47 protein-coding genes (2 of these 47 running past the window's edge) are annotated in these 57,671 nt (G+C 71.4%); 25 read left to right on the top strand and 22 right to left on the bottom strand.

What is annotated here, in order from left to right; translation table 11 throughout:
- The 8 genes from SYYSPA8_RS09280 to SYYSPA8_RS09245 form a co-directional block, all read right to left on the bottom strand.
- Positions 1–339: the start of a GNAT family N-acetyltransferase gene (locus SYYSPA8_RS09280; RefSeq protein ID WP_323446544.1), read on the bottom strand. It extends 612 nt beyond the left edge of the window; the window shows 339 of its 951 coding nt (coding positions 1–339); it begins with the start codon at positions 337–339; the stop codon falls past the left edge of the window.
- Positions 340–482: 143 nt separating this feature from the next.
- On the bottom strand, positions 483–1,610 hold the full coding sequence (locus SYYSPA8_RS09275) for an ABC transporter ATP-binding protein (protein WP_323446543.1): 1,128 nt from the start codon (positions 1,608–1,610) through the stop codon (positions 483–485).
- A 13-nt stretch (positions 1,611–1,623) separates the two neighbouring features.
- The gene (locus tag SYYSPA8_RS09270) at positions 1,624–2,685 is read right to left on the bottom strand and encodes an ABC transporter ATP-binding protein (protein WP_323446542.1); all 1,062 of its coding nucleotides are present in this window, start codon (positions 2,683–2,685) and stop codon (positions 1,624–1,626) included.
- An 11-nt stretch (positions 2,686–2,696) separates the two neighbouring features.
- Positions 2,697–3,674 (bottom strand): ABC transporter permease, encoded by a 978-nt coding sequence (locus tag SYYSPA8_RS09265; RefSeq protein ID WP_323446541.1) that lies wholly within the window; start codon positions 3,672–3,674, stop codon positions 2,697–2,699.
- Between the two features lie 119 nt (positions 3,675–3,793).
- Positions 3,794–5,587, bottom strand: a complete 1,794-nt coding sequence (locus tag SYYSPA8_RS09260) for an ABC transporter substrate-binding protein (RefSeq protein ID WP_323446540.1) — start codon at positions 5,585–5,587, stop codon at positions 3,794–3,796.
- A 98-nt stretch (positions 5,588–5,685) separates the two neighbouring features.
- Positions 5,686–6,726: an ABC transporter permease gene (locus SYYSPA8_RS09255; RefSeq protein ID WP_323446539.1), complete on the bottom strand. Its 1,041-nt coding sequence runs from the start codon at positions 6,724–6,726 to the stop codon at positions 5,686–5,688.
- A gap of 835 nt (positions 6,727–7,561) precedes the next feature.
- Positions 7,562–9,463 carry a translational GTPase TypA gene (gene typA, locus SYYSPA8_RS09250; RefSeq protein ID WP_323446538.1) on the bottom strand — a complete coding sequence of 634 codons (1,902 nt, stop codon included), beginning with the start codon at positions 9,461–9,463 and terminating at the stop codon, positions 7,562–7,564.
- A 371-nt stretch (positions 9,464–9,834) separates the two neighbouring features.
- Entirely contained in the window at positions 9,835–12,363 is a 2,529-nt protein-coding gene (locus SYYSPA8_RS09245; protein WP_407705949.1) for an ABC transporter family substrate-binding protein, read from the bottom strand.
- A gap of 337 nt (positions 12,364–12,700) precedes the next feature.
- Between SYYSPA8_RS09245 and SYYSPA8_RS09240 the strand changes: the two genes are divergently transcribed.
- From SYYSPA8_RS09240 to SYYSPA8_RS09215, 6 genes are all read left to right on the top strand, one after another.
- Positions 12,701–12,952, top strand: a complete 252-nt coding sequence (locus SYYSPA8_RS09240; protein WP_323446536.1) for a hypothetical protein — start codon at positions 12,701–12,703, stop codon at positions 12,950–12,952.
- A gap of 41 nt (positions 12,953–12,993) precedes the next feature.
- Positions 12,994–13,815: a hypothetical protein gene (locus tag SYYSPA8_RS09235; protein ID WP_323446535.1), complete on the top strand. Its 822-nt coding sequence runs from the start codon at positions 12,994–12,996 to the stop codon at positions 13,813–13,815.
- Complete coding sequence (locus SYYSPA8_RS09230) at positions 13,815–15,767, top strand: fumarate reductase/succinate dehydrogenase flavoprotein subunit (RefSeq protein ID WP_323446534.1); 1,953 nt, start codon at positions 13,815–13,817, stop codon at positions 15,765–15,767. The genes SYYSPA8_RS09235 and SYYSPA8_RS09230 overlap by 1 nt, the downstream gene beginning before the upstream one ends.
- On the top strand, positions 15,764–16,531 hold the full coding sequence (locus SYYSPA8_RS09225; protein WP_323446533.1) for a succinate dehydrogenase/fumarate reductase iron-sulfur subunit: 768 nt from the start codon (positions 15,764–15,766) through the stop codon (positions 16,529–16,531). The genes SYYSPA8_RS09230 and SYYSPA8_RS09225 overlap by 4 nt, the downstream gene beginning before the upstream one ends.
- A gap of 137 nt (positions 16,532–16,668) precedes the next feature.
- A complete protein-coding gene (locus SYYSPA8_RS09220; protein ID WP_323446905.1) occupies positions 16,669–18,840 on the top strand; it encodes a TPM domain-containing protein in 2,172 nt (723 codons plus the stop codon).
- A gap of 138 nt (positions 18,841–18,978) precedes the next feature.
- Positions 18,979–19,692: a PspA/IM30 family protein gene (locus tag SYYSPA8_RS09215; RefSeq protein WP_323446532.1), complete on the top strand. Its 714-nt coding sequence runs from the start codon at positions 18,979–18,981 to the stop codon at positions 19,690–19,692.
- A 60-nt stretch (positions 19,693–19,752) separates the two neighbouring features.
- Here SYYSPA8_RS09215 and SYYSPA8_RS09210 read toward each other — a convergent pair whose 3' ends face one another.
- The 4 genes from SYYSPA8_RS09210 to SYYSPA8_RS09195 form a co-directional block, all read right to left on the bottom strand.
- Positions 19,753–22,461 carry a SpoIIE family protein phosphatase gene (locus SYYSPA8_RS09210; RefSeq protein ID WP_323446531.1) on the bottom strand — a complete coding sequence of 903 codons (2,709 nt, stop codon included), beginning with the start codon at positions 22,459–22,461 and terminating at the stop codon, positions 19,753–19,755.
- A 147-nt stretch (positions 22,462–22,608) separates the two neighbouring features.
- Positions 22,609–23,025, bottom strand: a complete 417-nt coding sequence (locus tag SYYSPA8_RS09205) for an ATP-binding protein (RefSeq protein WP_323446904.1) — start codon at positions 23,023–23,025, stop codon at positions 22,609–22,611.
- Between the two features lie 234 nt (positions 23,026–23,259).
- Positions 23,260–23,763 (bottom strand): (deoxy)nucleoside triphosphate pyrophosphohydrolase, encoded by a 504-nt coding sequence (locus SYYSPA8_RS09200; protein WP_323446530.1) that lies wholly within the window; start codon positions 23,761–23,763, stop codon positions 23,260–23,262.
- A 119-nt stretch (positions 23,764–23,882) separates the two neighbouring features.
- Positions 23,883–24,065: an SPOR domain-containing protein gene (locus SYYSPA8_RS09195; RefSeq protein ID WP_323446529.1), complete on the bottom strand. Its 183-nt coding sequence runs from the start codon at positions 24,063–24,065 to the stop codon at positions 23,883–23,885.
- A gap of 420 nt (positions 24,066–24,485) precedes the next feature.
- Between SYYSPA8_RS09195 and SYYSPA8_RS09190 the strand changes: the two genes are divergently transcribed.
- Entirely contained in the window at positions 24,486–25,907 is a 1,422-nt protein-coding gene (locus tag SYYSPA8_RS09190; RefSeq protein WP_323446528.1) for a glycoside hydrolase family 18 protein, read from the top strand.
- Between the two features lie 112 nt (positions 25,908–26,019).
- Here SYYSPA8_RS09190 and SYYSPA8_RS09185 read toward each other — a convergent pair whose 3' ends face one another.
- Positions 26,020–27,054: a DUF4190 domain-containing protein gene (locus tag SYYSPA8_RS09185; RefSeq protein WP_323446527.1), complete on the bottom strand. Its 1,035-nt coding sequence runs from the start codon at positions 27,052–27,054 to the stop codon at positions 26,020–26,022.
- Positions 27,055–27,297: 243 nt separating this feature from the next.
- Here SYYSPA8_RS09185 and SYYSPA8_RS09180 point away from each other — a divergent pair, with 243 nt between their 5' ends.
- Positions 27,298–27,624 (top strand): DUF4326 domain-containing protein, encoded by a 327-nt coding sequence (locus SYYSPA8_RS09180; protein WP_323446526.1) that lies wholly within the window; start codon positions 27,298–27,300, stop codon positions 27,622–27,624.
- 51 nt (positions 27,625–27,675) lie between these two features.
- Complete coding sequence (locus SYYSPA8_RS09175; protein WP_323446525.1) at positions 27,676–28,257, top strand: Uma2 family endonuclease; 582 nt, start codon at positions 27,676–27,678, stop codon at positions 28,255–28,257.
- 151 nt (positions 28,258–28,408) lie between these two features.
- Here the strand turns inward: SYYSPA8_RS09175 and ychF are convergent, their stop codons facing one another.
- Complete coding sequence (gene ychF / locus SYYSPA8_RS09170) at positions 28,409–29,497, bottom strand: redox-regulated ATPase YchF (protein WP_323446524.1); 1,089 nt, start codon at positions 29,495–29,497, stop codon at positions 28,409–28,411.
- Between the two features lie 263 nt (positions 29,498–29,760).
- On the opposite strand from ychF, the gene SYYSPA8_RS09165 reads away from it, so the two are divergent.
- Positions 29,761–30,354 (top strand): DUF6542 domain-containing protein, encoded by a 594-nt coding sequence (locus tag SYYSPA8_RS09165; RefSeq protein WP_323446523.1) that lies wholly within the window; start codon positions 29,761–29,763, stop codon positions 30,352–30,354.
- A 46-nt stretch (positions 30,355–30,400) separates the two neighbouring features.
- On the opposite strand, the gene ppgK is transcribed toward SYYSPA8_RS09165, so the two are convergent.
- Together ppgK and SYYSPA8_RS09155 are read right to left on the bottom strand one after the other, a co-directional pair.
- Positions 30,401–31,144 (bottom strand): polyphosphate--glucose phosphotransferase, encoded by a 744-nt coding sequence (gene ppgK / locus SYYSPA8_RS09160; protein ID WP_323446522.1) that lies wholly within the window; start codon positions 31,142–31,144, stop codon positions 30,401–30,403.
- Positions 31,145–31,174: 30 nt separating this feature from the next.
- On the bottom strand, positions 31,175–32,212 hold the full coding sequence (locus SYYSPA8_RS09155; protein ID WP_323446521.1) for a 4-hydroxy-3-methylbut-2-enyl diphosphate reductase: 1,038 nt from the start codon (positions 32,210–32,212) through the stop codon (positions 31,175–31,177).
- Between the two features lie 77 nt (positions 32,213–32,289).
- Between SYYSPA8_RS09155 and SYYSPA8_RS09150 the strand changes: the two genes are divergently transcribed.
- From SYYSPA8_RS09150 to SYYSPA8_RS09135, 4 genes are all read left to right on the top strand, one after another.
- Positions 32,290–33,684: an APC family permease gene (locus SYYSPA8_RS09150; RefSeq protein WP_323446520.1), complete on the top strand. Its 1,395-nt coding sequence runs from the start codon at positions 32,290–32,292 to the stop codon at positions 33,682–33,684.
- Between the two features lie 135 nt (positions 33,685–33,819).
- A complete protein-coding gene (gene xseA / locus SYYSPA8_RS09145) occupies positions 33,820–35,028 on the top strand; it encodes an exodeoxyribonuclease VII large subunit (protein WP_323446519.1) in 1,209 nt (402 codons plus the stop codon).
- 136 nt (positions 35,029–35,164) lie between these two features.
- Complete coding sequence (locus SYYSPA8_RS09140; protein WP_323446903.1) at positions 35,165–35,410, top strand: exodeoxyribonuclease VII small subunit; 246 nt, start codon at positions 35,165–35,167, stop codon at positions 35,408–35,410.
- 147 nt (positions 35,411–35,557) lie between these two features.
- The gene (locus SYYSPA8_RS09135) at positions 35,558–36,148 is read left to right on the top strand and encodes a malonic semialdehyde reductase (protein ID WP_323446518.1); all 591 of its coding nucleotides are present in this window, start codon (positions 35,558–35,560) and stop codon (positions 36,146–36,148) included.
- 107 nt (positions 36,149–36,255) lie between these two features.
- On the opposite strand, the gene SYYSPA8_RS09130 is transcribed toward SYYSPA8_RS09135, so the two are convergent.
- Positions 36,256–36,837 (bottom strand): DUF4245 domain-containing protein, encoded by a 582-nt coding sequence (locus SYYSPA8_RS09130; protein WP_323446517.1) that lies wholly within the window; start codon positions 36,835–36,837, stop codon positions 36,256–36,258.
- Between the two features lie 132 nt (positions 36,838–36,969).
- On the opposite strand from SYYSPA8_RS09130, the gene glpX reads away from it, so the two are divergent.
- Positions 36,970–38,001, top strand: a complete 1,032-nt coding sequence (gene glpX, locus SYYSPA8_RS09125; RefSeq protein WP_323446516.1) for a class II fructose-bisphosphatase — start codon at positions 36,970–36,972, stop codon at positions 37,999–38,001.
- Positions 38,002–38,080: 79 nt separating this feature from the next.
- Here glpX and SYYSPA8_RS09120 read toward each other — a convergent pair whose 3' ends face one another.
- Together SYYSPA8_RS09120 and SYYSPA8_RS09115 are read right to left on the bottom strand one after the other, a co-directional pair.
- Positions 38,081–38,434: a WhiB family transcriptional regulator gene (locus tag SYYSPA8_RS09120; protein ID WP_323446515.1), complete on the bottom strand. Its 354-nt coding sequence runs from the start codon at positions 38,432–38,434 to the stop codon at positions 38,081–38,083.
- A 234-nt stretch (positions 38,435–38,668) separates the two neighbouring features.
- The gene (locus tag SYYSPA8_RS09115) at positions 38,669–39,367 is read right to left on the bottom strand and encodes a DUF1707 SHOCT-like domain-containing protein (protein WP_323446514.1); all 699 of its coding nucleotides are present in this window, start codon (positions 39,365–39,367) and stop codon (positions 38,669–38,671) included.
- Between the two features lie 185 nt (positions 39,368–39,552).
- On the opposite strand from SYYSPA8_RS09115, the gene SYYSPA8_RS09110 reads away from it, so the two are divergent.
- Positions 39,553–41,232, top strand: a complete 1,680-nt coding sequence (locus SYYSPA8_RS09110) for a fumarate hydratase (protein WP_323446513.1) — start codon at positions 39,553–39,555, stop codon at positions 41,230–41,232.
- Between the two features lie 68 nt (positions 41,233–41,300).
- Here the strand turns inward: SYYSPA8_RS09110 and SYYSPA8_RS09105 are convergent, their stop codons facing one another.
- Positions 41,301–42,821, bottom strand: coding sequence for a ricin-type beta-trefoil lectin domain protein (locus SYYSPA8_RS09105; RefSeq protein WP_323446512.1), 1,521 nt, complete (start codon positions 42,819–42,821; stop codon positions 41,301–41,303).
- 133 nt (positions 42,822–42,954) lie between these two features.
- Between SYYSPA8_RS09105 and SYYSPA8_RS09100 the strand changes: the two genes are divergently transcribed.
- The 4 genes from SYYSPA8_RS09100 (at position 42,955) to SYYSPA8_RS09085 (ending at position 49,115) form a co-directional block, all read left to right on the top strand.
- Positions 42,955–44,352, top strand: a complete 1,398-nt coding sequence (locus SYYSPA8_RS09100; protein ID WP_323446511.1) for a class II fumarate hydratase — start codon at positions 42,955–42,957, stop codon at positions 44,350–44,352.
- Between the two features lie 44 nt (positions 44,353–44,396).
- Positions 44,397–45,077 (top strand): cytidylyl-2-hydroxypropylphosphonate hydrolase, encoded by a 681-nt coding sequence (gene fomD / locus SYYSPA8_RS09095; protein ID WP_323446510.1) that lies wholly within the window; start codon positions 44,397–44,399, stop codon positions 45,075–45,077.
- A gap of 398 nt (positions 45,078–45,475) precedes the next feature.
- Positions 45,476–47,356, top strand: a complete 1,881-nt coding sequence (locus SYYSPA8_RS09090; protein WP_323446509.1) for a SpoIIE family protein phosphatase — start codon at positions 45,476–45,478, stop codon at positions 47,354–47,356.
- 295 nt (positions 47,357–47,651) lie between these two features.
- Complete coding sequence (locus SYYSPA8_RS09085; RefSeq protein ID WP_323446508.1) at positions 47,652–49,115, top strand: catalase; 1,464 nt, start codon at positions 47,652–47,654, stop codon at positions 49,113–49,115.
- Positions 49,116–49,165: 50 nt separating this feature from the next.
- Here SYYSPA8_RS09085 and SYYSPA8_RS09080 read toward each other — a convergent pair whose 3' ends face one another.
- A complete protein-coding gene (locus tag SYYSPA8_RS09080) occupies positions 49,166–51,469 on the bottom strand; it encodes a transglycosylase domain-containing protein (protein WP_323446507.1) in 2,304 nt (767 codons plus the stop codon).
- Between the two features lie 350 nt (positions 51,470–51,819).
- Between SYYSPA8_RS09080 and SYYSPA8_RS09075 the strand changes: the two genes are divergently transcribed.
- From SYYSPA8_RS09075 to SYYSPA8_RS09055, 5 genes are all read left to right on the top strand, one after another.
- A complete protein-coding gene (locus SYYSPA8_RS09075; protein WP_323446506.1) occupies positions 51,820–52,776 on the top strand; it encodes an SPFH domain-containing protein in 957 nt (318 codons plus the stop codon).
- Positions 52,722–52,976 carry a hypothetical protein gene (locus SYYSPA8_RS09070; protein WP_407705969.1) on the top strand — a complete coding sequence of 85 codons (255 nt, stop codon included), beginning with the start codon at positions 52,722–52,724 and terminating at the stop codon, positions 52,974–52,976. Before SYYSPA8_RS09075 ends, SYYSPA8_RS09070 begins: the two co-directional genes overlap by 55 nt.
- 71 nt (positions 52,977–53,047) lie before the next feature.
- Positions 53,048–53,617: a PadR family transcriptional regulator gene (locus SYYSPA8_RS09065; protein ID WP_323446504.1), complete on the top strand. Its 570-nt coding sequence runs from the start codon at positions 53,048–53,050 to the stop codon at positions 53,615–53,617.
- A complete protein-coding gene (locus tag SYYSPA8_RS09060) occupies positions 53,614–54,300 on the top strand; it encodes an ABC transporter ATP-binding protein (RefSeq protein ID WP_323446902.1) in 687 nt (228 codons plus the stop codon). The genes SYYSPA8_RS09065 and SYYSPA8_RS09060 overlap by 4 nt, the downstream gene beginning before the upstream one ends.
- The gene (locus SYYSPA8_RS09055) at positions 54,297–56,714 is read left to right on the top strand and encodes an FtsX-like permease family protein (protein WP_323446503.1); all 2,418 of its coding nucleotides are present in this window, start codon (positions 54,297–54,299) and stop codon (positions 56,712–56,714) included. Before SYYSPA8_RS09060 ends, SYYSPA8_RS09055 begins: the two co-directional genes overlap by 4 nt.
- A 30-nt stretch (positions 56,715–56,744) precedes the next feature.
- Here SYYSPA8_RS09055 and SYYSPA8_RS09050 read toward each other — a convergent pair whose 3' ends face one another.
- Positions 56,745–57,671 carry the 3' portion of a LysR substrate-binding domain-containing protein gene (locus tag SYYSPA8_RS09050; protein WP_323446502.1) on the bottom strand. The gene runs 15 nt beyond the window's last position, so only the last 927 of its 942 coding nucleotides appear in the window; its start codon lies off the right edge, out of view — the gene reads right to left on this strand; its stop codon occupies positions 56,745–56,747.

Here is a 57,671-nt window from a genome sequence, read left to right as displayed (position 1 = left end):
CCGCCCGGCCCCGTTGCCGGCGGCGCGGCGGACGGCCTGCGCCTCCATCAGGTCGAGCAGCCGCCCGGCCGCGTCCTGGTGGCCGGGGAGGACATACTGGTCCATGTCGATGCGGTCGGCGCCGGAGTCGTCCCACATCAGTCCGTAGCCCACCAGCTCCTCGCCCCGGAAGGCGAGCCACGAGTTCTCCGCGAGGGCGGCCTCGGGGTGGACCAGGTCGGCCTCCACCGAGCCGAGGTCGGTCTCCTCACGGCCGATCTCGATCATGTCCACGGCGTTGAGCAGCCGGCACACGACGGGGGCGTCGGCGGGTACGGCGGGGCGAATGGTGAGGTCCATCCGCTCACTGTCGGGCCCGTACGCGAGCCGCCGCAACGCATTTTCGCCGCCGCGGGGCCCGGAACGCATGGCCCCGGAAAAGGGGGATCCCCGGCCACCGCGAGGGTGACCGGGGATCGCCGGAGATCGGGGAACGAAAGGCCTCAGCCCTTCTTGCCCTCGCCCTTGCCGTCCTCCTCCAGCGCGGCGAGCGCCGGGTCCAGGACCACGTCCTCGGTCCGCTGGAGCGTGGGCTCCTCGGGGAAGTGGCAGGCGGTGAGGTGCCCCTCGGGGCTGCCCGAGAGCTGCACCAGCGGCGGCGCCTCCGACGCGCACTTGTCCTGCGCCTTCCAGCAGCGGGTGCGGAAGGGGCAGCCCGACGGCGGCATGATCGGCGAGGGGACGTCGCCGGAGAGCCGGATCCGCTCCTTCTTCGCCGCGTCGACGTCCGCCTCCGGCACCGCCGAGAGCAGGGCGTGCGTGTACGGGTGGCGCGGGTGGGTGTAGAGGGAGTTGCGGTCGGCCACCTCCATCACCTTGCCGAGGTACATCACGGCCACGCGCTGCGAGAAGTGGCGGACCACGGCGAGGTCGTGCGCGATGAAGAGGAAGGCGATGCCCAGCTCGCGCTGGACGTCCTGGAGCAGGTTGACGACCTGCGCCTGGATGGAGACGTCGAGCGCGGAGACCGGCTCGTCCGCGACGATCAGCTTGGGCTCCACGGCGAGGGCCCGCGCGACACCGATGCGCTGGCGCTGGCCGCCGGAGAACTCGTGCGGGAAGCGGTTGTAGTGCTCCGGGTTGAGACCGACGGTCTCCAGCAGCTCCCGGACCCGCTTCTCCCGGCCGCCGGCCGGGTTGATCCCGTTGACCTCCATCGGGCTCTTGATGATGGTGCCGACGGTCTGCCGCGGGTTCAGCGACGAGAAGGGGTCCTGGAAGATCATCTGGATCTCGGACCGGATCGGCGCCAGCTCCTTGCGGCTGGCGTGGGTGATGTCCTGGCCGGCGTACTTGATCGTGCCGCCGGTCGGCTCCAGCAGCCTGGTGACCAGGCGTCCGGTGGTCGACTTGCCGCAGCCGGACTCACCGACGAGACCCAGGGCCTCGCCCGGGTACACCGTCAGGTCCACCCCGTCGACGGCCTTCACGGCGCCGACCTGGCGCCGGATGGGGAAGCCGCCGTAGATCGGGAAGTGCTTCTGGAGGCCCTCGACGGCGAGCAGTGGCTCGCCCTTGTTCTCGGGGCCCTTGGATTCCTGCTGCTTGGGCAGAGTGACGTTCTCGCTCATGTCTCTGCGTCTCCTAGCCCAGCCGGGGCTTGATCTGATCGATGAAGATGGACTGCTTCTGGTCCGGCGTGAGGTGGCAGGCAGCCGCCCGGCCGGCAGGCAGGTTCGGTCGCTCGCTCGTGCACAGACCGCCGTCCACCTCGGCCGTGAAGCCGCAGCGAGGGTTGAAGGCGCAGCCCGGGGGCGGGTTGAGCAGGCTCGGCGGGGAGCCGGGGATCGGCACCAGCGGCTCGTCGAGGTCGCCCCCGAGTCGCGGCATGGAGCTGAGCAGGCCCCAGGTGTAGGGGTGCTTGGGCGTCTGGAGCACCTCGCGCACGGAGCCGCGCTCCACGGCCCGTCCCCCGTACATCACCAGCAGGTCGTCGGCCATGTTGGCGATGACGCCCAGGTCGTGGGTGATGAAGATGATCGCGGAGCCGAACTCCTGCTGGAGGTCCTTGAGCAGGTCCAGGATCTGGGCCTGCACGGTCACATCGAGCGCGGTGGTCGGCTCGTCGGCGATCAGGAGGTCGGGGTCGCAGATCAGCGCCATGGCGATCATGGCGCGCTGGCGCATACCGCCGGAGAACTGGTGCGGGTAGTCGTTGAAGCGGGTCGCGGGCTGCGGGATGCCGACCTTGGCCAGCATCTCGATGGCGCGCGCCTTCGCCTCCTTCTTGGAGGCGCCGGTGTGCTTCATGTACGGCTCGGCGATCTGCCGGCCCACCGTGTAGTACGGCGAGAGCGCCGTCAGCGGGTCCTGGAAGATCATCGCGACCTTGTTGCCGCGGAGCTTCTCCATCTCCCGCTCGGGGGCGTCGACCAGTTCCTGGCCGTCGAGGTAGATCTCGCCCGAGACGGCGGCGGACTTCGGGTTGTGCAGCCCGAGGATGGTCAGGTTGGTCACGGACTTGCCGGAGCCCGACTCGCCCACGATGCCCAGCGTCTTACCGCGCTCGACGTCAAAGGAGAGCCCGTCGACCGCGCTGACGATGCCGTCCTCGGTGGAGAACCGCACCCTCAGGTCGCGGACCGAGAGGAAGGCTTCGGGCCCGGTCGGGGCCGGTGTGCCCTCGGTCTTGGTCTTGGTGGTCACGGTCGGTTCTCCTAGCTGAGGCGCACGCGCGGGTCGATGTAGGCGTAGGCGAGGTCCACGAGGATGTTCAGCAGCAGGATGAAGAACGCGCCGAACAGCATCACGCCCATGGTGAGGGGCAGGTCCTTGCCGAGCGAGGAGTTCACCGCGAGACGGCCGATACCGGCCAGGTCGAAGGTGAACTCGGTGACGACCGCGCCCGCGAGCAGGCCGCTGAGGTCCATGCCCAGGATGGTGACGATCGGGGTGAGGGAGCCGCGCCAGGCGTAGCGGAAGAACACGTACTTCTGCGACATGCCCTTCGCCCGTGCGGTGCGGACGTGCTCCTCCTGGAGCTGTTCGATCATCGTCGAGCGGGACATACGCGTGTACTGGGCCGTGAAGATGGTCGACATCACGAGCCAGGGGATGAGCATGCCGACGGCCCAGCCTGCCGGGTCCTCGGTGAACGGCACGTACTTCGGGTTCTCCATCCAGCCGGTGCTGTAGACGAGGATGCCGAGGACGATCGGGCCGAGGAAGTAGATCTGGAACGAGCTGAGGACCATGGAGGCGCCGCTGACGATGCGGTCCAGCGGGGTACCGCGCTTCCAGGCGGCGAGCAGACCGGAGCCGAGGCCCAGGGTCAGGAAGATGACCAGACCACCGACGGTGAGCGAGAGCGTCAGCGGGAAGCGGTCGACGATGGAGTCCCAGACAAATTCCCTCGTCTCGAAGGAAATGCCCAGGCAAGGGGCGGAGCAGTGGCCCTGCGCGAAGTCCCGGCCGGTCAGGATGCCGCCCATGAACTCCCAGAACTGGGTCGTGATCGGCTTGTCGAGGCCGAGGTTCTCGCGGATGACCGCGATGTTCTGGGGCGTGCAGTTCTTGCCGCAGGCGAGTTGGGCGAAGTCCTGGGGGATTGTGTAGAACAGGAAGAACGTGAACGCGCCGATCAAGAACATGATCACTACTGCGCCGGTCAACCTGCGGATGAGGAACTGAAGCATCGCGGAAGGCTGCTCTCTACGAAGGCGGCGGGGCTTTGAGACGTGGGCCCGTGGGGGTGCGCTCCGCCTGGCACGCACCCCCACGGATCATCCGTGGACCTCAGTCTTGTGGACCGGTCTTACGGCTGCTTCAGGTACAGGTCGTTGATGTCGATGTAGCTCGACTCGGTGCTGTACTTGACGCCACCGACGTTGGAGCCGGAGAGCTGGATCTGCTTGGAGTAGTAGACCGGGGCGGCCGGGTTGATCTCCTCGACGATCCGCTTGTGGACTTCCTTCCACTTCGCGAGAGCGGCGGTCGGCTCCATGGTCAGGGCCTCTTCGATGCCCTTGTTGACCTGCTCGTCATTGATGTGCGAGTAGTTCGACGCGCCGTCGTAGATCAGCTTGCCGTCGTAGACCGGGGTGATGACGGTCGACGGGGACGGCCAGTCCTGGCCCCAGCCGGTCATGTAGAGGTCGAACTGGTTCTTGACGACACCGATCTGGGTGTAGAAGGTGGCGCGGTCGATCTCCTTCGACTGGACGTCGAAGCCGATCTCCTCAAGCCGCTTCTTGATGATGACGGCCTGCTTCTGGCCACGCGGCGTGTTGGAGTGCGCGTAGGTGAGCTTGGTGCCCTCCGCGACGCCGGCCTCCTTCAGCAGCTCCTTGGCCTTGGCCACGTTGCCGTTCGGGTTCTTCAGCTTCTCGAACGGGTCGTACGAGGGGTCGAAGCCGGGCAGCGTCGGGCCCATCAGACCGCCGGCCGCCTCGCCACCGTACTTGCCACCGTCGGCCGCGATCATCTGCTGGGCCGGGAGCGCGTGGGTGATCGCGTCACGGACGCGCTTGTCCTTGATGCGGTCCAGGTTGAAGGTCATCTGCCAGACGTAGGGCTGGTAGCCCTTGACGCTGCGCTTGTTGACCTCGGGCTTGGTGACGACATCCTTGATCATCGTGGGCTCGACCGAGTCCGTGAACTGGATGGCGTTCTTGGCCTCGCCCTGGTCCGCGATCAGACGCTTGGTCTGGCTGCCCTGGTCGATGGTGAGGGTGAAGTCGTAGCCGTCCACGTACTGGTGGCGGACCGCGTCGGTCTTCGGGTCCCACTGGTCGTTCTTGACCAGCTTGATGGACTTGCCCGGCTTGTACTCGGCGATCTTGTAGGGGCCGAGCGCGACGGGGGCCTTGTCGTACTTCTCCTTCGTGTCCGCCTTCTTGGGCACGATGGAGTAGCCGGCCATGGCCAGCGCCTGCGGCAGGTCGGGCTGCGGCTGCGTGAACTTGAAGACGACGGTCTTCGCGTCCGGGGTCGCCAGCACGCTGTCCGGGAGGCTCTTGCCCTTGTAGGGGCCGTCCGGCAGCGCCTTGCGGTAGTCCTTGCCCGAGAGCCAGCTCTGGACGAACGACGGTCCGTCCGAGATCAGCTTCGAGTACATCCGCTCGATGGAGTGGCGGACGTCCGCGGAGGTGATCAGGTTGCCGTTCTGGTCCTTGATCCCCTCCTTGAGGGTGTAGGTCCAGGTCTTCTTGTCCGCCGAGGGCTTGCCGGCGTCGGTGGCGATGTCACCGACGACGGTCAGGTTGCCCTTGTCGTCCTCCTGGAAGTTGGTCAGACCACGGTGGATCAGGTTCGCGAACTGGCCCGCGTCACTGACGTAGATCTGACCCGGGTCCATGTGGGAGAGGTCGGACTGCGTGTAGACATTGATCGTGCCACCGCTCTTGGCCCCGGGGACCTCGGCGGCAGGGCCGGTGGAAGCGGCGGCGTCGCCGTACTTGACCGGCTTCGACTGCGCTGCGGCGTCCGTCTGCTTCTTGGACTCGTCCGTGGCATTGCCGTCATTGCTGGAGCAACCGGTGAGTGCCATGGAGCCGGCCGCGGCAGCGACGACTATGGCACGCACCGAGCGTGAGCTAAGGGGCTTCATGTGCTCGTTGCACCTACCTGTCCGTTGTGATTCATCAATCGCTGCCTGACCGTCCGGTTGCCCGGCGCGGGGGCGGCAGCCACCCCCGCCCTAGGACGTCACCGTCCGGTCTTGGGGTCGAACGCGTCTCGAACCGAGTCGCCGAGAAGGTTGAACGACAGAACGAAGACCACCATGGCGACGCCGGGGAAGAACATGAACCCGGGGTTCTGTTCGTAGACATCTGCACCGATGGCGAACATCCGGCCCCAGTCGGGGGTCGGCTCCACGAAGCCGACGCCGACGTAGGAGAGGAAGGCGATCGAGAGGATGGAGCTGGGCAGGGTGTAGGTGCCCTGGACCAGGATCGGCGTGACGATGTTCGGCAGGATCTCCTTGCGGACGATCCGCCAGCGCGAGGCACCCGACACCTTGGCCGCCTCCACGAACTCGCGCTCCCGCAGCGAGAGCACGGAGCTGCGCACCAGACGGGCCATGGACATCCAGCCCAGGAACCACATCACCAGGATGATGGCGACGGCCCGCATGTAGGTGGGGGTCTCGTCGGTCGGGGAGACGAAGAGCGCGGTCACGACCGGCATGAAGGCGATGAAGAAGAGCTGGTTCGGGAAGGCGAGGAAGAAGTCCGTCGTCCGGCCGAGCCAGTAGTCCACCTTGCCGCCGAAGTAGCCGCCGACCATACCGATGATCACGCCGGTGAGGACGCACAGGAAGGTGATGACCAGCGCCATGTAGAGCGAGGTGCGCATGCCGTAGAGCAGCATGGTGAACACATCACGGCCCAGGTTGGGCTCCACGCCGAACCAGAAGTCCCCGGAGACGCCGCCGAAGGTGCCCACCGGCATCGAGAAGTCGTCGAGGATGTTCTCGTAGCCCGGCTCGGCCGGGTACAGCGTGTACGGGTCCTTGCCGTAGATCTTGGAGATGACCGGCGCCAGGGCGGCGATCACGAAGAAGAAGATCACGACGCCGGCGGAGGTCATGCCGACCTTGTCACGCTTGAAGCGCGTCCACATGAGCTGGCCGGGCGAACGACCGGTGTGGGACGCGGGGTCCGCAGCGGCGTCGTTCTCGGTCGCGTTCTTCTTGTCCAAGGTGACAGAGGCGTCCGTGGCCTCGGTCTCGATTGGACTGGTCATGATGTGTCCATTCACGGGTGTCGGGTGACCCGCGGTCCTGCGTACGACGGGAACGACGGCGAGTGGGTGCACTCGTGCCGTCGGAGCTGTCGTGTGACGTTTCCCCCCTGCCGGCCACCCCCGTGGAACGGGTGCGGCCGTACTGCCTCATGCCCGTGGTTCAACCACGGACAAAAGGACTGGAAAGTGCGTCAATAGGGATTGATTCCACCCTCAGGAGCGCGAGCCGAGCGGTTGACCGGGGCTCAGGATCGGCGGCCGACGTCGGCGGCCGGCCTGGATGGAATGCGCTGGAAACCGGCCGTACAAGCCATCTGCGACGACCCGACCCCACTGGCGCTCGTGGCACCGCGCATGGGTTCCTCCTCATGAGTCCACGTGTTCACTGCAAGGCTGGGCACATGACACCCGCCGACACCCCTGACGGCGAAGAGCTTGTACCCCGTGTGCTCGTGAGTCGGCGCTCCCCACAGCGCATGACCCGTTGACCCGAGCTCAGTGAAGCCAACTATTGGGTAAGTTCGGGCTGTAAACCACACTTAAAGCATCTCGTTTTGGCAACATCAGCGAGGGGCTGGGTACCAAAATTCGGACAAAGGGATCGCAGACAGACACCCCCGAAACGGACTGTTAATACAAGTTTCCGGTGAGCTACGCCCGATAGTCGGACAGACGGGGTACGAAAACCTCTTGACGCGGATCGGGCGATCGTCGTTCTGTCCCGGGGAGTCTGCCTCGGGGCGGGCGCACGCAAACGGCCCGGCCGTCCCCCGTGCGAGGGGGACGGCCGGGCCGTTTTCGGTCAGTCGGCGCCGCCCGGCCGGGCGGCGGCGGCTCAGCCGTGCTTGGCGCGGGAGGCGGCGCGGGCGCGCTCGCGGGCGTCCAGGTTCACCTTGCGGATGCGGACCGCCTCAGGGGTCACCTCGACGCACTCGTCGTCGCGGCAGAACTCCAGCGACTGCTCCAGCGACAGCTTGCGCGGCGGGACGATCGCCTCGAAGGAGTCGGCGGAGGAGGAGCGCATGTTGGTGAGCTTCTTCTCCTTGGTGATGTTGACGTCCATGTCGTCGGCGCGGGAGTTCTCACCGACGATCATGCCCTCGTAGACCTCGGTGCCCGGGTCCACGAAGAGGACACCGCGCTCCTGGAGGTTGGTCATCGCGAAGGCGGTGACCGAGCCGGAGCGGTCGGCGACCAGGGAACCGTTGTTCCGCGTGGTCAGGGTGCCGAACCAGGGCTCGTGGCCCTCGTGGATGGAGTGGGCGATACCGGTGCCGCGGGTGTTGGTCAGGAACTCCGTACGGAAGCCGATCAGACCCCGGGAGGGCACGACGAACTCCATGCGGACCCAGCCCGAGCCGTGGTTGGACATGTTGTCCATGCGGCCCTTGCGGACGCCCATGAGCTGTGTGACCGCGCCCATGTGCTCCTCGGGGACGTCGATGGTCATCCGCTCGACCGGCTCGTGGACCTTGCCCTCGACCTCGCGGGTGACCACCTGGGGCTTGCCGATGGTCAGCTCGAAGCCCTCGCGGCGCATCTGCTCGACCAGGATGGCCAGCGCCAGCTCACCGCGGCCCTGCACCTCCCAGGCGTCCGGGCGCGCGGTGTCCAGGACGCGGAGCGAGACGTTGCCGATCAGCTCGCGGTCGAGACGGTCCTTGACCTGGCGGGCGGTGACCTTGCGGTCCTTGACCGCGGCCTTGGCGTCGGCGCCCTTGCCGGTGCCGCCCCGGCCGACCAGCGGCGAGGTGTTGGTGCCGATGGTCATGGAGATCGCGGGCTCGTCCACCGTGATCAGCGGCAGCGCGATCGGGTTCTCCGGGTCGGCCAGCGTCTCACCGATCATGATGTCGGGGATGCCCGCGACGGCGCAGATGTCGCCGGGGCCCGCCACCTCGGCCGGCTTGCGGGTCAGGGCCTCGGTCATCATCAGCTCGGTGATGCGGACATTGGCGACGGTGCCGTCCCGCTTGATCCACGCGACGGTCTGGCCCTTGCGCAGCTCGCCCTGCTCGACCCGGAGCAGCGCGATACGGCCGAGGAAGTTGTCCGCGTCGAGGTTGGTGACGTGGGCCTGGAGCGGCGCGTCGTCCTCGTAGGTCGGGGCCGGGACGCTCTCCAGGATGGTGGAGAAGAACGGCTCCAGGCTGTCGCTGTCGGCCGGCACGGTGCCGTCGGCCGGCTTGGTCAGCGAGGCGACGCCGTCGCGCGCGCAGGCGTAGACGATGGGGAACTCGATCTGGTCCTCGTCGGCGTCCAGGTCGAGGAAGAGGTCGTAGGTCTCGTTGACCACCTCGTCGATGCGGGAGTCCGGGCGGTCCGTCTTGTTGATGCAGAGGATGACGGGCATCCGGGCCTGGAGGGCCTTGCGCAGGACGAAACGGGTCTGCGGCAGCGGGCCCTCGGAGGCATCGACCAGCAGGACGACGGCGTCCACCATCGACAGGCCGCGCTCGACCTCACCACCGAAGTCGGCGTGGCCGGGGGTGTCGATGATGTTGATCGTGATGGGCGCCCCGCCGTCCTTGGGGTGGTACTTCACCGCCGTGTTCTTGGCGAGGATCGTGATGCCCTTCTCACGCTCCAGGTCGTTCGAGTCCATCACCCGGTCATCGACCTGCTGGTGGGCGGCGAAGGCTCCGGCCTGCTTCAGCATGGCGTCGACCAGGGTGGTCTTGCCGTGGTCGACGTGGGCGACGATGGCGACGTTACGGATGTCGTGGCGCGTGGGCATGCTGGCTGGCGCTTCTCTCGATCGTGGGATGCGGCGTGTGCTGCGGCGTTGTGCTCGTACGCCCTGCCGGGGCGGACGCGCCACGGCTCACTCCCATGGTACGGGGCCTTCGCGCGGGGGGCCTCCCGGTCCGTGGGGAGGGCCTGGACCGGGGCAGGAGAGGGGGGACGAAACGGGAGAAGCCAGTCCGGGACGGGACGGGGGCGGGGTGGGGTGCCGACGTTCTTGAACTCTGGTCAACGGCCGCACACGATCTTGCCCGCCGGGGCGCCGGCGGGCAAGAGAGTTTGAGGCTGTTCTGAGGTTATGGAAGAACCCTGGCTAAATCGGCCCGGTCTCCTCGGAGCGGCACGGTCCGGAGGGGCACGGGATCAGCCCTCGGCCTCCTCCTCCTTCGCCTCCTTCTCCGCTTCCTTCTCTGCCTCTGCGTCCTTCTCCTTCTCCGCGTTCCCGGTGCTCCCGGCGTTCCCGGCCTTGGCCTGCTTCTTCGGGTCCGGCTTGGCGAAGCCGATGTCCTGGTAACGGGGGGTGGCGAGGCCGAAGGCCCCGGCGTTGCGCACGTCCGGCCGGACCGCCACCAGCTCGGGGCGCTGGTAGAGCGGGATCGACCCGGCGGCCGCCCAGATCCGGGCGTCCGCGCGGCGGACCAGGTCACGGGCCTCGTCCTCGTCCAGCTCGGCCGCCGCCTGCTCGAAGAGCTGGTCGATGTAGTCCGTACCGACCCGGGTGTAGTTCTGCTCCACCAGCAGGGACCCGTCGTCCGCGGGCTGCGGCTTGGCGAAGACGGGACGGGCGTCGGTCGCCGGGAAGGCGGTGGCGGGCCACGAGTAGAGGGCCAGGTCGTAGCGGCCGGCGGCGATGTGGTCCTTGAAGTAGTCCGCGTCCGGGACAGTCCTCACATCGGTCCGGATCCCGATCCTGTCCAGCATCCGGACGATGCGCCGGCCGACGGCCCGCAGGGACTCCGCGCCGGGGCCCTCGGGCAGGACGAGACGGAGCGCGAGGGGCTTGCCGTCCTTGCCGAGGCGGCCCCCGGCGGCGACGGGGGCGGCGGTACCGGCGGGCGCTGCGGTGCCGGCCGGCGCGTACGCCCCGGCGATCCTGTCCCGGGCGCCGTCGCCGGTGTCGGTGCGGGTGTGCCCGGGGGCGGCGGCCCGGGGCTGGACGGCCAGCTCCTGGAAGGCGACGGGCGCGGGCGCGAGCACCTGGGCGTGGGCGCTGCCGGGCCGGTGGTCACCGACGATGTACAGACCGTCGTCGGACGCCGTGTCCGGCTCGCCGGGCGCCCGGACGGCGCTCCGCGGGCCACCGGTGTTCTTGGAGTCCTCCGTGTCCTCCGACTCGGAGCCGTCCTCCTCCTCGGCCTCCTCGCCCTCGGCGCCGGCCGCGGGCGACGCGCTGCCCTCGGCGCCCGCCTCGGCGGGCCGGGACTTCCGCAGCGCCCCGCCGGGCACCCACCCGGCGTCCGCCAGCAGGGCCTGTGCCTCCTGGGGGCTCTGCTCGCCGAGGGCCCCGCTGTTGTCGGTGTACGCGCGCTGTCCGGCGAGGGCGAGGTGGCTGCCGGGCGGTTTCACGGGCAGCCCCAGCGGGCGCAGCACGACCGACGCGAGTTCCTCGCGGTCGAGGGCGCGGGCGATGGCCCGGCGTACCCGGTCGTCGGAGAGCGGGCCGGTCTCCCCGTTCAGCGCGAGCTGGGTCCAGGCGGGCTCCAGGGATCTGCGGACGACGACGCCGTGGAGACGGCCCTGCTCGACGGTGTAGCTGCGGATCGAGGCGGCGGTCCGCTCCCGCGCGGCCTGGGCGGATTCGGCCAGTTCCTCGTCGGAGCCGTAGGCGAGTGCCCAGGAGCGCAGTGCGGCGGACGGGGTCAGGGCGACCTGCGGGCCGTGGGCGGCGGCGTGCCGGAGCCGTACGCCGTCGGGGGCGTGGGCGGGCGGGGCGACGGCGCGCCCCCGGTGGCGGGTGGAGAGGCCGATCCGCTCGGCGGTGGTGCGGTCGATCTCGGCGAGCTGGACCCGGCCGGCCGCGAGGGCGCCGGCCCGCTGGTGGCGCGGTACGGCGTCGAGGACGATCCGGTCGAGTTTGGCGGGCTCCCCCCACCAGCGGGGGTTGCGGACGAGGGTGACGGTGCCGGCCCTGCGGTCGAGGCGGTCCAGGCGGAAGGCGCCGGCGGTGGCCTTGACCGTGGTGCGGGCGCCGTCGTTGAAGGCGGCCGGGGTGCCGGTCACGCTCTTGGGGTAGAGCGGGGTGAAGAGGGACTGCCAGTCGGCGTACGGCCTCTTGAAGGTGACCTTGACCTCCAGGTCGTTGGCACCCTTCTGGATCTCCTGGATCCGGTCGTAGCCGGCGTTGCGCGCGGTCCAGAAGGCGCTGTCCCGGCCGCTGAGGGCCCGCCACTGGGCGGCGAAGTCGGGCGCCCCGACCTCCCGGCCGTCGCTCCACACCGCCTTCTGGTTGATCTTGTAGAGCACCACCTGCTTGGGTTCGCGCTCGACGATCTCGGCCGACTCCAGATAGTCGGGGTTGCGCACGGGGCGCCCGTTGGTGTCCAGGGTGAAGAGGGCGGGCAGCACGGCCTGGGCGACCCGGCCGGTCGTGGCGTCGGCGTCGGCCTGGAAGGTGTTGAGGGTGGTGGGCACGGCGTCGACCGCCCAGCGCAGGGTTCCCCCGTCGGCGACCTTGTCCCGCTCGGCCGCGGCGATGTCCTGGGCGACGGCCCGCCCGGAGGGGTCGTCGGCGGCGCAGCCGGAGAGGGCGGGCAGCGCGAGTGCCCCGCCCGCGAGCAGCGCCACGGAGCGCGCGGTCCGTGCGGTCCGGCGGGCCCGGGGGGTGCCAAGATCCCGGGCGGGCCGGGGGTCTCGCGGTCCGGTCCTCCCGCGTGTCTCGTCGGCCTGGGGCATGGTCTCTACCTCTTCATCCTGTTTCACGGATTTTGGGATGATCACACCTATGTCCGGCCACTGAAGTGGACGGAATGCCCCCGCTCACGCCGACACGGCGCTCTCCTCACCCAAAGTCACCCGTCCAGCGCAGTGACGAGCCGTACACCCTCTGACAAAAATGGAGAAAATGCAGCCACGAAGGCAGAACCCATCGGGGGTTCGCCATGCCCGTGCGGTGTGCGTCCTGAGGCGCGGCGAGATTCCTGCCCACCCTCTTCCCAAGGGGGATGTGACGCGCGACACTCGCAGGCGCATGAGCGACGCCACCCGCACCCTGCGGAAGTGAGGGCACATCATGTCCCAGCAGGAAGAAGACCTGGCCACGATTCGCCACCGCCTCGACGAGCTGATCCAGCGCGTCGGCGAGCTGGAGAGAACCGTCGACCGGCTTCGTGGCGCAGGCGGCCGGTCCGGCGGCGCGGCCGCCGGACGGAAGCCACCGGAGCGGACCGAGCTGGTCACCATCCCCGACGTTCCGTACAACCACTCCCTGTGGACGGACTCGGACGACGAGGGTCTGGGCGTCCGCGACCGGCACGCTCCCTGAACCGGACCCGCCCCCTCAAGGGCGGCCTCTAGGAGACCTCGTTGGCCACTGGCACCGATCGACCACAAATCCATAGCGGCGTGCACGGCGCGACCCGCGCCGCCATCGGCCCCCGCCATCTGCGGACGGACCGATGGTGGCTCGCCCCGGCACTCACCGCGGGCGGCCTGCTCGCCTTTGTCCTCTACTCGACCTGGCGGGCGTTCGCCAACGCGGACTACTACGCGGCGCCGTACGTCTCGCCCTTCTACTCGCCCTGTCTCGCGGAGAACTGCGTCCCGATGAAGGGCGGCCCCAACTGGGAGATCCTCGGCAGCTGGTGGGGGCTCTCCCCCGCACTGCTGATCCTGATCTTCCCGCTGGGCTTCCGGCTCACCTGCTACTACTACCGCAAGGCCTACTACCGGGGCTTCTGGGCCTCGCCACCGGCCTGCGCGGTCGCCGAGCCGCACAAGAAGTACACCGGCGAGACGCGGTTCCCGCTGATCGTCCAGAACATCCACCGCTACTTCTTCTACGCGGCGCTCCCGGTCGCCGGCATCCTCACCTACGACACCGTGCTGGCCTTCCGCGACGAGCACTACGCCTTTGGGCACATGGGCCTCGGCAGCCTCGTCTTCCTGGTGAACATCGTGCTGATCTGGGCGTACACCCTCTCCTGCCACTCCTGCCGGCACATCGTCGGCGGCCGGCTGAAGCACTTCTCCCGGCACCCCGTCCGCTACCGGCTCTGGGGCTGGGTCGGCCGGCTCAACGCCCGTCATATGCAGCTCGCCTGGGCCTCGCTGATCAGCGTCGCGGCGGCGGACTTCTACGTCTATCTCGTCGCGTCCGGCGCCTTCGAGGATCCGAGGTTCTTCTGATGACTCAACTCGAACGGCAGGAATGGGATGTCGTCGTGGTGGGCGCGGGGGGCGCCGGGCTGCGGGCGGCCATCGAGGCCCGGGAGCGGGGCCTGCGGACGGCGGTGATCTGCAAATCGCTCTTCGGCAAGGCCCACACGGTGATGGCGGAGGGCGGTATCGCTGCCTCGATGGGCAATGTGAACTCCGGCGACAACTGGCAGGTCCACTTCCGGGACACCATGCGGGGCGGGAAGTTCCTCAACCAGTGGCGGATGGCCGAGCTGCACGCCCAGGAGGCCCCGGACCGGGTCTGGGAGCTGGAGACCTGGGGCGCGCTCTTCGACCGCACCGCCGACGGCAGGATCTCCCAGCGGAACTTCGGCGGCCACGAGTACCCCCGGCTCGCGCACGTCGGCGACCGGACCGGGCTGGAGCTGATCCGCACCCTCCAGCAGAAGATCGTCGCGCTCCAGCAGGAGGACAAGGCCGAGCACGGCGACTACGAGGCCCGGCTGAAGGTCTTCCAGGAGTGCACGGTCACCCGGATCCTCAAGGACGGCGACCGGGTCGCGGGCACCTTCTGCTACGAGCGCGAGAGCGGCCGCTTCTTCACCCTTCAGGCCCCGGCGGTGGTCCTCGCCACCGGCGGGATCGGCAAGTCGTTCAAGGTGACGTCCAACTCGTGGGAGTACACCGGCGACGGCCACGCCCTCGCGCTGCTCGCCGGGGCGCCGCTGCTCAACATGGAGTTCGTCCAGTTCCACCCCACCGGGATGGTCTGGCCGCCGTCGGTGAAGGGGATCCTCGTCACCGAGTCGGTGCGCGGCGACGGCGGAGTGCTGCGCAACTCCGAGGGCAAGCGGTTCATGTTCGACTACATCCCCGAGGTGTTCAAGGAGAAGTACGCGCAGTCCGAGGAGGAGGGCGACCGCTGGTACGAGGACCCCGACCACAACCGGCGCCCGCCCGAGCTGCTCCCCCGTGACGAGGTCGCCCGCGCGATCAACTCCGAGGTGAAGGCGGGCCGGGGCTCCCCCCACGGCGGTGTCTTCCTCGATGTCTCCACCCGGATGCCCGCCGACGTCATCCGGCGGCGGCTGCCGTCCATGTACCACCAGTTCAAGGAGCTGGCGGACGTGGACATCACGGCGGAACCCATGGAGGTCGGCCCCACCTGCCACTATGTGATGGGCGGGATCGCGGTCGACTCCGACAGCGCCGCCGCCCTCGGAGTGCCCGGCCTCTTCGCCGCGGGCGAGGTCGCCGGCGGTATGCACGGCTCCAACCGGCTCGGCGGCAACTCCCTCTCCGACCTGCTGGTCTTCGGCCGGCGCGCGGGAGAGCACGCGGCCCGGTACGCGGCCGGTCTCACCGGGCGGCCCGCCGTCGCCGACGAGCAGATCGACGCGGCCGCCGCCGAGGCACTGCGGCCGTTCTCCCCCCAGGGGCACGCCGGTGAGGCCCCGCGGGGACACGCCGACGAGGCCCCGGCGGAGAACCCGTACACCCTGCACCAGGAACTCCAGCAGGCCATGAACGACCTGGTCGGCATCATCCGCCGGGAGAGCGAGATGGCGCAGGCCCTCAAACGCCTGGCCGACCTGCGGGTACGGGCCCGCAGGGCGGGGGTCGAGGGCCACCGGCAGTTCAACCCCGGCTGGCACCTCGCCCTCGATCTGCGGAACATGCTGCTCGTCAGCGAGTGCGTGGCCCGCGCGGCCCTGGAGCGCACCGAGAGCCGGGGCGGGCACACCCGCGAGGACCACCCGGCGATGGACCGTGCCTGGCGGTCCGTCAATCTGCACTGCCGGCTCACCGACCCCACGGGCGCCCTGACCGCCGCCGACCCCGCCCGGGGTCAGATCACCCTGGTCCGCCGGACCACCGACCCCATCCGTCCGGACCTGCTCGCCCTCTTCGAGAAGGAAGAGCTGGTCAAGTACCTCCCCGAAGAGGAGCTCTACGAGTGAGTTCGTACCAGGCCAGCTTTCGGGTGTGGCGCGGCGACCAGGACGGCGGAGGGCTGCGCGACTTCTCCGTCGAGGTCCACGACGGCGAGGTCGTCCTCGACATCATCCACCGGCTCCAGGCCACCCAGGCGCCCGACCTCGCGGTGCGCTGGAACTGCAAGGCCGGCAAGTGCGGCTCGTGCAGCGCGGAGATCAACGGGCGGCCCCGGCTGCTGTGCATGACCCGGATGTCCGTCTTCACCCGGGCGGAGACCATCACCGTCACCCCACTGCGGGCCTTCCCCGTGGTCCGGGACCTGGTGACCGACGTCTCCTTCAACTACGCCAAGGCCAGGGAGGTCCCGGCCTTCGTCCCGCCCCAGGGGGTGGCCGCCGGCGAGTACCGCATGCAGCAGGTCGACGTGGACCGCTCGCAGGAGTTCCGCAAGTGCATCGAGTGCTTCCTCTGCCAGGACACCTGCCATGTGGTGCGCGACCACGAGGAGAACAAGCCGGCCTTCGCCGGGCCGCGCTTCCTGATGCGGGTGGCCGAGCTGGACATGCATCCCCTGGACGCGGCCGCCGACGCGGGCCTGGACCGCAAGCGGACGGCCCAGGACGAGCACGGGCTCGGCTACTGCAACATCACGAAGTGCTGTACCGAGGTCTGCCCCGAGGGAATCAAGATCACGGACAACGCCCTGATCCCGCTGAAGGAACGGGCCGTCGACCGTAAGTACGACCCTCTGGTCTGGCTGGGCAACAAGATCGGCCGCCGGAGGTAGCTCCTACGGCCCTGGGCCGTCCGGCGCCCTCACGGGGGCGCCGGACGGCCTTCTTGATGAATTACGCACAAAGGGCGCGGCTCATGGCACAGCGGGCGCGGCTCATGAAGGAGGCATAACCTCCCCATGTGAGGCGAATGGGCACCCGGGTCCTGCCCGCGGCGCTGGCCGTGGTCGGGTGGCTGGGTCTGGCCGCGAGCCAGACCGCCGCCACCGTCCACCGCGTCCCCGGCAGTGGCCCGGCGGCCGCGGCCGTCGCCCGCGCGCCCGCCGACGACCCCGTCGTCCTCTCCCGCGACAGCCAGATCACCGACCGCGTGGACGCCCTCGCCGGCCGCCGCCCCGCCGTCCTGCGGGCCCTCGGCGCACTCGACGCCCAAGGGCTCCAGCTCTTCCCCGTCTACGTCCGGGACTTCTCCGGCCGCACCGCCCGGGACTGGGCGGAGGCGACGGCCCGCCGCAACGGTCTCGGCCGCAACGACGTGCTGCTCGCGGTCGCCACCCACGACCGGCAGTACGCGTACTGGGTCGACGCGGCCTCCCCGCTCACCGACGCCCAGCTCGCCCGGGTGGCGGACACCGCCGTCGAACCGGCCCTGCGGGTGAACGACTGGGCCGGAGCCGCCATCGGCGCAGCGGACGGCTATCGCGCGGTGCTCACCGGCCGGGCGGTGCCGGCGCCCGCGCTCACCCCGGGCGACCGGGACCCGGGCGGCGCGGGCTCCGCCGGATCGTCCGCCTCCGATCTCGTCCTGCCCGCCGCGGTGCTCATCGGCGCGGGGGCGGTGGCCGTGTACGCCGTCACCCGCCGCCGCCGGCGCCACACGACCCGTACCACCCCGGGAAGCGGATCGGCGGCGGGCTGGCACACCGGGCCACCGCCGCCCCTCCCCCTCGCCGAGCTGGACACGCGGGCCCGGCAGGCGCTGGTCGACACCGACGACGCCGTCCGCACCAGCCAGGAGGAGCTGGGTTTCGTGGCCGCGCAGTTCGGCGACGAGGCCGCCCGGCCGTTCCAGGAGGCCGTCGGATCCGCGAAGGGCGAGCTGACGGCCGCGTTCCGGCTGCGGCAGCAGCTGGACGACGCCCATCCGGAGGACGACGCCACCCGGCGGCGGATGCTGGACGAGATCGTCGCCCGGTGCACGGCGGCGAACCGCCGGCTGGACGCGGAGGCGGACGCGTTCGACCGGCTGCGCGCTCTGGAACGGAACGCTCCGCAGGCGCTGGCCGCCGCTCGCGCCCAGTGGACCGAGCTGAACGGCCGAACGGTCACGGCCGAGGCCACCCTGACGATGATGCGACAGCGGTACGCGCCCTCCGCCGCCGCGCCCGTCGCCGCCGACCCCGGCCAGGCCGCCGAACGGCTGCTCTTCGCCGGGAACAGCCTCGACCGGGCGCGGACCGCCGTCGACGCGTCCGACAACGGCGCCGCGGCCGTCCAGGTACGGGCCGCCGAGAGCGCGCTCGCCCAGGCCGGCCGGCTGCTGACCGCCGTCGACCGGCGGGCGACGGAGCTGGCGGAGGCGACCGGGCGGCTGCCGGGCGCCCTCACCGAGACGGACAGCGACCTCGCCGAGGCCCGGGGGCTGCTGCGGGGCACGGCCCAGGAGGTCCCCACCGGCGCGCTCCAGGGCCGCATCGCCCGCGCGGAGGCGGTCGCGGCGGAGGTCCGCGCGGAACTGGCGGCCGGTCCCGTCGACCCGATCGACGCGCTGCGCCGGGTCGAGGAGGCGGACGCCGCGCTGGACGAGGCCCTGGCCGGGGTCCGGGAGGGCGAGCAGGGAGCGCGTCGCGCCCGGGAGCTGCTGGCGCAGGCGGTGCTCGGGGCCCGGTCGGCGGTCGGGGCGGCCTCCGACTACATCACCACCCACCGGGGAGCCGTCGGCAGCGAGGCACGCACCCGGCTGGCGGAGGCGCAGCGGCAGCTGCGGCAGGCGGCGGAGGCGGCGGAGAACGCGGAGCGGGCCGGTGCGCAGGCCGCGCTGACGGCGGCGCAGCGGGCGGACGCGCTGGCCCGGGAGGCGCAGCGGCTCGCGGAGGACGACGTCCGCGGCTTCGGGAACCGGTACGGCGGCACCCCGGGCGGTCCGCCCGGCTTCGGGGGCCCGGGGACGGGCGGCGGCGGGGTGGGGGGCGCGGTCCTCGGCGGCATCCTGCTCGGCGGGCTGTTCGGCGGCGGGGGCGGCGGCTTCGGCGGGGGCCGCGGAGGCGGTTTCGGCGGGGGCTTCGGCGGTACGGGTGGTTCCGGCCCCGGCAGCTTCGGCGGCGGCGGGACCCGGGGCCGGATGGGGGGTGGCCGCTTCTGAGGCCGCCCCCCACCGCCACCGCCACCCGCCACCGTCGCCGCAGCCCGGCACCCCTCACCCGTACGGACGTACACACCCCCGCCACGCAGCAGAACCACCGGACCGGCATCCGGACGTCGCAGGAAGGCAGGAAGCGCCATGTCGAAGCAGACCATCCTCGGCCGCGTCACCCAGCTGGCGAAGGCCAACATCCATGCCCTGCTCGACCAGGCCGAGGATCCGCAGAAGCTGCTCGACCAGCTGATCAGGGACTACACCGGCAACATCGGCGAGGCGGAGGCGGCGGTCGCGGGCACCATCGGCAATCTGCGGCTGATGGAGCAGGACCACCAGGAGGACGTGGCGGCGGCCCGGGAGTGGGGCGGGAAGGCGCTCGCCGCCAGCCGCAAGGCGGACGAGCTGCGGACGGCGGGGCAGAGCGCGGAGGCGGACCGGTTCGACGGGCTGGCGAAGATCGCCCTTCAGCGGCAGCTCCAGTCGGAGCGGGAGGCGAAGGCCGCCGAGCCGGTGATCGCCTCGCAGACGGAGGTGGTGGACCGGCTCCGGACCGGGCTCGACCAGATGCGGGCCAAGCTCGGCGAGGTCGAGGCCAAGCGGGACGAGCTGGTGGCGCGGTCGAGGACGGCCGACGCGCAGCACCGGATGATGGACGCCGTGAAGAGTGTCGATGTGCTGGACCCCACCAGCGAGTTGCACCGTTTCGAGGACAAGGTGCGGCGCGAGGAGGCACGGGCGGCGGGCCGTCAGGAGCTGGCGGCGTCGTCGCTGGACGCGCAGTTCGAGCAGTTGGACGCCCTGGGGGACGCGGCGGAGGTGACGGCCCGGCTCGCGGCGCTGAAGGCCGGGAGCTGACCGTACCCCCGCTTCCGTGCGTACCGGGTCGTACCAGTTTGTAGCGGTTCGTACGGGGGATCAGAACATGCTCAGCAGCTGGTCCACCGTCGGTTCGGTGGCCGTGTCCCCGTCGGGCAGGGCCAGTTCAAACCAGACCGTCTTGCCGCGCGGGGTGCGGCGGGAGCCCCAGGCCGCGCTGAGCAGGCCGACGAGCTGGAGCCCGCGCCCGCCCTCGTCGGTGTCCCGGGCGCGGCGGCGGCGCGGCTGGACGAGACCGGAGTCCCATACCTCGCACACCAGGGTGCGATCGCGCAGCAGCCGCAGCCGTATCTCGCCCTCGCCGTACCGCAGCGCGTTGGTGACCAACTCGCTGACCAGCAGTTCGACGGTGTCGATCAGGGGTTCCAGCTGCCAGGAGACCAGCAGTCCGCGGGCCAGTTCGCGGGCCCGGCCCACCGAGCGGGGCTCGCGGGGCAGCAGCCAGTCGCCGACGGCGTCGGCGGGCAGCCCCCGGACCCGGGCCATCAGCAGGGCGATGTCGTCCTCGCCGTGGCGGGTGTCGAGGGCGGTGAGGACGTGGTCGCAGACGTCCTCCAGCGACCGGGAGAGGTCGGGCACCGGCATCGGCCGGGACGGCTGGGACGACAGGGGCGACTGGGCCGGCGGCCGGGGTACGGGCGGGGTGGACGAAATGGACGGGGCGGGTGCGGCGGGTGCGGCAGGTGCGGCTCCCCGGCCCGGGGCCGGCCGGGGCGGCTCGGTGAGCGCGGCGCGGAAGGCCCGCAGCCCCTCGTCCAGCGGCTGGTCGCGGGATTCGACGAGCCCGTCGGTGTAGAGGGCGAGCAGCGCGTGCTCGGGCAGGTCGACCTCGACCTCCTCGAAGGGCTCCCCGCCGACACCCAGCGGCATCCCCGGCGGTACGTCGAGCAGCAGCGGCTCCTTGCCGGGCTCGACCAGGACGGGCGGGAGATGGCCCGCGTTGGCGAAGGTGCAGCGCCGGGTGACCGGGTCGTACACGGCGTACACGCAGGTCGCGAGGTAGACCTCGGAGAGGTCGGCGTCCCGGGACTTGTGGGCGACACGGGACGCCTGCTGGGCGCCGACCGGGTTGCCGAGCCCGCGCGCCACCTCGTCGAGGGCGGACAGCACTTCGGCGGGTTCCATGTCGAGCAGGGCCAGCGTGCGGACGGCGGTGCGCAGCTCCCCCATGGCGACGGCGGCCCGCAGCCCGCGGCCCATCACATCGCCGACGACGAGGGCGGTGCGGTGGCCGGGGAGTTCGATGACGTCGAACCAGTCGCCGCCGACCTCGGTGGCGGCGTTGCCGGGGAGATAGCGGCAGGCGATGTCGAGGCCGGCGGCCTCCGGGTCGCCCGGGGGCAGCAGGCTGCGCTGGAGGATGAGGGCCCGCTCGTGCTCCCTGCGGTAGAGGCGGGCGTTGTCGATGCAGACGGCGGCGCGGGCGGCGAGTTCGACGCCGAGGGCCCGGTCGCGCTCGCCGAAGGGTTCGCTGCCCTTGGTACGGGAGAACTGGACCAGCCCGACGACGCTGTCGTGGGCGACCATCGGGACGGCGAGCGTGGACTGGACGAGGCTGCCGTCCTGGCCCGCGATGAACTGGACCCGAGCGGTCCGCAGGGCGTTGGCACAGGGCGAGTTGAAGGTGTAGCGGTGGACCTCGCCGACGGCGGTGGGGGTGCCGCCCCGGGAGCCGCAGCCGGGCGTGGTGATCAGCGGCGAGTCGGACACGGCGCTGGCGAAGGCGACCCGGCGCAGGGCCGCGCTGCCGCCGCCGTAGCTCCCGGAGCGGGGGGCGTCCCACCGGCCCGGCGGGGCCTCGTCGCCGGTCAGCAGCGACTGGTAGAGGTCGACGGAGGCGAGGTCGCAGAAGCCGGGGACGGCGACGTCGAGCAGTTCCCTGGCGGTGGTCTCCAGGTCGAGCGAGTTGCCGATACGGGCGCTGGCCTCGTTCAGGAGGGCGAGATTCCGGCGGGCGCTGGCGGCTTCGCGGGCGGCGACCTGGCGCCGGGTCACATCGTGGCCGACGCCGGCCACCCCGATGGGCCGGCCCCCGGCGCTGTGCACCCGGTAGAGGTTGATCGACCAGTGGCGGCGCTCGGTGCCGCCGGGCGGCGCCCCGACGATCTGGAGGTCGATCGCGGGCTCCCCGGTCTCCAGCACCCGGCGGAGCGAGGCGTCCATGCGGTCGGCCTCGGAGCGGGAGAGGTAGTCGTGGACGGTACGGCCCCGGTGGTCGTCGACGGCGCCGCCGAAGACGGTGGCGAAACGCTGGTTGGCGCGCCGTACCCGAAGATCGGTACCGAAGAGAAGGAAACCGAAAGGAGATTGACCGAAAATCGCCTGCGAGGCGGCGAGGTCGGTCTCGATCCCGCGCAGCGCGCGGATGTCGGTCACGATACAGAGCGCGCCCCGCTCACCGGCCGCGCTCTCGGTCGGCATCACGAAGACCTCGGCGACGCCCTCGGCCCCGTACGCACCGGAGCTCCTCAGCGGCACCAGGCCGGTCCACTCCTTGCCGTCGAGGACGTCGGCGATCCGGCGGTGGCCCCGGCCCCGCGCCCCGGGCGCGAGCAGGACCTCGATCGGGTCCCTCCCCTCGACCTCGGCCGCGGTGACGCCGAACAGCTCCGCCGCGCGCCGGCTCCACCGGTCGACCAGCCCGTCGGGGCCCAGGGAGAAGGTGGCGACCCTGATGGAGTCATAGATCGAGCCAGGCGGGCAGCTCTGCCACACGACATCGCCCGACGTCCCGGATATCTCGCTCACGCGACCGTCCCCTCCAGCTCACCGCACCGGACCGGCCATGACCGCAGTATTCAGCACTACGGCTCCGGCGCGCACGGCGTTCACGATCACACCACGGTCTCGTTCATTTTGCGCCTGCGCGGCGATGATCGTTATCTCTTCACACTTTTAACCGCTGAGAGCCAGCTCGAACCACACTGTCTTGCCCGTTCTGCCCCGGCGGGTGCCCCAGCGGCGGGCGGTCCCGGCGACGAGCTGGAGTCCGCGCCCGCCCTCGTCGTCGGGGGTGGCGGCCCGCTCGGTGGGCGGATCGGGCAGCGGATCGGAGACCTCCACGAGCAGCGAGGGCATGCCGTCCCCGGGCTCGATGCGGGCCATCCGCACCCCGATGGGGCCGGAGGCGTACCGCAGCGAATTGGTCACCAGCTCACTGACCAGCAGGACGGTCACATCGCCGACGACCGGTTCGAGGCCCCAGTCACGCAGAGTGTCCCGGACCGCGTGACGGGCGATGCGCACGGCGTCGGGCTGCGCAGGGAAGGACCATTCGGCGCGGGCGCCGTCGGTGTCGATCACGCCGCTCACTTCCCGGACCAGCTGCAAACCACGTCCCTTTTCGGGGGGTTAATCAGCACATACCCGATATTCGGTCCGAGGTATCCCGATCAGCCGAGGATCAGCCGGGTAATGGGTGCGCGGTTGACACGAACGGCGTACGGCACGGGATCCCGCCCCCGCGCACGGCGCGCGCTCCGCCCGGATACGCCGCCCAGGTCAGCGGGGTCCCGGGCGTCTCGACGGCCACCCCGGTCACCGGGGTCACCCGTCCCGTCGCACGGACGGCCCGGGGCCGTCCCCCGGGTGGCCGTCCCCGTCGGTGGGGGACGCGTGTCCGGTACGGGAGGGGCCTCCGGTACGAGTGGTCCGGCCGTGCTCGCGCAGCAGCCGGGCAGCCTCGGCCACGGCGGGCCGGTCCTGCTCCAGCCAGTCCACCGCGCCGGTCTCGTCCGGCCCCAGCCAGCGCAGGGCGTCGTGGTCCTCCAGCGGACGGGGTTCGCCGGAGACCAGCCGGACCGTCCACACCTGGAGCACATAGCCGGGTTTCAGCGGCCAGCTGCCGGGAATCCTGGCGAGCACTTCCGTCTCCACGCCCAGCTCCTCGCGCAGCTCGCGCACGAGGCCGTCCTCGGGCCGCTCGCCCGGCTCCAGCTTGCCGCCGGGCAGCTCCCAGCGGCCGGCGAGTTCGGCGGGGGCACTGCGACGCGCGGCGAGCAGGCGCCCCCCGTCGTACACCGCTCCGGCCACCACCACGCGTTCCGTCATGCGCCGGAGCGTACTGCGCCGGGCGCGCGCACCGCGCACAGCCCCTGAGACCGGGCCGCGCCGGCCCCTCCGCCGGGGCGCCGCCCCCGGCGGCCGGTGCACCGGTTCATCAGGGCGTCTCAGTAGGTCGTCGTCTGCTCGATGCGCTCCACCCAGTACAGCTGCTTGTGCCCTCTGGCGCCGAGCGTCTCGACCATCCGCTGGGCCTCGCCCTCGGTCGCGTACCGCCCGACGCGGTAGCAATTGCCGTTGTCGTCCTGGCGTATGACTAGCCAGGGGAGCACCGGACCGCTGTCGGTCATCGCGCCCCTCCCTCGGATGGTCCGTCCGTCGCCGGCGATGGCCCGGAAACCCCAATGCGCATATGCCGGAGCCTACGCCCGACCTTCACTCAGCGCATACGGATTTACACAAAGAGGCAGGATTCAGGGGGCGCATTCGCCCCGGTGCGCCCCTCCGGTCCTGCGGGCCCCGCGGACCGGACCGGCCCGGGGCGGCCCGGACCGGCCCGGGGCGGAACCTGTCGGACCGATCTTTCCGCGCCCCACCCATTGACCTCAATGGTCCAGACCAATACGGTCCTTCTCACCGCATGACGGCACAACCGATCGGCCGCACAACGGCACCCTCCCACGGCACCACCCCACTGCACGACGCCCGTTCACAGATCTGTCCCGGCAGCGGCGCGCACCGCCGCCGGAACGCTCGGAGGAATGAGTCCCATGCGTCGAAGAACTCTTGTCCGTACGACGGTCGCGGCCGGGTCGCTCGCCCTGCTCGCGACGCTCGCTCCCGCCGCCACCGCCAACTCCGCCAACTCCGCGAACACCGCCGGCACAGCCGCGGCGAAGGTCACGGCGGCCACCGCCGCGGCCACGACGGCCCAGCGCGACGACGACGATGACGACGACCGCCGCTCGTACAAAAGCATCGGCTACTTCAGCCAGTGGGGCATCTACGGGCGCAATTACCATGTGAAGAATCTTCAGACGAGCGGCCAGGCCGCCAAGCTGACGCACATCAACTACGCCTTCACCAACGTCAGCCCGGACGGCCGCTGCTTCATCTCCGGACCGGCCGGCGAGGCGGACACCTGGGCCGACTACGTCCGCCCGGTGGACGCGGCGGGCTCCGTCGACGGCGTCGCCGACAACTGGGAGCAGCCGCTCGCGGGCAACTTCAACCAGCTGCGCAAGCTGAAGGCCAAGAACCCGGGGCTGCGGGCGCTCATCTCCCTCGGCGGCTGGACCTGGTCCACCCACTTCTCGGAGGCCGTCAGCACGCCCGCCAAGCGGAAGTCGCTCGCCGCCTCCTGCATCGACATCTACATCAAGGGCAACCTGCCCGTCGACGGGACGCGCGGCGGCCAGGGCGTGGCGGCCGGGGTCTTCGACGGCATCGACATCGACTGGGAGTGGCCGGGCTCGGCGGGCGAGGACGACACCCCCTACCGCCCGGAGGACAAGCAGAACTTCACCGCGCTGGTGCGGGAGTTCCGTACCCAGCTCGACGCGTACTCCCGCAGCGAGGCCCGGCGCACGGGCACCAAGCCCAAGCGCTACGACCTGTCGGCCTTCGTGCCCACGGCGCCCGCCAAGATCGACGCGGGCTTCGAGATCCCGAAGATCATGAAGGACTTCGACTGGGTCAACCTCCAGGGCTACGACTTCCACGTCTCGGGCGAGAAGAAGACCGCCCAGCAGTCGGCGCTCTTCGCGAAGAACGACTTCAGCGTCCACCAGACCGTGAGCGACTGGCTCAAGCGCGGCGCCCCCGCGCACAAGCTGGTGGTCGGGATGCCGTTCTACGGACAGGGCTGGACCGGTGTGTCCGGCGGCGGCGACGGCATGGGCCAGCCGGCCGAGCGGCCCGCGCCGGCGATCCACCAGCCCGGGTTCGAGGACTACAAGGTCCTGAAGAAGCTGGCCGATTCGGGCGAGTACAAGGTGCACCGGAAGTACGGCCAGGCCTGGCTGTTCAACGGGAAGACCCTGTGGACGTACGACGACCCCACGGTCCTGCGGGCCAAGACCGACTACATCCGCGCCCGGGGTCTGGGCGGTGCGATGTTCTGGTCGCTGGACGGGGACACGGACGACGGTGAGCTGGTCAAGGCCGTCGACCGGGGTCTGAAGCGCCGCTAGCCGCGGCAGGTGGGCGTCCCGGACAGGGGGCGGGGCGCCCTCCCCCCTATGCGAGGCCGGTGTTCCCGGGGCTGTCGGTGGCCCTCGGAGCACCGGCCTCTTCCTTGCGCTACTACTCTTCGGGCCGCTCCGGCGGTACGAAGGGCAGCTTCAGCAGCCGCCGGATCTCCACCTCGGTGGGACCGTCCAGCAGGATGTCGTCGACGGTCAGCACCTGGTCCCAGAAGACGTCCTCGTCCCGGGTGGCGGCCGCCTTCTCCAGGGCGGCACGGGCCCGCTCGAACTCCCGGGCCCGCCGCTCCACCGGCCCGCGCAGCCGCGCGGGCCAGGAGTACGTCCGCAACACCTCCACCTGGTCCTTGAAGACGACGGCCGACTCGCGCGCCCAGGTCTGCGAGGCGTGCCGCCCCCGGGGCCAGTCCTCGACGGGCAGGGTGCTCCCGGTGAGCGACGCCTTCGTCTCGGTGGTGAGGTACGCCAGCTGGAGCGTGTCGAGCGAACCGGTGGTCCGCTTGACGGAGCCGGCGTTCCGCTTGCCGTCGGAGGTGGCGAGGGTGCAGGTGACCGTGGAGTCGCCCAGCTCCCAGCTCTCCTTCGTCGGGGAGTAGTAGTACAGCTCAAGCCCCCGGTCCAGGACGAGCCACTCGTCCCGGGCGTACATCCCGTTGATCTCCTCGCAGCGCTGCTCGGCCAGCGGCTCGATCCAGTCGTCCCCGGGGAAGCGGTCGTAGCCCATCAGCCGGAACGTCCCGGTGACCTCGGCCTCGTGCCGCTCCACGCACGGAACGACCTCGACGGAGGAGGAGTACGCCTCGTCCATGGGCCCGTCACCGGGCAGGTTGAAGCACTGCCCCTCCCGCAGTTCGAGCGTGTCCCGGGTACGGGACGCCTCCTCCACGCCGTCCTGGAAGCCACGCCACATCTCGGCCGCGCCACCGGTGACCAGCAGCAGCACCATCAGCAGGGTGCTGAGGGAGGAGAGCACCGTGCCGGCGATGGCCATCCCCTTGCCGCTCTGCCCCTTCCTCCGGATCTGGACGAGGGCGACCACCCCGAGGATCAGCCCGAGCGGGGGCAGACAGCACAGGATGCCGGCCACGAGGGAGGCGATGGAGAACCCGTTCGTGCCGGGCTGGGCCGGAGGCATGACATATCCCGGCATACCGGGGCCGCCGGGGTATGCGGGGTACGAGTGGTAGGCGGGATGGGCCTGCGGCCCGTGCGGCTGGTGCGGCCTCATCCATGGGTCGGGCTGCTGCGGGCCGCCCTGCTGCGATGGATCCACGGGTGTGCCGCTCCTCAAAGGAAAAATGAGCCGAACGGGAATCGTATAAACAGATCCGTCCCGGTCCACCGCCGCCCCGGACCGGAGCGAGGAGAGGCACGCGCGATGTCAGCGACCACGGCGACGACGGTCGTCAACCTCAAGGGCCACCGCGGCGACCCGGCGTACGCGGATGTCGTCTATGTCGGCCGCGCCATGCACCGGGGCGGCTGGCACCTGGACGCCTCCCCCCTGGCCAGCCCGTACCGCCCGGGCCCCGACGGCACCCGCACGGAGGTGATGGAGCGGTACCGCGCCCATCTGCTCTCCCGGCCGGACCTGCTCGCGCTGCTGCCACCGCTGCGGGGACGGCGGCTCGGCTGCTGGTGCGTACCGGAGAAGTGCCACGCGCAGGTGATCGCCGAACTGACGGACGCGGGCACCGGCGCCTGAACCACCCGGAAGGGCAGGGTTCCGCCTCCTTGGGCCCGCTACTGTGGAGCCATGACCGCACTGCCCGACTGGATGCGCCCGCCCCGCGCGGAAGGCTGGTTCGCGGAGGACCTGGACCGCCTCCCGGAAGCGCCGCGCCACACCGAGTTGATCGACGGAGCCCTCATTTTCATGATGTCCCCGCAGCGGTGGTGGCACGGAGAGATCGTCACCGACCTCACGTTGGCCCTCAGAGCACAGGCCCCCGCAGGCTTCAGGATCGGCCGTGAGATGACCATCCGCCTCGATGCCCGCAACCGCCCCGAGCCGGACCTCGTGGTGACCACGGCACCGTACGACCCCGACCGTACCTGGTTCGCCCCGGAGGACGTCCGGCTCGTCATCGAGGTGGTCTCGCCGGAGTCCGCCCACCGCGACCGGACTGTCAAGCTCCGCAAGTACGCCGAGGCTGGCATCCCGCACTACTGGTGCATCGAGGACGAGGGCGGAGCACCCGTTGTCCACGTCTACGAGCTCGACGGACCCACCGGCGCATACGCACCCGCCGGAATCTTCCGGGACTCGCTCCAGCGCCCGTTGCCCTTCGGGATCAGCCTCGACCTGGACAAGCTCGCGCCGCGCGGGTCCGGCTGACACCCCCTGCCCGGCGCGTTGGACGGACAGGGCGCCCGGACGGCATGAGCGGTCAGTAGTGGTACCGAGCGGCAAAAACGACTATCTCTTTGTCCATCAAAGGCCGTCCGACCCGCTGCATCGCGGGTCGGACGGCCTTTCAGCGGACAGCTCAGACGTTGAAACGGAACTCCACGACGTCCCCGTCCTGCATCACGTAGTCCTTGCCCTCCATGCGGGCCTTCCCCTGGGCGCGGGCCTCCGCGACCGAGCCCGTCGCCACCAGGTCGCCGAAGGAGATGACCTCGGCCTTGATGAAGCCCTTCTGGAAGTCGGTGTGGATCACACCGGCCGCCTCCGGGGCGGTCGCGCCCTGGGGGATCGTCCAGGCGCGGGTCTCCTTGGGGCCGGCCGTCAGGTAGGTCTGGAGGCCGAGGGTGGCGAAGCCGACGCGGCCGAGGGTGGCGAGGCCGGGCTCCTCCTGGCCCATGGACTGGAGGAGTTCGAGGGCCTCGTCGTCGTCCAGTTCGATCAGCTCGGACTCGATCTTGGCGTTGAGGAAGATGGCCTCGGCCGGGGCGACCAGGGCGCGCTGCTCGTTCTTGAAGTCCTCGTCGACCAGCTCGTCCTCGTCGACGTTGAAGACATAGAGGAACGGCTTGGTCGTCAGCAGGTGCAGCTCGTGCAGCAGGTCGCCCTGCTCGGTGCCCTTGGTGATGCCGGCCGAGAACAGGGTCTGGCCCGACTCCAGGATCTTCTGCGCCGCCTCGACCGCCGCGAGGACCGCGATCTTGTCCTTCTGGAGGCGGGACTCCTTCGTCAGGCGCGGGACCGCCTTCTCGACCGACTGGAGGTCGGCGAGGATCAGCTCGGTGTTGATGGTCTCGATGTCGTCCTTCGGCGAGACCTTGCCGTCCACGTGGACGACGTTCTCGTCCTTGAAGGCCCGGATGACCTGGCAGATCGCGTCCGACTCACGGATGTTCGCCAGGAACTTGTTGCCCAGGCCCTCGCCCTCGCTGGCGCCGCGCACGATGCCCGCGATGTCGACGAAGTCCACCGTCGCCGGGAGGATCCGCTGCGAGCCGAAGATCTCCGCCAGCGTGGCCAGGCGGGCGTCGGGGACGCCCACGACGCCCACGTTCGGCTCGATGGTGGCGAACGGGTAGTTGGCCGCCAGCACGTCGTTCTTGGTCAGGGCGTTGAACAGGGTCGACTTACCGACATTCGGCAGACCGACGATTCCGATCGTGAGCGACACGTTGCGACTTCCTGAGTGAGGACGAGTGGGACGGGCCGGCGCGGGCTGAGCGGCGGGGCGCCCTCGGGGCCGTGCCGCGTCGGTCCCGGGACGGGGGCCGATCCCCCAGTTTACGGGCGGCACGCGACGGGCAGCGACGGGACGCCTCGGCCGGCGCATCGACCGGTGCCTCGGCCGGCGCCTCAGTCGAACCTTTGGGCAAGGTCGCCTCAAAGGCGTGTCCTGTCCCTGATTCCTCCCCACTCGCGCCCTACGTTGGTCGTGTGGAGCAGCACAGGACCAGTCGCCCTCAGAACCGGCAGCGGCCGCACCCCCCGCTGCCCTCCCCGAGCCCCGGCCCCGACGGCCTCGCCGGCCACGGAGCCCGGCCCCGGGTACGGCCCGCCGGGCCCGTGCCGCCCGCGGGGTCGGGCCGGGTGCGCGGGCCCCGGCTGACCGGGCTCGGCGGCGGGCTCTTCGCCGTCGTGACCATGGTGGTGGTCGGCCTTCTGGACCGGCTGCTGCTGGACGGCTCCCCCGTCGTGTACGGGGCGCTCTTCCTGCCGGTCTGCGCGCTCACCGCGCTCTGGGTGCGGGAGGCGGACATCGTGACCGCCCCCATCAGCGTGCCCATCGCCTTCGCGGCGGGGATCGTGCCGATCGCGGGCGGCGAGGGCGGCCTCGGCGCCCGGACCATGGCCGTCGTGACCGCGCTGGCGGTGCAGGCGGGCTGGCTGTACGGCGGGACGCTGGTCGCCGGGGTGATCACCTGCGTACGCAAGGTACGGGCCATGGCCCGCCGGCGCCGCCGCAACCGCCAGGGGCCGCCCCCCGGACGGTGGCGGCGTCCGGGCAGTGGCCCCCAGGACCGCGGATGAGCGGATGAGCACATGAGCCCAGGGACAGGAACAGGAACAGGGGCCGCTACGCGCGGGTCGCGGCCGCCATCGCCGCGCCCACGATGCCCGCGTTGTTCTGGAGCTGCGCCGGGACGATCCCGGCCCTGATCCCCTCGATGTGCGGCAGGAACTTCTCGGCCTTCCGGCTGACCCCGCCGCCGATGATGAACAGCTCCGGCGAGAACAGCATCTCCAGGTGGGCCAGGTACTTCTGCACCCGGTGCGCCCAGTGCGGCCAGGTCAGGTCCTCGTCCTCCTTGGCCTTGGTCGAGGCGTGCTTCTCGGCCTCGCGGCCGTGCAGCTCCAGATGGCCCAGCTCCGTGTTGGGCACCAGCCGGCCGTCGACGAACAGGGCGCTGCCGATGCCGGTGCCCAGCGTCAGCATCATCACCGTCCCGCCGCGCCCCTTGCCCGCGCCGAAGGTCATCTCGGCGACGCCCGCAGCGTCCGCGTCGTTCAGCAGGGTGACCCCGACGCCGCCCAGACGGTCGCTGAGCAGCTTGGCGGCGTCCTGGTCCACCCAGGCCTTGTCGACATTGGCAGCGGTCCGGGTGATGCCGTCGGTCACCACTCCGGGGAAGGTGATCCCGACCGGGCCCGTCCACTCGAAGTGCTTCACCACCTCGACGACGCCGTCCGCGACCGCGTCCGGCGTCGCCGGCTGCGGGGTCAGCACCTTGTGGCGCTCCTGCGCCAGATCGCCCCGGTCAAGGTCGACGGGTGCGCCCTTGATGCCGGATCCGCCGATGTCCACTCCGAACAGGTTCATGACTCCCACGGTACGGGCAGCCACCGGCTGTCACTCGCCGGACGGAACGGAAGCCCCCGCTTTGGCCTTGGCCTCGGCCCGCGCGACCAGCTCGGCCGCCTCGGCCCGCAGGTCGCGGCGGAGTTCCTTCGGGAGCGAGAACGTGATCGACTCCTCGGCCGCCTTCACCAGCTCCACGTCCTGGAAGCCGCGCTGGGAGAGCCACTCCAGCACCTCTTCGACCAGGATCTCCGGAACGGACGCGCCCGAGGTCAGGCCCACCGTGGAGACGCCCTCCAGCCAGGCCTCGTCGATCTCGTCGGCGAAGTCGACCAGGTAGGAGGCGCGGGCGCCGGCGCCGAGGGCGACCTCGACCAGCCGGACCGAGTTCGAGGAGTTCTTCGAGCCGACGACGATCACCAGATCGGCCGCGGCGCCCATCTGCTTCACCGCGATCTGACGGTTCTGCGTGGCGTAGCAGATGTCGTCGCTGGGCGGCGAGATCAGCTGCGGGAACTTCTCCTTCAGCCGGTCCACGGTCTCCATCGTCTCGTCCACGGAGAGCGTGGTCTGCGAGAGCCACACGACCTTGGACTCGTCGCGGACCTCGACCTTGGCGACGTCGTCCGGGCCGTCGACCAGCGTGATGTGGTCGGGGGCCTCGCCGGAGGTGCCGATGACCTCCTCGTGGCCCTCGTGGCCGATGAGGAGGATGTCGTAGTCCTCGTTGGCGAACCGGACGGCCTCCTTGTGGACCTTGGTCACCAGGGGGCAGGTCGCGTCGATGGTCGCCAGCTTGCGCCCGGCGGCCTCGTCGTGGACGACCGGGGAGACACCGTGCGCGGAGAACATGACGATCGATCCCTCGGGGACCTCCGCCGTCTCCTCCACGAAGATCGCGCCCTTCCGCTCCAGCGTCTGGACCACGTACTTGTTGTGGACGATCTCGTGCCGGACGTAGACCGGCGCACCGTACTGCTCCAGCGCCTTCTCGACGGCGATCACCGCGCGGTCCACGCCCGCGCAGTAGCCCCGGGGGGCGGCGAGCAGGACGCGACGGGCAGCAGGCGTAGCAGTCATGCCCCCCATCGTAAGGCCGCCCAGAAGAGGCGGGAGGTCACCCGCCGTGGAAAGACTGAGGGTGGTGCGCGACGGACGGAGGCCGGATGACCACGGGCGCGGACAGGGCGGGGCCCGGGGCCGGCTCCGGACGGCACAAGGACGGCACCGGGCTGCGGCGCTCGCTCGGCTTCCGGGATCTGGTGGTCTACGGGCTGCTGTTCATCGCCCCGATGGCCCCCGTCGGCGTCTTCGGCACGCTCGACGCGAAGTCGCACGGCGCGGTCGCGCTCGTCTATGTGGTCGCCACGATCGCGATGGGGTTCACCGCCCTGAGCTACGCGCAGATGATCCCGGTGGCCCCGCAGGCGGGCTCGGTCTTCGCGTACGCCCGCAAGGCCCTCGGCGAGGGCCCCGGGTTCATCGCCGGCTGGATGGCGCTGCTCGACTATCTGCTGATCCCGGCCGTGGCGTACCTCTTCTCCGGGATCGCGATGGAGGCGCTGGTCCCGGGGGTGGACCGGTGGGTGTGGACCGGGATCGCCGTCGTGGTGACCACGCTGCTGAACCTCTGGGGGGTACGGGCCGCCGCCCGCGTCGGCTTCGCCGTGCTCGCCATGGAGATCGCGGTGCTGCTGGTGTTCGTGGTGTCGGCGGTGACCGTGCTGGTACGGGACGGGGCGCGGCGGGACTGGTTCTCCCCGTTCGCCGGGGACGCCGGTTTCTCGATGGCCGCGGTGTTCGGCGCGGTCTCGGTGGCGGTGCTGTCGTATCTGGGCTTCGACGCCATCGCCTCCTTCGCGGAGGAGGTCACCGGGGGCTCCCGGAAGGTGGCGCGGGCGGTGCTCCTGTGCCTCGTGCTCGCGGGGGTGCTGTTCGTGGTGCAGACCTATCTGGTGGCGCTGCTCCAGCCGGTGTCCTCGCAGGAGCTGGCGGCCCGGCCGAAGGAGCAGGGTGCCGCGTTCTACAACGCGGTCGACGCGTCGGTGGGGGCCTGGCTGCACGATCTGATCGCGGTGAGCAAGGCGATCGGCGCGGCGTTCGCGGCGCTGGCCGGGCAGGCTGCGGCGGGACGGCTGCTCTTCGCGATGGCCCGGGAGCGGCGGCTGCCGCGCGCCCTGTCGCGTACGGACGCGGGGGTGCCCCGGGTGGCCCTGCTGCTGGCCGCCGGGGTGAACCTGGTGGCGGCGGTGTGGGCGGCGCGGCAGGCCAACGGCCTGGACCAGCTGGTCTCGGTGGTGGACATCGGCGCGCTGACGGCGTTCGTGCTGCTGCACATCAGCGTCATCGGGTGGTTCGTGGTGCGGCGGATGGCCGGTCCGCCGCGCTGGGGGCGGCATCTGGTGGTGCCGGTGCTGGGCGCGGTGATCCTGGTGGCGGTGATCGTCACGGCGTCGGGGACGGCCCAGGTGGTGGGCGTGGTCTGGCTGGGGGTGGGGCTCGTGGTGCTGGCGCTGCTGTGGGGGCGCTCGGGGCGGCCGGGGAACCACGTCGGGGAGTAGGTCCCGTACGGGAGGGGCCCGTACGGGGGAGGGGGCTGGACGGGAGGGGCCCGGACAGGCTTCCGCAGCAGGTCGGCGGCTTCCGCGGCGGGCTGGCGGGGCCGATTGTCCGACCCTGCCGATACTGTCGTTCCCATGGCTCTCCAGACGTCCTCGGACGCCCCGCTCCCGGTCGGCGAGGTGTCCCGGCTCATCGGCGGGTGGATCGACCGGCTCGGCGCCGTCTGGGTCGAGGGGCAGATCACCCAGCTGTCCCGGCGGCCCGGCCAGGGTGTCGTCTTCCTGACCCTGCGGGATCCGTCGTACGACATCTCCGTCGCCGTCACCTGCTACCGGCAGGTCTTCGACGCCGTGGCGGACGTCGTCTCCGAGGGCGCGCGCGTCGTCGTGCACGCCAAGCCGGAGTGGTACGCGCCCCGGGGCCAGCTGTCGCTGCGCGCGGCGGAGATACGGCCGGTGGGCGTCGGTGAGCTGCTGGCGCGCCTGGAGCAGCTGAAGCGCTCCCTGACGGCCGAGGGGCTCTTCGCCGCCGACCGGAAGAAGCCGCTCCCCTTCCTGCCGCACCGGGTGGGGCTGGTCTGCGGCCGGGCGTCGGCCGCCGAGCGCGATGTCCTGGAGAATGCCCGGCGCCGCTGGCCCGCCGTCCGCTTCGAGGTGCGCAATGTCGCCGTGCAGGGGGTCCACGCGGTCCCCCAGGTGGTCACGGCGGTCCGGGAGCTGGACGCGCTGCCCGAGGTGGAGGTGATCATCGTGGCGCGCGGCGGCGGCAGCGTGGAGGATCTCCTGCCGTTCTCGGACGAGCAGCTGGTGCGCGCGGTGGCCGACTGCCGTACGCCGGTGGTCTCCGCGATCGGGCACGAGCCGGACACCCCGCTGCTGGACCTGGTGGCCGATCTGCGCGCCTCGACCCCGACGGACGCGGCCAAAAAGGTCGTCCCGGACGTGGACGAGGAGCTTCAGCGGGTGCGGCAGCTGCGGGACCGGGCGCTGCGCACGGTCCGGTCGCTGCTGGAGCGGGAGGAGCGCGGGCTCGCGCACACCCTGGCCCGCCCGGTGCTGGAGCGGCCGCACCGGATGGTGGAGGAGCGGGAGAGCGAGATCGACGCCCTGGCGGCGCGCGCCCGGCGGGTGCTGGGGCATCTGCTGGACCGGGCGGAGTCGGAGCTGTCGCACACCCGGGCGCGGGTGGTCTCGCTCTCGCCCGCCGCGACGCTGGAGCGGGGGTACGCGGTGCTCCAGCGGGCGGACGGGGGCGTGGTGCGCTCACCGGACGAGGTGGCGGAGGGCGACGGGCTGCGGGCCCGGGTCGCGCGGGGCGAGTTCGCCGTGCGGGTGACGGAGTGAGCGGCCCCAAGGCCGCCGGGACCACCGGATCCACCGGGAGGGCCGGGACCACCGGATCCACCGGGAGGGCCCGCCGGGCCGGTATCAGGAGCGACGACGAGCAGTGACGAACGACGACGGGACGGGAGTGGAGCGGATGGCCGCCGGTACGGATGAGACGGCACCCGGGTACGAGCAGGCGAGGGACGAGCTGATCGAGGTCGTCCGCCGGCTGGAGGCGGGCGGGACGACGCTGGAGGAGTCGCTGGCGCTCTGGGAGCGCGGCGAGGAGCTGGCGAAGGTCTGCCGCCACTGGCTGGAGGGGGCGCGGGCCCGGCTGGACGCGGCGCTCGCGGGCCCGGACGGCGGGAGCGACGGCGCGGAGGCCGGCCAGGGGACGTGAGGGCACGGGAGGGGCGCGGGGGACGCTCCGGCGGCCTGGGAGACCTGGGTCACTCCCCCGGGCCCCGCCGAAGTTAGTTGAAACTTAATCCATTGCGCTACGGTGGGCACCTCCACACCCGCGAACCGCCGGAAAGGTGCCTTCCGCATGCCCCTCGTCCTTGACCCCGCAGCCCAGGACCTCCTCTTCCGCGAGGCCCGCACCGCCAACACGTTCACCGACGAGCCGGTGACCGAGGAGCAGGTCAAGGCGATCTACGACCTGGTCAAGTTCGGCCCGACCGCCTTCAACCAGACCCCGCTGCGGGTCGTGCTCGTCCGGTCCGCCGAGGCGCGCGAGCGGCTGGTGCCGCTGATGTCCGAGGGCAACCGCGCCAAGACCGCCACCGCCCCGCTGGTGGCCGTCCTCGCGGCCGACAACGAGTTCCACGAGGAGCTGCCCCGGCTCTTCCCGCACTTCCCGCAGGCCAAGGACGCCTTCTTCGGCGAGCGCCCGGTCCGCGAGCAGACCGCCGGCCTGAACGCCGCGCTCCAGGCCGCGTACTTCATCGTCGGCGTCCGCGCCGCCGGTCTGGCCGCCGGCCCGATGACGGGCTACGACGCCGACGCCGTCCAGCGCGAGTTCCTGGACGACGACCACACCCCGCTGATGGTCGTCAACATCGGCCGGCCCGGCGACGACGCGTGGTTCCCGCGCTCCCCGCGCCTGGAGTACGACGACGTGATCACCACCGTCTGAGCGGCCCGGCCCACCCGGACATGACGGGGCCCGCCCTACCCGGAAGGGGTACGGCGGGCCCTGTCGTACACGCGCGACGTACTGACGCGACGTACTGGCGCGACGCGCTAGGACGCGCGGACCGGCTCCTTCGACCCGGCCGGCGCCGAGGCGGCGGGCGCGGGCACCGACGACGGCGCCCGCTCCAGCGCGGCCGCCATCCGGGCCAGCTGCTCCGGCCCGGCCGTGCCGGTCACCACGGTGGTCACGCCCTTGTCCAGCCGGACCAGGGCGTCGTACTTCGCCCCCTCCCAGCGCTGCCAGGTCTCACCGTCGATCCGCTGGGTCCTGCCCGTGTCCTCGGCCTGGTGGGTGACCTTCGGCACGAACTTGCCCTTGGCCTCGGTGGACTGCTCGATCGCGACGTACTCGCGGTCCGGGTCGAGGAAGCCGATGTGCCAGGAGTCGTCCGCGTACCCCTTGTACGAGACCGAGGTGGGCTTCCAGCCCTCCGGCAGCCCCTGGGGGACGAGCACCGGATACGGGGCGGCGCGCTGGGCCGTCACCATCTCGACGCTGTAGTCGACGGCCTTGGTCGGGTCGGCGTCGGCATCGCCGTCGTTCGGGAGAAAGAGATAGACCACGCCGACGACGCTCCCGATGGCCGCCATCGAAAGGATCATGTCGCGGATCGTCTGTTTGCCTCGCATACCTGCCACCTCCCCATGGTCGCATCCGGCCTTCGCGCTCAAACGTGGGCCCCGCTGCTCATTCTGTCGATATGGAGATAGAGTCGAAGCACCCTCATTCCCGGCCGTCGTCGTACAGAAAGGTGCGCTCCGATGACCGAACACGGTCTGCCGTCCCAGCTGGAGGTCTCTCCGGAGGCCCCCGACCGCAACCTCGCCCTGGAACTCGTCCGGGTCACGGAGGCCGCCGCCATGGCGGCCGGCCGCTGGGTGGGCCGCGGTGACAAGAACGGCGCCGACGGCGCGGCCGTGAAGGCCATGCGGACCCTGGTCCACACCGTCTCGATGAACGGCGTCGTCGTCATCGGCGAAGGCGAGAAGGACGAAGCGCCGATGCTCTTCAACGGGGAGCGCATCGGCGACGGCACCGGCGCCGAGTGCGACATCGCCGTGGACCCGATCGACGGCACGACGCTGACCGCCAAGGGCATGCCCAACGCGATCGCGGTGCTCGCGGCCGCCGACCGCGGCGCCATGTTCGACCCGTCCGCCGTCTTCTACATGGACAAGCTGGTCACGGGCCCGGAGGCGGCCGACTACGTCGACATCGACGCCCCGGCGTCGGTGAACATCCGCCGCGTCGCCAAGGCCAAGCAGTCCACCCCCGAGGACGTGACGGTCGTCATCCTCGACCGCCCGCGCCACGACGGCATCGTCAAGGAGATCCGGGAGACCGGCGCGCGGATCAAGTTCATCTCCGACGGCGACGTGGCCGGCGCGATCATGGCGGTGCGCGAGGGCACCGGCGTGGACATGCTGATGGGCATCGGCGGCACCCCCGAGGGCATCATCACCGCCTGCGCGATCAAGTGCCTGGGCGGCACGATCCAGGGCAAGCTGTGGCCCAAGGACGACGCCGAGCGGGCGCGCGCGCTCGACGCGGGCCACGACCTCGACCGGGTGCTGTGCACGGACGACCTCGTCCAGGGCGACAACGTCTTCTTCGTCGCGACCGGGATCACCGACGGCGAGCTGCTGCGCGGGGTGCGCTACCGCGCGGAGACGGCGACCACGCAGTCGCTCGTCATGCGCTCCAAGTCCGGCACGATCCGGCAGATCGACTCCACCCACAAGCTGTCGAAGCTGCGCGCCTACAGCCAGGTCGACTTCTCCCGCGCGCAGTAGCCCGCGAGAGGGACGGCGGACACGGGAAAGAGGGGCCCGAAGGCCCCTCTTTCCCGAACTTCCGGCCCGGGCCGGCGCGTCACGCCGCCGACTGGGCCTTCTTGACCTCGATGTCACGCCGTCTGCGGCGGGCCAGCACGACCCGGCGCTCGGCGGCGGTGAGCCCGCCCCAGACGCCGTACGGCTCCGGCTGGAGCAGCGCGTGCTCACGGCACTGCACCAGGACGGGGCACCGGGCGCAGACCCGCTTCGCGGCCTCCTCCCGCGACAGCCTGGCGGCCGTCGGCTCCTTGGAGGGGGCGAAGAACAGTCCGGCCTCGTCCCGGCGGCACACCGCATCCGCGTGCCAGGGTCCGTCCTGATCTTCCCTCGCGGCGGCACGCTGAGAAGGCACAGCGGCCACCTGCGAGGACTGGTACGACAGTTGCAGCACGGTCTACTCCTGACGACGGCTTCGCGAGCGAGAGACGATGCAGCTCTCCCTACCCGCTGTGCGCACTCCTATGCACTGAGTGGCACGCGGGTGTGGGGCACGGGGCCGTCCGCGGGCGCTCGCGGCCGAAAAACGCTCCAGGGCGGAGCCGCCGTCCGGGCAGGTGACCGGGCCCGGCCGCCGTCGGCCGCAGCTGTACGCCGGCCACGGACGCACGCCGGCCCGCGAAGGACGTCAGCCCAGGAAGTACTTGCGCATCCGCTCCTGGAGGTCGGCGACGCGCCGCCCCCGCCGGGGCCTGGCCTCCACGGAGCCGAAGAGCGCGTACCCGTGGACCGTGACGACCGGCGCGTCCGTCTCGACGGACTCCAGGGTGCGGACCTCGAAGCTGCCGAAGAGGCCGTTGCCGTTGCCCCGGAGGCTGATGTTCTCCGGCACCCTGACCTCGACACTGCCGAAGATCGAGGTGGCGTTGATCACCGTGTGGCGCTGCGAGAACAGGGCCTCGGTGAGGTCGATCTCGACACTGCCGAAGAGCGCGAAGGCGTTGGTGCGCGCGCCGACCCGCCAGCGGCCCTTGCGCACGGAGCTGGAGAAGACGGCGATCAGGTTCTCCCCGGGGCCCTGCGGCCCGGCGGGCGCCGGCCGGCCGGACGGCGCGGAGGCCGGGCGCACGGCGGGCAGATCCTGGACCAGTGGCTGAAGTTCGCCCATCGTCTTGGCGCGGTAGACCGCGTCGATGCGCTCGGAGTGCTCCTCGGCGTCCAGGCGGCCCTCCGCGAGGGCGTCCCGGAGGATGTCCGCGATGCGGTCCCGGTCGGCGTCCGACGCGCGCAGCCGGTCCTGGGCGGGGGCAGGGGCGGGGGCGGCACCAACGGCTTCAGCGGCTTCAGCGGGGAAGGCGGGCTTCTGGGGCTGCTTTTCGAGGTCCACGACCTCAGGGTAGCGAAACGCGATAGATCGCGACCAGGGGCAACACCCGGCGGAAGGGGCCGACTGAGCCTTACCTCACACGAGCGGCCGCCCGGGGGCGCTCTACGCTGGATGCGCGTCGGGACCGCGACGTCCCATCCGGGTCCGCCAGGCCCGCCGGGTCCGTTGAGTGAGGATTGACCGTCATGCCGGAGTTCACGTACTCAGATCTGCTCCCCCTGGGAGAGGACACCACGCCGTACCGGCTGGTGACCAGCGAGGGCGTCACCACCTTCGAGGCGGACGGCCGGACGTTCCTCAAGGTCGACCCGGAGGCCCTGCGGCTGCTCGCCGCCGAGGCCATGCACGACATCTCCCACTATCTGCGCCCCGCGCACCTGGCCCAGCTGCGCCGGATCGTGGACGACCCGGAGGCCTCCTCCAACGACAAGTTCGTCGCGCTCGACCTGCTCAAGAACGCGAACATCGCGGCGGCCGGCGTGCTGCCGATGTGCCAGGACACCGGCACGGCGATCGTCATGGGCAAGCGCGGCCAGAACGTGCTGACGCCGGGCGGGGACGAGGCGGCGCTCTCCCGGGGCGTGTACGACGCGTACACCAAGCTGAATCTGCGGTACTCGCAGATGGCGCCGCTGACCATGTGGGAGGAGAAGAACACCGGCTCCAACCTGCCCGCGCAGATCGAGCTGTACGCGACCGACGGCGGCGCGTACAAGTTCCTCTTCATGGCCAAGGGCGGCGGCTCCGCCAACAAGTCCTTCCTCTACCAGGAGACCAAGGCGGTCCTGAACGAGACCGCGATGATGAAGTTCCTGGAGGAGAAGATCCGCTCCCTGGGGACGGCCGCGTGCCCGCCGTACCACCTGGCGATCGTCGTCGGCGGCACCTCCGCCGAGTACGCCCTGAAGACCGCGAAGTACGCGTCCGCGCACTACCTGGACGAGCTGCCCACCGAGGGGTCCGCGACCGGCCACGGCTTCCGCGACAAGGAGCTGGAGGAGAAGGTCTTCGAGCTGACCCAGCGGATCGGGATCGGCGCGCAGTTCGGCGGCAAGTACTTCTGCCACGATGTCCGCGTGGTGCGGCTGCCCCGGCACGGCGCGTCCCTGCCGGTCGCGATCGCCGTCTCCTGCTCCGCCGACCGCCAGGCCAAGGCGAAGATCACGGCCGAGGGCGTCTTCCTGGAGCAGCTGGAGAAGGACCCGGCCCGCTTCCTGCCCGACACCACGGACGAGCAGCTGGCGCGGGACGCGCGGAGCGCCGGCGACGTGGTGCGGATCGACCTCAACCGGCCGATGGACGAGGTGCTGGCCGAGCTGACCAAGTACCCGGTGAAGACCCGGCTCTCGCTGACCGGCCCGCTGGTGGTGGCCCGTGACATCGCCCACGCGAAGATCAAGGAGCGGCTGGACGCGGGCGAGGGGATGCCCCAGTACCTGAAGGACCACCCGGTCTACTACGCGGGCCCGGCGAAGACCCCCGAGGGGTACGCGTCGGGGTCCTTCGGGCCGACGACGGCCGGGCGGATGGACTCGTACGTCGAGCAGTTCCAGGCGGCGGGCGGCTCCAAGGTGATGCTGGCGAAGGGGAACCGCAGCCGTCAGGTCACCGACGCGTGCGCGGCGCACGGCGGCTTCTACCTGGGCTCGATCGGCGGCCCCGCGGCCCGGCTCGCCCAGGACTGCATCAAGAAGGTCGAGGTCGTGGAGTACGCGGAGCTGGGCATGGAGGCGGTCTGGCGGATCGAGGTGGAGGACTTCCCGGCGTTCGTCGTGGTGGACGACAAGGGGAACGACTTCTTCACCGAGCCGGCGCCCGCGCCCACGTTCACGTCGATCCCGGTGCGGGGCCCCGGCCTCGGCTGAGGTGCCGTACCCGGCGGCGGGCGGGGTCGGGGATCGCTCCCCGGGCCCGCCCGCCCCGTAACCACCAGTCAGCTGAAGTTCTGGTTCGCCGCCCCCGAGCACGGCTGGAGCCGCAGCGGCTGCCGGGCCGCCGCCTGGCTGACGCACAGGTTCCGGGCGTCCGCCGGGCGCAGTGTCTGCCCGTCCCTGACGAAGCGCTGGTTGGCGGCGCCGGAGCAGTTCCACACCACCAGGGCGGCCCCGGCCCGGTAGTCGCCCCGGGGCACGTCCAGACAGCGGTCCTGGGTCAGTTCGGTGTGCACGGAGCCGCGTGCCGGGTCCTGCCACCAGCCCTGGTTGCGCCCGCCGTGGCAGTCCCAGCCGAGTACGGCGGTGCCATTGCGGGTGACGGACGCGTCGACGTCGGCGCAGTTGCCGGTGCCCGCGTTGCGCAGCGGCCGGTAGTGGTCGTCCCAGGCGCCCGCGCGCAGCACCGGGCGGCCGTCGGAGTTCGACTCGGCGCAGCTCGCCTCGCGCAGTGCCGTCCCGTACAGCTGGGTCAGGCAGGCGGCGAAGGCGGCGTGGCCGCGGGCGTTGGGGTGGAAGGACTGGCGGACGGAGTTGGCGTCCGGCGGGAAGTGGCCCATGTCGATGTAGAGCCCGCGGACCCAGGCGTCCTCCATGCAGACCTCGTGGCCCTGGAAGAGCCGTGAGTTGTCGAGGTAGACCGCCCCGGTGGCGCGGGCCGCCGCGCGCATCCCGCGCTGGAAGGCGGGTACGGCGGTGTTGCGGCCCCAGACGGTGTCGGAGTCGTAGCCCATGCCGCCGCAGATGAGTTTGCCGGGGAAGTTCGGGTTGTCCCGGAAGTCGGGTCCGATGGGGCTCGGATAGCCCATGACGACGAGCTTGTAGTCGGCGTCGGCGTATCCGGCGTCCCGCATCACGGTCCGCAGATCCCGGATGGTGGACTCGACCTTGGGGACGAGCCCGTCGACCCGGGCCTGCCAGCCGGGGGCGTACTTGGACTCGCAGGGCCCCTGGAGGGTGACGTAGCGGATCACGCAGTCGGTCATCACGGGGCCGAACTGGAGGTCGTCGTTGGCCCCGGCCACCAGGAGCACCATCTTCAGGCGGGTGTTGCGCGCCTTGATGGCGAGGCTGTCGCTCTGGACCAGTTCGTCGGCGTACTGCTTCGAGCCGCCGATGCGGATGTTGCCGGTGTACGCGCCCGAGCAGGAGACGTTGTACGTCACGTCGGCGGCGATGCCGGTGCGGTGGACGGCCGCGTCCGGCGAGCGGTGGCACCAGTTGTCGGGGCCGTCGGTGCCGGGCTCGTAGGTGCCGACGCCCTCGCCGGAGATCTCGCTGTCACCGAGGGAGATCAACGCGGTCCTGCGTTCGGCGAAGGGCCGTTCGGCGGGGCTGCCGTACAGCGCGGTCGCCTCCGCCGCCCGGATCGCCTCCAGGGCGGGCGGGAGCGGTGCGGACGCGGTTCTCGGGGCCTCGGCCGCGGTGGCCGTCATGGGGGCGGTCAGCCCCAGCAGTCCGGCGGCCAGGGTCATGACGGTGGTTCCCGCCAGTGCGCGAAGTCGGTTCCCGGTACGTGTCATTGCGCCTCCGAGGTATTCGGTTACCCCAGGTATTTACTGGTGGGTAGCGCGGAAGGGAATAGCCCGGACACGATCCGCGCTCAGCCACAGGCGGGCACGGGCCCGCCCGAACCAGCCAGGAGGACGGCAGACGATGAGCGGGAACGGCGCCGGGACACGCATCGAACACGACTCCATGGGCGAGGTGCGGGTGCCCGCGCACGCCAAGTGGCGGGCCCAGACCCAGCGCGCGGTGGAGAACTTCCCCGTCTCCGGGCAGCGGCTCGAACGGGCGCACATCGCGGCACTGGCCCGGATCAAGAGCGCGGCGGCCCGGGTCAACGCGGAGCTGGGCGTGATCGACGCGGACATCGCGCACGCCATCGCGGCGGCGGCCGAGGAGGTCGCGGCGGGCCGCTGGGACGACCACTTCCCCGTCGACGTCTTCCAGACCGGCTCCGGCACCTCATCGAACATGAACACCAACGAGGTGCTGGCGACGCTGGCGAGCGAGCGGCTGGACCGCCCGGTCCACCCCAACGACCACGTCAACGCCTCGCAGTCGTCCAACGACGTCTTCCCGTCCTCGATCCACATCGCCGCCACGGGCGCCGTCACCGGCGAGCTGATCCCGGCCCTGGAGCATCTGGCGGCGGCGCTGGAGCGCAAGGCCGGCGAGTTCTCCGGCGTGGTCAAGGCCGGGCGCACCCATCTCATGGACGCCACCCCCGTCACCCTGGGACAGGAGTTCGGCGGGTACGCCGCGCAGGTGCGGTACGGCGTGGAGCGGCTGACCGCCGCCCTGCCCCGGCTCGCGGAACTCCCCCTCGGCGGCACCGCCGTGGGCACCGGCATCAACACCCCGCCCGGCTTCTCGGCCGCCGTGATCGCCGAGGTCGCCCGCGCCACCGGGCTGCCGCTGACCGAGGCCCGCAACCACTTCGAGGCCCAGGGCGCCCGCGACGCCCTGGTGGAGACCTCGGGCCAGCTGCGGGTGATCGCCGTCTCCCTCACCAAGATCTGCAACGATCTGCGGTGGATGGCGAGCGGCCCCCGCACCGGTCTCGCCGAGATCGAACTGCCCGACCTCCAGCCCGGGTCCTCGATCATGCCCGGCAAGGTCAACCCGGTCGTCCCCGAGGCCGTGCTGATGGTCGCCGCCCAGGTCACCGGCAACGACACCACCGTCGCCATCGCCGGAGCCGCCGGCAACTTTGAGCTGAACGTGATGCTCCCGGTGATCGCCCGGAATCTGCTGGAGTCGATCCGGCTGCTCACCAACGCCGCCCGGCTGCTCGCCGACCGCACGGTGGACGGCATCCGCGCCCACGCCGAACGGGCCCGCGAATACGCCGAGTCGTCGCCCTCCGTGGTCACCCCGCTGAACAAGTACATCGGTTACGAGGAGGCCGCGAAGGTCGCCAAGCGGTCCCTCGCCGAGCGCCGCACGATCCGCGAGATCGTCCTCGAATCGGGGTACGTGGAACGCGGCGACCTCACCCTGGAACAGCTCGACGAGGCCCTCGACGTACTCCGTATGACGCACCCGTGAACGGGATCGGTGCGCGGATCGGAGCCTCCTCCTAAGATCTGCTCATGACAGGCACGGAACGCGTTCAGCGCTGGGCGCCGGGGGAGCACATCCTCTGGCGCTACCGGGGGCACGGCCCGGATCCCTCGGGGCGGCCCCCGGTGGACATCTGCCGCCCCGTGACCGTCGTCCAGGACACCGCCGACACGCTCGCCGTCTGGATGGCGCCGGGCACGGAGTGCGTCAAACCGGTACTCGCGGACGGCACCCCCGTCCATCAGCAGCCGCTGGCGACCCGCTACACGGCCCCGCGCACGGTGATGCGGGACCGCTGGTTCGGCACGGGGGTGCTGAAGCTGGCCCGGCCCGGCGAGCCCTGGTCGGTCTGGCTCTTCTGGGATCCGGGCTGGGAGTTCCGCAGCTGGTACGTCAACCTGGAGGAGCCACGCACCCGATGGGCTGGCGGTATCGATTCCGAGGACCACTTTCTGGACATCTCGGTCTACCCGGATCACAGCTGGCTCTGGCGGGACGAGGACGAGTTCGCCGAGGCCCAGCGGGCGGGGCTGATCGGCCCGGAGAAGGCCCGCCGCATCCGGGCGGCGGGGGCGGCGGCCGTCGAGGTCATCCGGGCCTGGGGACCGCCGTTCTCGGACGGCTGGGAGCGCTGGCGGCCCGATCCGCGCTGGCGGGTGCCGGAGCTGCCGGCCGACTGGGGCAGCGTCCCGGCCCGGATGGCGTCGTGAGACCGGGACCGCCGGGGGCCCGCGGGCCCCTCCCGGCCCCCTTCCGGCCTTCTTCCGGCCCTCTTCCGGGGGCCTTTCGGACCGGGTGCGGGATGTCCGACTCCCGTCGGGGAACCCGCTCCGGCGCAGAGGGCGCCATGAGACTCTTGATACGCCCCCTGGGGGCAACCGTAGGATCGTCGTCCGCAGGACTGCGCGCCGGGCCCGCCTGCGGTAACCATGGAGCGCAGCACCGGACCTGACCGCGAGTCATCATGAGTCACACCGAATGAGTCACACCGAGGGGGTGGAGCCGTGCCGGATGCCCGCAACCCTGTCGACGCCACCTTGAGAGCGGGTATACCGCCCCACGAGGCATTCGCATCGCACACCCGGCCCAGACGGACGGAAGCCCACGCGTGACGGAGCAGCCCACCTCCCACGAAGGCCGGCAGCCCTTGGCTGCCCGGCCGCAGGAACGCGCCCGGCCGCGCGCGGAGTCGGCCGGAGCCACGGCCGCCGTGCCCGGCCCCGCCGTCCCCACCCCGGGCGGGCCACCGCAGGATCTCCAGGACCTCGCGGTGACGGCCCGGCGCGAAGGGGACCGACTGCGCTTCGTCGGCGCCGCGACCCGCAGGATCGCCCGGGGCATAGACCTGGACGAGATCGTCCTCGGGCTGTGCCGGGCCACGGTGCCCACCTTCTCCGACGCGATCCTCGTCTATCTGCGCGACCCGCTGCCGGTGGGCGACGAGCGCCCGGTGGCGCCGTTCGTGCTACGGCTGCGGCGCACGGACCGGCTGCGTTTAGCTGAGGACGTGGTCGACTTCGGGACGGCCGTCTCGCCGGTGCCCGTGATCGACCCCCACTACGACCTGACCCCGGCCTCCGACCTGTGCGAGGTGCGCTCGGGCGGGGCCCTGTCCGAGGTGCTGCGCGGGGTGCGGCCGGTCTTCGGCGACTCGGCGGCGGCCCGTGCCGCGCTGCCCGAGCTGCTGGGGGCCGACCGGAGCGTGCCCGCCGGCCACCGGGCGATCCTGGCACCGCTGCGCGGCCGCCGGCGGGTGATCGGCGCCGCCGTCTTCCTGCGCCGCCCGGACCGGCCCGCCTTCGAGCCGAACGACCTCCTGGTCGCGGCCCAGCTGGCGACCCACACGGCGCTGGGCATCGACAAGGCGGTGCTGTACGGCCGGGAGGCGTACATCGCGGACGAACTCCAGCGCACGATGCTGCCGGACTCGCTGCCGCAGCCCACGGGCGTGCGGCTGGCCTCGCGCTATCTGCCCGCGGCCGAGACCGCGCGGGTCGGCGGCGACTGGTACGACGCGATCCCGCTGCCCGGCAGCCGGGTGGCGCTCGTCGTCGGCGATGTCATGGGCCACTCCATGACCTCGGCCGCGATCATGGGCCAGCTGCGGACCACGGCCCAGACCCTGGCCGGTCTGGACCTGCCGCCGCAGGAGGTGCTGCACCACCTGGACGAGCAGGCCCAGCGACTGGGCACGGACCGGATGGCGACCTGCATGTACGCGGTGTACGACCCGGTCTCGCACCGGATCACCATCGCGAACGCGGGCCACCCGCCGCCGGTGCTGCTGCACCTGGGCGGGCGGGCCGAGGTGCTGCGGGTGCCGCCCGGGGCGCCGATCGGGGTCGGCGGCGTGGACTTCGAGGCCGTCGAGCTGGACGCCCCCGCCGGGGCCACCCTGCTGCTGTACACGGACGGCCTGGTCGAGTCCCGGCTGCGGGACGTCTGGACGGGCATCGAGCAGCTGCGGGAGCGGCTGGCCGCCACCGCCCAGCTCACCGGCCCGGACCACTCCCCGCCGCTGGAGGCGCTCTGCGACGACGTCCTGGACATGCTGGGACCGGGTGACCGGGACGACGACATCGCGCTGCTCGCGGCCCGTTTCGACGGCATCGCGCCCAGCGACGTCGCGTACTGGTTCCTGGAACCGGAGGACGCCGCCCCGGGCCGGGCCCGTCGGCTGGCCCGCAGGGCGCTCCAGCGCTGGGGCCTGGAGGACCTGAGCGACGCGGTGGAGCTGCTGGTCAGCGAGGTGGTCACCAACGCGGTCCGGTACGCGGAGCGCCCGGTGATGCTGCGGCTGCTGCGGACGGACGTGCTCCGCTGCGAGGTCGGGGACGACTCGCCGCAGCTGCCCCGGCAGCGCAAGGCGCGGGAGACGGACGAGGGCGGACGCGGCCTCTTCCTGGTGAACCGGCTGGCCCGGCGGTGGGGGGCGACCCGGCTCTCCAGCGGCAAGGTGGTCTGGTTCGAGCTGCCCACCCGGCCCTGACCGCCCGGCCCTGACCGACGGCGGTTCGGCGGCACGGCGGCACAGCGACACGGCGGCACCGAAGGCGTCCGGCACCCCCACGGGGAGCCGGGCGCCTTCCGGCTGTCCGCGCCACCCAGCCCCGCCCAGCCCCGCCCCCGCCCCCGCCGACCTGGCAGAAGCAACCCGTACAGAATTCATACATACCAGGGCAAATGTTGCCGACCGTGTGTCGGCGGAGTTGACTGGGGTACGCGCGGCGGAAGCGACCGACCACGCCCCTCGACCCCAGCGCCCCATCGACGGGAGGACGCTCGTGACCGAGTCAGCCCGCAAGGTTCCGTACACGACCGACAACGTCGGCATCCCGGTGGAGAGCGACGAACACTCGCTCACCGTCAGCCCCGACGGCCCGATCCTGCTCCACGACCACTACGTCATCGAGAAGATGGCCCAGTTCAACCGCGAACGGGTCCCCGAGCGGGTGGTGCACGCCAAGGGCGCGGGCGCCTACGGCTTCTTCGAGGTCACCCAGGACGTGACCCAGTACACCAAGGCCGTCGTCTTCAAGCCGGGCACCCGCACCGACATGCTGGCCCGCTTCTCCACGGTCGCCGGCGAGTCCGGTTCCCCGGACACCTGGCGCGACCCGCGCGGCTTCGCCCTGAAGTTCTACACCGAACTGGGCAACTACGACATGGTCGGCAACAACACGCCGATCTTCTTCATCCGCGACCCGCAGAAATTCTCCGACTTCATCCACTCGCAGAAGCGCCACCCGGCCAGCGGGCTGCGGAACAACGACATGCAGTGGGACTTCTGGACCCTCTCCCCCGAGACCGCGCACCAGGTCACCTGGCTGATGGGCGACCGGGGCATCCCCAAGTCGTACCGCTTCATGAACGGCTACAGCTCGCACACCTACCTCTGGGTGAACGAGGGCGGCGAGCGGTTCTGGGTGCGGTACCACTTCAAGACCGACCAGGGCGTCGACTTCTTCACCCAGGCCGAGGCCGACGAGCTGGCCGGGCACGACGCGGACCGGCACCGCCGGGACCTGTACGAGGCGATCGAGGCCGGTGACGCCCCGAGCTGGACCCTGAAGGTGCAGGTCATGCCCTTCGACGACGCCCCGGACTACCGCTTCAACCCCTTCGATCTGACCAAGGTGTGGCCGCACGGCGACTACCCGCTGATCGAAGTGGGGCGGATGACCCTCAACCAGAACCCCGAGGACTACTTCGTCCACATCGAGCAGGCGGCCTTCGAGCCCTCGAACCTGATCCCGGGCATCGGCCCCTCACCGGACAAGATGCTGCTGGGCCGGCTCTTCTCGTACCCCGACACCCACCGGTACCGGATCGGCCCCAACTACACGCAGCTCCCGCCCAACCGGGCGCGCACCGAGATCCGCTCGTACGCCAAGGACGGCCCGATGCGGTACGAGCGCTCGAACACGGCGATGCCGTACGCGCCGAACTCCTACGGCGGGCCGGCGGCGGACGTGGCCGCGTACGGGAAGCCGGCCGGGTGGTACAGCGCGGGCGAGATGGTGCGCCAGGCGTACACGCTGCACGCGGAGGACGACGACTGGGGGCAGGCGGGCACCCTGGTCCGGAAGGTGCTGGACGACGCCGCCCGGGAGCGGCTGGTGTCGAACGTGTCCGGCCATCTGAAGCAGGGCGTCTCCCGGCCGGTGCTGGAGCGGGCGTTCACGTACTGGCGGAACATCGACCAGGACGTCGGCGACCGGATCGCCAAGCAGGTCAACGGCGGCTGACCACACGGGTGAGGGCCCCGGGACGGCTGTCCCGGGGCCCTCACTCGTACTCAGCGGCGGAAGCCCGCGTTCCCGGGTTCGTCCCCGGAGTTACCGCCCCCGGGCCGGCCCGGCTCGCCGCCGCCCGTCTCACCCGGCGGCGGGGACGAGGAGCCGCTCGCGCCGGGTTCGGGCTGCTGCGGGCTCTGGCTCGTCTGCGGCGGCGACGGCGGCGTCACGGGCGCGCTGGAGGTGGGCCCGGTCGGCAGGTTCGACTCGTCCGGGGTCTCCTCCTCCTTCGGCGTCTCCTCCTGCTGCTCCTCTTCCTCCTCGGTGGCGGGCGGCGAGGGCGGCAGGGACGACTCGGTCGGGCCGGGGTCGGGCAGGCGCTCGGCCGGCTCCTTCACTTCGAGGTCGAACTGCGCGCCGGCGTCGCCGCCGAGCGCCCCGGAGGTGTACGTCTTCCAGATCTCGGCGGGGATGCCACCACCGTTGACACGGCCCTCGCCGACGGTGTCGGTCAGCGTGACCTGCCGCTTGCCGTCGGGCGAGGCACCCATCAGACCGACGACGGTGACCAGCTTGGGCGTGTACCCCGCGTACCAGGCGGTGACGTTACGCTCCGAGGTACCGGTCTTGCCCGCGGCCTGGTAGTCGCCCTGCGCGGCGGTGCCGGAGCCCACCGCGACGACGTCCTGGAGGGCCGAGGTCACGGTGTCGGCGGTCTCGCGGCTGATGGCCTGGCCGCCGATGCCGTCCTGGTCCAGCGTGGCCTTGCGGACCCGGTGCTCGGCGGACTTCACGATGGTCGGGGTGACCTTCTTGCCGTGGTGGGCGAAGGTCGCGTAGACGCCGGCCATGTCCCAGGTGGAGGCGTTCATGGTGCCCAGCGACATCGCGGGCCGCTCCTCGAACGCCTTCCCGTCCCGCATGCCCATGGCGAGCGCGGTCTCCTTCGTCCTCCCCGGGGTGACGTCCACGAGCATCTGGGCGTAGACCGAGTTCACCGAGTTGTTGGTGGCCTCCTGGACCGTGATGGGCCCGTGGTCCTTGTCGTTGATGTTCTGCGGCGCGAAGGGGATGTCGCTGCCCTCGACCGGGCGCTTGCTGGTGCCGTCGTAGAGCGTGTTCAGGTCGATCGGCTCGCCGTCCTGCGTCTGCGACTCGTTCTCCAGCGCGGCGGCGAGGACGACGGGCTTGAACGTGGACGCGGGCTGGTAGTCGCGGCGGGTGGCGTTGGAGAGCCAGTGCTCGGTGGCGCCGACACCGCCGTAGAGGGCGACGACCTCACCGGTCTCGGGGTCGACGGAGGTGGCGCCGGCCTGGATGGTGGCGTGCTTCTCGTTGCCCTTCCGGTCGAGCTTGGACTCCAGCTCGGTCTCGACGGAGCGCTCCAGTGCCTCCTGGCGCTTCTTGTCGACGTTGAGCGTGATCGTCCAGCCGCCGGCCCGGATGTCCTCCTCGCTGATGCCCTGGCGCTCCAGCTCGGCGTTGGCGGCGTCGACCAGATAGCCGACCTGGCCCTCCATGCCGGGGGCGGCACGCGGGTCCTTGGGGACCGCGAACTCCATGCCCTGCCGCTGGGACGGCTCCAGCCACCCCTCCTCGACCATGTTGTCGAGGGTGTACGCCCAGCGCTCCTTGACCAGCCGCTTGCCGGTGTCGGTCGCGAGCGCCCAGTCGTACTGGTTGGGGGCCTGGAGCAGCGCCGCGAGATAGGCGCCCTGCTCCAGGCTCAGGTCCTCGGCGTCGACGCGGTAGTACGCCTGGGCGGCGGCCTGGATGCCGTAGGCGCCGCGGCCGTAGTAGCTGGTGTTGATGTACCCGGCGAGAATGTCTTCCTTGCTCTTCTCGTCGTCGACCTTGAGCGAGATGACCAGTTCCTTCAGCTTGCGGCTGATGGTCTGGTCCTGGTTGAGGTAGTAGTTCTTGACGTACTGCTGGGTGATGGTCGAGCCACCCTGCTTGCCCTTGCCGGTGACGGTGTTGAGCAGACCGCGGGTGGTGCCCTTGATGTCGACGCCGGAGTCCTTGAAGAAGCTCTTGTTCTCGGCGGCGACGAAGGCGAACTGGATGTCCTTGGGTATCCGCTCCAGCCCGATGATCTCCCGGTTGAGCTTGCCGGTACGGGCCAGGATGGAGCCGTCGCGGTACTTGTAGACGTTGCTCTGGAGTTCTGCCTCGGCGTTGGCCTTGGGCACCGGGGTCATCACGTAGACCGCGTAGAAGGCGCCCATCCCGAGCAGACAGACCCCGAGGAACGTGCCCAGCAGCTTCTTCCAGGTGAAGAAGCGCCGCAGGCCCCTGGGTCTGGCGGCCTTTCTGGCCGCTCGCGCCTCAAGCTCCCGCTCCCGTCGCGCCTCCGCTCGGCCCATCGCTCGTTCCGCTCCGCTCTTCGGTTCTTCGGTCGACGGTTCCCATCGACGCTTCTTCCGGTACTCCGGTGCTCCGGCGTCCCGGAAGTTCCGGTGCTCCGGTCCTCGGCGGCGGGTCGGCCCGGTCCACCCAAGGGCAGCTCAGAAAACTAACACCGGCGCCTGTGACAAAGGTCGACCGATCCGGACTTTCCCGACGTGACAAACAGCACCTTCCCCAGAGGAACCGACTCCCGGGGGGCGCGGGGGGTTGCGCGAGGCATTAATGTGTAATCACATTGCTAGCACCACGCTTGCGATCCGGCGAAGCCATGACGGATATGCCGGACACCTCAGAAACGGGGGGCGCCATGCCGACCACCACCACCACTCAGATCAAGCCCACGGCCGGATCCGGGACCGAGGGGGCGCACCGGGCCGAGCCGCCCATCAGAGAGTTCGCGGCCCGCAGCATCGGCGGCGGGCTCGCCCTGCTCCTCGGGCTGACCGGCCTCGCCCTGGGGGTCGGCCTCGTCGTCACCGGCGCCGTCACCGGCGCCACCGCCGCCAAGGTCGCGCTGATCGTCGCCGGTGTGGTGCTCGCGTTCGGCTCCTTCCTCGCCATGTGCGGACTGAACAACGTCTCCCCCGGCGAGGCCCGCGTCGTCCAGCTCTTCGGCCGCTACCGGGGCACCATCCGCACCGACGGCCTGCGCTGGGTCAATCCCCTCACCTCCCGTGAGGCGATCTCCACCCGGGTCCGCAACCACGAGACCGCCGTACTGAAGGTGAACGACGCCTACGGCAACCCGATCGAGCTGGCCGCCGTGGTGGTCTGGCGGGTCAAGGACACCGCCCAGGCCCTGTTCGAGGTCGACGACTACGAGGAGTTCGTCACCACCCAGGCCGAGGCGGCGGTGCGGCACATCGCGATCGAGTACCCGTACGACTCCCACGACGAGGGCGGATTCTCGCTGCGCGGCAACGCCGAGGAGATCACCGAGAAGCTCGCCGCCGAACTGCACGCCCGGATCGAGACCGCCGGCGTCGAGATCATCGAGTCCCGCTTCACGCACCTCGCGTACGCTCCGGAGATCGCCTCCGCGATGCTCCAGCGGCAGCAGGCGGGTGCGATGATCGCGGCCCGGAGGCTGATCGTGGAGGGCGCGGTCGGTATGGTCGAGGAAGCGCTCAACCGGATCTCCGAGCGCGACCTCGTGGAACTGGACGCGGAGCGGAAGGCGGCGATGGTCTCCAATCTGATGGTGGTGCTCTGCGGCGACCGCTCGGCGCAGCCGGTCCTCAACACGGGCACGCTCTACCAGTGACGCCCCCGCCGGAGCGCAAACAGGTACTGCTGCGGCTGGACCCGGTGGTGTACGAGGCGCTGGCCCGGTGGGCGTCCGACGAACTGCGCAGCGCCAACGCGCAGATCGAGTTCCTGCTGCGCCGGGCCCTGGCGGAGACGGGCCGGCTGCCGACGGGCATCGCCCCGATCCCGAAGCGCGGCCGCCCGCCCCAGGCCTGAGCCGTGCCTGGTGGATCACCCCCGGACCCGATCCCGGCCGGTGCCCGGCCGCCGCGGATAGGCTGCTGGGCATGTCCATCGGTCACACACTCCTCGCGTTGCTGGAGTCCGGTCCACGCCACGGCTACGACCTCAAGCGCGCCTTCGACGAGAGGTTCGGCCACGACCGCCCGCTGCACTACGGGCAGGTCTACTCGACCATGTCTCGACTGCTGAAGAACGGTCTGGTCGAGGTGGACGGGGTGGAGCCCGGCGGAGGGCCCGAGCGGAAGCGGTACGCCATCACCGCCGCCGGGATCACCGATGTCTCCCACTGGCTGGCGCAGCCCGAGAAGCCCGAGCCGTATCTTCAGTCGACCCTCTACACCAAGGTCGTCCTGGCCCTGCTGACCGGGCGGGGCGCCGCCGAACTCCTGGACCGGCAGCGGGCCGAACATCTGCGGCTGATGCGGATCCTCACCGACCGCAAGCGCCAGGGCGGCCTCGCCGACCAGCTCATCTGCGACCACGCCCTGTGCCATCTGGAGGCCGACCTGCGCTGGCTGGAACTGACGTCGGCGCGGCTGGACCGGCTCGCGCGGGAGATCGGTGCGCCCGGGTCCGCCGGCGCCGCGCAGCACCTCGGGGAGCCGTGCGCGTGATTCCCGCTGGTTCGCTCCTCTCCGCCGAGGGGCTGCGCAAGAGCTTCGGCCGCACCACCGCTCTCGACGGGGCCGATTTCTCCATCCACCCGGGCGAGGTCGTCGCGGTCCTCGGGCCGTCCGGCTCGGGGAAGTCGACGCTGCTGCACTGTCTCGCGGGCATCGTCGCCCCCGACGCGGGCACGGTCCGCTACGACGGCCGGGAACTGAGTACCCGCCCCGATGCGGAACGCAGTGCACTGCGCCGGACCGAGTTCGGTTTCGTCTTCCAGTTCGGCCAGCTGGTGCCGGAGCTGAGCTGTACGGAGAACGTGGCGCTGCCGCTGCGTCTGGCGGGCGTGCGGCGGCGGGCCGCCGAGCGGACGGCGGCCGAGTGGCTGGAGCGGCTGGAGGTCGCGGAGGTCGGCGACCAGCGCCCCGGCGAGGTCTCCGGCGGCCAGGGCCAGCGGGTCGCGGTCGCCCGCGCGCTGGTCACCTCACCCCGGGTGATCTTCGCGGACGAGCCCACGGGCGCGTTGGACTCGTACAGCGGGGAGCGGGTGATGGAGCTGCTGACCGAGGCCGCCCGGTCGCTGAACACGGCGGTCGTGCTGGTCACCCACGAGCCGAGGGTCGCGGCCTACTCGGACCGGGAGGTCGTGGTCCGTGACGGCCGGATCCGTGAGCCGGGGCCGGCCCTGTGACGCTGTCGGTCCGGCGACGCCCCGCCGCACCCCCTGTCCGTACCCGCCCCGGTCCGCTCCAGCGCTGGGCCCACGATCTGGCACTCGGGCTCCGCTTCGGTGTGGCCGGCGGCCGTGAGGGGTGGATCCGGAACGCGCTGACCGCGGTCGGGGTCGGGCTGGGGGTGGCGTTCCTGCTGCTCGCGGCCTCGGTGCCGCAGATCATGGACAGCCGCAATGAGCGGCTCACCGCGAGGACGCCGTCCACCGTCGACCAGCGGGAGGATCCGACCCCCTCCGGGACGTCGGTGCTGGTTCTGCATGTCTCCACCGAGTACCGCTCGGAGCCGGTCATAGGCCAGTTGCTGCGTCCGGAGGGGGACCGGCCGGCGCTGCCGCCGGGGGTGAGCCGGATACCGGGCCCGGGGGAGATGCTGGTCTCCCCCGCACTGGGGCGGCTGCTCCGTTCCCCGGAGGGCGCCGCACTGGCTCAGCGGCTGGACGACCGGGTCGTCGGCACCGTCGGCGGGAGCGGCCTGGTCGACCCGGGCGAACTTCTCTTCTACGCGGGCAGCGACACGCTCACCGCCCCCGGCATGGCCTTCAGGACCGACGGCTTCGGCCCCACGGAATTCGGCTTCACCTCCGGGCCGATCGACCCGGTCCTCACCGCACTGGGCACCCTGATCACCGTGGTGCTGCTGGTGCCGGTGGCGGTCTTCATCGGCATCGCCCTGCGGTTCGGCGGCGACCGCCGGGACCGGCGGCTGGCGGCGCTGCGGCTGGTGGGCGCGGACATGGGGACGGTCCGCCGGATCGCGGCGGGCGAGGCGCTGTTCGCCGCTCTCCTCGGAGTGGTGACCGGCTGCGCGGTCTTCGCCACCGGCCGGCTCGCGGCGGGTTCGGTACGGATCTGGGGGCTGAGCGCCTTCCCGTCGGACGTGGTCCCGGTTCCGTGGCTCGCGGCGCTGATCCTGGCGGCGGTGCCGGTGGTGTCGGTTCCGCTGACCCTGTTCACCCTCCGTTCGGTGGTGGTGGATCCGCTGGGTGTCGTACGCCGTTCCGCACCCCGGGGGCGCCGGCTGTGGTGGCGGCTGCTGACGCCCGCCGCCGGGGTGGCGATCCTGTCCTTCTCCGACCGGATCCCGGACTGGTCCGGCCCGGAACAGCCCTTCCCCCTGGCGCTCGGCGCGACCCTGGTGCTGCTCGGGGTGACGGCGCTCTTCCCCTGGCTGGTCGGCGCGGTGGTGGGGCGGCTGCGGGGCGGCCCGCTCTCCTTCCAGCTCGCGGTACGCGGTCTCCAGCTGCGCAGCGGTACGGCGACCCGGGCGGTCAGCGGGATCATGGTGGCCGTGGCCGGGGTGATCGCGCTGCAGATGGTGTTCGCGGGGATGCACGAGGACCAGCGGCGGGCCAGCGGGCGCAGTCCCGCGTGGCGGGTGGTGGAGGTGACCGACGCCAGGCCCGACGCCGGGTTCGCCGCGCGGATGGCGCGGGAGTTCCGGGCCACCGCCGGGGTCGCGGGGGTGGTGCCGATGGTCACGTCGACGGCGCGGTACCCGGCTCCGGGGCCGGTGGAGGAGCAGCCGTTCAGCCCGGTGGTCATCGCCGACTGCCCGGAACTGCGGAAGCTGGCCCGGATACGGACCTGCGCGGACGGCGACACCTTTGTGGCGAATATGCCGTCCGAGAATGTGGACAGCTATGTCAACCAGGCCGCGCGCAGGGGCGAGGAGCTGATCGTCGACCGGGTGGATGCCGGGGGATGGCGCGGGGAACCGGCCGTACCGGGGTTCCGGTGGCGGCTGCCCGCGGACGCGGAGGCCGTGACCTCCCGGCAGGATGTGGCGGGCTGGCACCACGAGGGCATCTACGCGACGCCGGGTGCGCTGGACCCGGGGCGGCTGCGGAACGGCGGCACGACCGTGCTGGTCAGGGTGGACGACGACGTACCCGGAACCCATGACCGGGTGCGGGACACGGCCGCCCGGATCAGTCCGGCCCTCGCGGTGTGGAGTTCCCGTTCGATGGACCGGGACCAGAAGTTCCGGAGCATGCACAACGTGCTGCTGGCAGGGGCGACGGCGACCATGGTGCTGATCGCGGCCTCGATGGTGATCACGCAGATCGAGCAGTTGCGGGAGCGGCGGAGGCTGCTGTCGGTGCTGCTGGCGTTCGGCACCCGCCGCTCCACGCTCGCCTGGTCACAGCTGTGGCAGACGGTGCTGCCGGTGGTGCTGGGGACGGTGGTGGCCGCGGTGGGCGGTCTGGTCCTGGGTACGGTAATGCTCCGGCTGATCGCGATGCCGCTGGTCGACTGGTGGGGTTTCCTGCCGGTGGCGGGGACGGGCGCGGGGGTGATCCTGCTGGTGGCGCTGGTGGGCCTGCCCGCGCTGTGGCGGATGATGCGGACGGACGGCCTGCGCACGGAGTGACACCGGCGCCCGCCGCTCCCCGCGCCGGAATCACTCGGCGATGCGGACCGGCAGCGGGACCAGCGCCCGCCGCAGCGCGCCCGCGAACTCCTCGAACTCGCCCTGCCGGGCCGCGCCCGCCCGCATCGCGAGGGCGATCCGGCGGGCCGGCGCGGGGTCGGCGAAGTACCCGGTCTCCAGCCCGGCGCGGCCCGTCTCCACATCGACGGCGGTCCGGGGCAGCAGGGTCACCCCGAGCCCGCCGGCGACGAGCTGCACCAGGGTGGGCAGCCCGGCGGCGGTGGTGGTGACGGGCGTGTCGTCGTCGCGCCCGGCCTCCCGGCAGATGTCGAGTGCCTGGTCGCGCAGGCAGTGCCCCTCGTCGAGCAGCAGCAGCGGAAGCTCCCGCAGCGCCTCACGGGGCAGGTCGACCCGCCCGCCGAGCCAGTGGTCGGCGGGGGTGACCAGGACGAAGTCCTCGTCAAAGAGCGGCAGCTCGGTCACCTGGGGCACCCCGAGCGGCACGGCGAGGAGCAGCAGGTCGAGCCGCCCGGTGGTGAGCCCGTCCAGCAGGGACGCGGTCTGCTCCTCGTGCACCTGGAGATCGAGGTCGGGGTAGGTCTCCTGGACCAGCCGCAGCACGGTGGGCAGCAGATAGGGAGCGACGGTGGGAATCACCCCGAACCGCAGCACCCCGGTGAAGGGCGCCCGCACCGCCTCGGCCTCCTCCATGAGCCCCCCGACCGCATCCAGCACGGCCCGGGCCCGCACGGCGAGCCGCTCCCCCGCGGGGGAGAGCAGCACTTTGCGGGTGGTGCGCTCCAGCAGCTGGACCCCGAGCACTTCCTCCAGCGCGGAGACGGCGCCGGACAGCGCGGGCTGACTCATGCCGATGGCGGCGGCCGCGTCCCGGAAGTGCAGATACTCGGCGACGGCGGTGAAGGCGCGCAGCTGGGCGATGCTGGGCTGCTTGGCCCG

Source organism: Streptomyces yaizuensis (assembly GCF_034961445.1).
Taxonomy (GTDB): Bacteria; Actinomycetota; Actinomycetes; order Streptomycetales; family Streptomycetaceae; genus Streptomyces; species Streptomyces yaizuensis.
This window is presented reverse-complemented; position numbering and strand designations above follow the sequence as displayed.

Excerpts from the sequence above, each read along its gene's own strand:
- SYYSPA8_RS09185 (WP_323446527.1), bottom strand. The coding sequence starts at position 27,054 with ATGCCTCCGGCCCAGCCCGGCACGAACGGGTTCTCCATCGCCTCCCTC.
- SYYSPA8_RS09220 (WP_323446905.1), top strand. The coding sequence starts at position 16,669 with ATGGGCACCCGGGTCCTGCCCGCGGCGCTGGCCGTGGTCGGGTGGCTG.
- SYYSPA8_RS09245 (WP_407705949.1), bottom strand. The coding sequence starts at position 12,363 with ATGCCCCAGGCCGACGAGACACGCGGGAGGACCGGACCGCGAGACCCC.
- SYYSPA8_RS09135 (WP_323446518.1), top strand. The coding sequence starts at position 35,558 with ATGCCCCTCGTCCTTGACCCCGCAGCCCAGGACCTCCTCTTCCGCGAG.
- SYYSPA8_RS09255 (WP_323446539.1), bottom strand. The coding sequence starts at position 6,726 with ATGACCAGTCCAATCGAGACCGAGGCCACGGACGCCTCTGTCACCTTG.
- SYYSPA8_RS09100 (WP_323446511.1), top strand. The coding sequence starts at position 42,955 with ATGAGCGGGAACGGCGCCGGGACACGCATCGAACACGACTCCATGGGC.
- SYYSPA8_RS09155 (WP_323446521.1), bottom strand. The coding sequence starts at position 32,212 with ATGGGGGGCATGACTGCTACGCCTGCTGCCCGTCGCGTCCTGCTCGCC.
- SYYSPA8_RS09105 (WP_323446512.1), bottom strand. The coding sequence starts at position 42,821 with ATGACACGTACCGGGAACCGACTTCGCGCACTGGCGGGAACCACCGTC.
- SYYSPA8_RS09140 (WP_323446903.1), top strand. The coding sequence starts at position 35,165 with ATGGCCGCCGGTACGGATGAGACGGCACCCGGGTACGAGCAGGCGAGG.
- SYYSPA8_RS09230 (WP_323446534.1), top strand. The coding sequence starts at position 13,815 with ATGACTCAACTCGAACGGCAGGAATGGGATGTCGTCGTGGTGGGCGCG.
- glpX (WP_323446516.1), top strand. The coding sequence starts at position 36,970 with ATGACCGAACACGGTCTGCCGTCCCAGCTGGAGGTCTCTCCGGAGGCC.
- SYYSPA8_RS09200 (WP_323446530.1), bottom strand. The coding sequence starts at position 23,763 with ATGACGGAACGCGTGGTGGTGGCCGGAGCGGTGTACGACGGGGGGCGC.
- SYYSPA8_RS09195 (WP_323446529.1), bottom strand. The coding sequence starts at position 24,065 with ATGACCGACAGCGGTCCGGTGCTCCCCTGGCTAGTCATACGCCAGGAC.
- SYYSPA8_RS09215 (WP_323446532.1), top strand. The coding sequence starts at position 18,979 with ATGTCGAAGCAGACCATCCTCGGCCGCGTCACCCAGCTGGCGAAGGCC.
- SYYSPA8_RS09190 (WP_323446528.1), top strand. The coding sequence starts at position 24,486 with ATGCGTCGAAGAACTCTTGTCCGTACGACGGTCGCGGCCGGGTCGCTC.
- SYYSPA8_RS09080 (WP_323446507.1), bottom strand. The coding sequence starts at position 51,469 with ATGGGCCGAGCGGAGGCGCGACGGGAGCGGGAGCTTGAGGCGCGAGCG.
- SYYSPA8_RS09075 (WP_323446506.1), top strand. The coding sequence starts at position 51,820 with ATGCCGACCACCACCACCACTCAGATCAAGCCCACGGCCGGATCCGGG.
- SYYSPA8_RS09130 (WP_323446517.1), bottom strand. The coding sequence starts at position 36,837 with ATGCGAGGCAAACAGACGATCCGCGACATGATCCTTTCGATGGCGGCC.
- SYYSPA8_RS09180 (WP_323446526.1), top strand. The coding sequence starts at position 27,298 with ATGTCAGCGACCACGGCGACGACGGTCGTCAACCTCAAGGGCCACCGC.
- SYYSPA8_RS09175 (WP_323446525.1), top strand. The coding sequence starts at position 27,676 with ATGACCGCACTGCCCGACTGGATGCGCCCGCCCCGCGCGGAAGGCTGG.
- SYYSPA8_RS09240 (WP_323446536.1), top strand. The coding sequence starts at position 12,701 with ATGTCCCAGCAGGAAGAAGACCTGGCCACGATTCGCCACCGCCTCGAC.
- SYYSPA8_RS09150 (WP_323446520.1), top strand. The coding sequence starts at position 32,290 with ATGACCACGGGCGCGGACAGGGCGGGGCCCGGGGCCGGCTCCGGACGG.
- ppgK (WP_323446522.1), bottom strand. The coding sequence starts at position 31,144 with ATGAACCTGTTCGGAGTGGACATCGGCGGATCCGGCATCAAGGGCGCA.
- SYYSPA8_RS09065 (WP_323446504.1), top strand. The coding sequence starts at position 53,048 with ATGTCCATCGGTCACACACTCCTCGCGTTGCTGGAGTCCGGTCCACGC.
- SYYSPA8_RS09265 (WP_323446541.1), bottom strand. The coding sequence starts at position 3,674 with ATGCTTCAGTTCCTCATCCGCAGGTTGACCGGCGCAGTAGTGATCATG.
- fomD (WP_323446510.1), top strand. The coding sequence starts at position 44,397 with ATGACAGGCACGGAACGCGTTCAGCGCTGGGCGCCGGGGGAGCACATC.
- typA (WP_323446538.1), bottom strand. The coding sequence starts at position 9,463 with ATGCCCACGCGCCACGACATCCGTAACGTCGCCATCGTCGCCCACGTC.
- SYYSPA8_RS09275 (WP_323446543.1), bottom strand. The coding sequence starts at position 1,610 with ATGAGCGAGAACGTCACTCTGCCCAAGCAGCAGGAATCCAAGGGCCCC.
- SYYSPA8_RS09260 (WP_323446540.1), bottom strand. The coding sequence starts at position 5,587 with ATGAAGCCCCTTAGCTCACGCTCGGTGCGTGCCATAGTCGTCGCTGCC.
- xseA (WP_323446519.1), top strand. The coding sequence starts at position 33,820 with ATGGCTCTCCAGACGTCCTCGGACGCCCCGCTCCCGGTCGGCGAGGTG.
- SYYSPA8_RS09110 (WP_323446513.1), top strand. The coding sequence starts at position 39,553 with ATGCCGGAGTTCACGTACTCAGATCTGCTCCCCCTGGGAGAGGACACC.